Below are 55533 nucleotides of genomic sequence, written 5' to 3'. Positions count from 1 at the left end.
CCACCCCCATGATGCGCTCGGCGGGCAGGGCACCACTGATGGTCAGCAGGCGCTGATCCTCCTTGGTGTAGATGTCGTTGGTGATGGCAACCAGGTCCCATTTGCCGCGCATGGCCTTGCAGAGCATCTCCAGAATCGTGGTCTTGCCCGAGCCCACGGGCCCGCCTATGCCCACGCGCAGCGGCGGCAGCTTCTTGGTGCGGTTGGGGATATGGTGCAGTGCGGTCGACATGGTGAGTTCTTTCGGGGGTGAGAGGGTTGCGATCAGCGGGCCTTGCCGTAGGCACGCTCCACCTTGGCAATGCGCAGCTCGAAATGCTGGTACCAGGCGGTGTGACCTTTTTCCTGGGCGATCTGGTGCTCGGCGTTGTGCTTCCATTGACGGATGGCTTCCTCGCTTTCCCAGTAAGACACGGTGATGCCGAAGCCCTGGGCATCGCGGGTGCTTTCAGCGCCCAGATAGCCTGCTTGCTGGCAGGCCAGCTCCACCATGCGGTCGGCCATCTCGCCATAGCCCCGGTCCTCCTGGGTGCGCAGGGAGGTGAAGATGGCGGCGTAGTACGGTGGCTGGGGTGTGGCGGCAAACAGTGCAGACATGGCGGACGAAGGTTCAGCTACGGAAAAGTCGAGAATACTGGTGTTCATGCTGGGCCGAGAGAATGGCCAGCATGGGCGAAAAAGCCTGTCTTGCGTTGTCCGGCAATGCCAGCGCGTATTCGACGGCGGCAGGAATCTCGGAAGTCAGTCGCGCCAGGATGCGCTGGCCGGCGCTCTGGCCCAGGGGCACGGCCTTGATGGCGGCCTGAACCATGTTCTCGGCCCAGCCAAAGGCATAGGCCAGCAGCGCATCGCGCGGCGTGGCTCCGGTGCATTGGGCCGCCAGCGAGAAGGCGATGGGGTAGCTGGCATCCTGCGCGGCCAGCCAGTGGGCGGAGGCCAGCGCGGCTGCTTCGTCGGCGTAGCGGTTTTTCAGCCACTCGGTCAGCGAGCGGCCCATCTGCTCGGTCTGCAGGCGCAGCTCGCTGGTTTCGCGCGTGACTCTTACCCACTGGTTGAGGCTGGCGATGCGCGCCAGATCGGCGCCTTTCCAGGCCGGCATGGCCTGCGCAATCACGGCCATGTCCCCGCGCGACTGGGTCAGATGCAGCTGCTGCACCAGCCAGCCGGCGGCCTCTGCTTCCGTTGCGACCAGCGCCGCATTGATGGCTGCTTCAAGCCCTTCCGAGTAGGAAAAGCCGCCGATGGGCAGGGCCGGCGAGGCCAGCCACATCAGCTGCAGAAAGCTCTGCGCGCCAAGAGCCAGCAGTGGCTCAGTGGGCGTGGTCATGCGAGTGTCCATGGCCGTGATGATGGTGGCTGTGGCCGTCATTGGTCACATGGCCGCCATAGGCGCCTCCTTCGGGCTCGAACGGCAGATCGGCTTCGACCACCGTCATATGCATGCTGCGCAGCATATCGGCCAGCACATGGTCGGGTTCGATCTTCAGGTGGTCGGGCTGCAGCTCGATCGGCACATGGCGGTTGCCCAGATGGTAGGCCGCGCGCATCAGGTCAAACGGCGTGCCATGCTCGGCGCAGGCCGTGATATGCAGCACTTTTTGCGGCGCGGCCAGCACGCGGATCAGGCTGCCGTCTTCGGCCACCAGTACATCGCCGCCGCGCACAGCCTGGCCGCGTGGCAAGAAGACGGCCAGCTCGCGACCCTGGCTGTCGGTGGCGGCAAAGCGGCTCTTCTGACGTACGTCCCAGTCCAGTTCCACGGACGCGGCGCGTTTGAGGATGACGGCGGAAAGGCCCTGGCCCTGGAGCAGCAGTTTGTTGGCAGTCAGCATGGTGAACTCACAATGAAATAAAAGGCCCGGACCAGATTGGCGCGCATGTTGCATGCGCTGCGCATATCAGTGATTTTGATGGACAACTCTTTTGGAAACTTCGACAGAAATGGCCGCCCCGACCTCTTTGCATGATGCGCCTGCCGACTGGCAGGGCTGTGGCGCAGCCTATGTGGCGGTGTATGGCACTTTGCGTGCCGGTGGCATCAACGATATTGCAAGGCTCCAGCCGGGCGTCGCCTGTGTCGGCAGGACCCAGCTGACCGGCACTTTGCATGACCTCGGCTGGTACCCGGGCCTGAGGCTGCAAGGCTCGCAGACCGTGCTGGCCGAGGTCTACCCCATGGACGCAGCGCTGGAGCGGGCCATGGATCGCATCGAAGGCCTGTGGCCCGAAGACCTGGGCGAATACGTCAAGCGCATTCTGACCCTGCCCGTGATGCTGACCCAGGGCGGTCAGCAGTCCATCACTGTGCTGGTGTACGAGGCCTTGCCCGCCACCGTGAGCGCTGCGCCGGAGCTTGCCGTCAGTGACTGGCTGGCCTGGTTTGAGGGCAAGGGCATGCAGCATCCGGATTCGGAGTTTCAGCTCAACACCGCTCAGAACAGAAAATAGCGCTGTGCCATGGGCAGGCTGACCGCGGGCTCGCAGGTCAGCAGATCGCCATTGGCGCGCACGGCATAGGTCTGGGCATCCACCTCCATATGTGGCGCCAGATCGTTGTGGATCATGTGCTGCTTCTTCACATTGCGTATGCCCTTCACCGCCGACAAGGTCTTTTGCAGGCCGAAGCGCTGGCCGATGCCGGCGGCAAGTCCGGCCTGGGAGACAAAGGTCAGCGAGGTCCTGGCAAGCGCTCCGCCAAAGCTCGCGAACATGGGGCGGTAATGCACGGGCTGAGGCGTGGGAATGGAGGCGTTCGGATCGCCCATGGCCGCCATGGCGATGCTGCCGCCCTTGAGTATGCAAAACGGCTTGACACCAAAGAAGGCCGGCTTCCAGATCACGATATCGGCCCACTTGCCCACCTCGATGCTGCCCACCTCGTGGCTGATGCCATGGGCAATCGCGGGATTGATGGTGTATTTGGCGATGTAGCGCTTGATGCGAAAGTTGTCGTTGCGCGCGCCGTCACCACTCAGGGCGCCGCGCTGCAGCTTCATCTTGTGCGCCGTCTGCCAGGTGCGCAGTATGACCTCGCCCACGCGGCCCATGGCCTGGCTGTCGGAGCTGAACATGCTGATCGCGCCGATGTCGTGCAGGATGTCCTCGGCAGCAATCGTTTCCTTGCGGATGCGGCTTTCGGCAAAGGCCAGGTCTTCGGCAATGCCGGCGTCCAGGTGGTGGCAGACCATGAGCATGTCCACATGCTCGTCCAGCGTGTTGATGGTGTAGGGGCGCGTGGGGTTGGTGGAGCTGGGCAGGACATTGGCCTCGCCCACCACTTTCAGAATGTCGGGCGCATGGCCGCCCCCCGCGCCTTCGGTGTGGAAGGTGTGAATGGTGCGGCCCTTGAAGGCGGCCACGGTGTCCTCCACAAAGCCGGACTCGTTGAGTGTGTCGGTGTGGATGGCGACCTGGGTGTCGGTGTCTTCGGCCACATCGAGGCAGTTGCTGATCGCTGCCGGCGTGCTGCCCCAGTCCTCGTGCAGCTTGAGGCCGATGGCGCCGGCATTGATCTGCTCGTGCAGGCCGCCGGGCAGGCTGGCATTGCCCTTGCCCAGAAAGCCAAGATTCATGGGAAAGGCGTCGGCGGCCTGCAGCATGCGTTCCATATGCCAGGGGCCTGGCGTGCAGGTGGTGGCGAAGGTGCCGGTGGCCGGGCCGGTGCCGCCGCCGATCATGGTGGTCACGCCGCTGGTCAGTGCTTCTTCGATCTGCTGCGGGGCAATGAAATGGATATGGGTATCGATGCCGCCTGCGGTGACGATATTGCCTTCGCAGGAGATGATCTCCGTGCCCGGGCCGATGATGATGCTCACGCCCGGCTGGGTGTCGGGGTTGCCGGCCTTGCCTATGGCCACGATGCGGCCGTCCTTGAGGCCGATGTCGGCCTTGACGATGCCCCAGTGGTCCAGGATCAGTGCGTTGGTCAGCACGGTGTCGACCGAGCCGCCGCCAGAGGGCCCTGTTCCCGTCCCGTCGCGTGTGCGCTGGCTTTGCGCCATGCCGTCGCGGATGGTCTTGCCGCCGCCGAACTTCACTTCCTCACCATAGCCGCCAGCGGCCAGGGTGTAGTCTTTTTCGACTTCGACGATGAGCTCGGTGTCGGCCAGGCGCAATCGGTCACCCACGGTGGGACCAAAGGTTTCTGCGTAGGCTCGTCGGTCCATGGTGGCCATTGAGGAATCTCCGATTCAGGTGTTCAGCGCAGGGACTGCTGCTGGGCTGCCGGTGGCAGGGCGGCGGGGCTTGTGCTGAGCAGGTCGCGCAATGTGCCCAGTGCCAGGGCCAGCAGCAGGGCAGCGCAGCAGCGGTAGGTAAAACGGCTCCAGTGCGCGGCAGCGCGGCGGAAAAGCCGGTCCACCAAGGCAGCGCAGACAAAGCACCAGAGCAGGGACGAAGTCATGAATCCCGCGAAGAAGACCCCGTAATCGCTGGCACCGGGCTGGGCCACGCCCACCGCCCCGAGGGCGCTGCCCATGGCGGCCCAGTAGGCCAGGTTCTGCGGGTTGGTCAGCGACAGGGCCATGCCGCGGCGCAGGGCCTGCTTCTGCGTGGCGGCGGCGGTGTTTGAAGCATCGAGCCGGTGTTCGGTACGCGCGGCCTGCCAGCTGTCCCAGGACAGCCAGAGCAGGTAGGCAGCGCCCGCCAGGCCAATCGGCCAGCGCAAGGCGTCGATCTGCATGACCAGACCAATGCCGGCCAGGCCCAGCAAGGCCCAGCTCGCATCGCCCACCAGGGAGCCCAGCTGCACGGCCAGCGCCGGACGATAGCCGCCGCGCACACCTTGGCGCACGGTCTCTGCAAACACTGCTCCGGGCGCTGCGTTGAACACCAGGCCCAGCACAAAAGCAGAAGCAAACAGCATCAGCATGGCAGGTCAGTCCCTGGAATCTGCGGGCAGTGGGCCCTGGACCAGACCGCGAAAGCCATAGATCTGGCGGTCGCCGCCGATCTCGACCAGCTCCACCGTGCGTTGCTGGCCCGGCTCGAAGCGCACGGCCATGCCGCTGGCAATATTCAGGCGCATGCCGTGGGCGGCGGTGCGGTCGAAATCCAGGCCCGCATTGGTTTCGGCGAAGTGGTAGTGCGAGCCGACCTGAATCGGCCGGTCGCTGGCATTGTTCACCACCAGCGTGAGCGTGCTGCGGCCGGGGTTGAGTGCATGGCTGCCCTCGTCAAGAATCAGTTCGCCGGGAATCATCTTTCGTTTCCTTGCGCAAAGGCCTTGTGCTGCGCTGTGCCGAGGTGTGTCATATCAGACCAGTTTCGTCAGCATGAAAGCGCCGAGTGCGGCAGTGGCAGCACCGCCGAACCTGGCCAGCCACTGGTGGCGCTGCATGACGGCATGACCGAGCACCATGCCGGCGATATGCAGTGTGGCCGAGCCCAGAGCAATGCCCAGCAGTGCACCGAAGGCAGCCAGGCCGCTGTCTCCAGCCAGCTCAAAGCCGTGCGCAGCGCCGTGGAAGAAGGCAAACACCGCAGCCAGGGCGGCGGCTGCGCCCCAGGGCATTTTTTGCTGAACCAGCACCAGCAGGCCCAGCACCAGCACGGATGCGGCAATCATGGGCTCTACGCCCGGCACCCACAGGCCGGCAAAGCCGGCCACGGCACCCGCCACCAGCAGGGCCACAAAGGCCGCAGGTGCACGCCAGGCCGTGCGCAGGCTGGGCATGGTCAGTGCGCTCCAGGCGCCCACAGCCAGCATGGCGGCCAGATGGTCTGCGCCGGTAAACGGGTGGGCAAAAGCATGACCCAGACTGTCGAGAAAGTGGTGATGGCTGCCTGCATCGGAGCCCATATGTGCGAGAGCGGACAGGGGCAGTGCAGTCGCCGTGGCGGCTGTGGTGACAAGGAGCTTATTGAATTTCATAGCTATCTGCGCTTGATGGGTAAGGGTTTGATGGCTGAAAGGCTCGAAGTCTCTGGACGCTGCTTCAGGCGATGGGCTCATGCACGGTGACCAGCTTGGTGCCATCGGGGAAGGTGGCTTCGATCTGGATGTCGGGAATCATCTCGGGGATGCCCTCCATCACATCGGCGCGGGTCAGCACGCTGCGGCCTTCGCTCATGAGCTGGGCCACGGTCCTGCCATCGCGTGCACCCTCCATCACAAAGGCACTGATCAGCGCCACGGCCTCGGGGTAGTTGAGCTTGAGGCCGCGGGCCATGCGCCGCTCGGCCAGCAGGGCCGCAGTGAAGATCAACAGCTTGTCTTTTTCGCGTGGTGTCAGTTCCATCTTCTTCAATCCCTCAGTCGGCACGCGCATCCGGCAGGGCTGAATGAACGCGAGGAGTCAGTTTCATGCCCTTTTATGTAGCAAGTGCCATGCCAAAGGCCAGTCTTTATTGCCAGCATGCAGGCAAGTCGCCGCAGATGTTTTGCACCTTGTTGGTGCTGTCGGCACGCGGTTATGCACCACGGCGTATCGGCGAGGCAGCGATGGTGCTTTGTGGTGCATTGTCGAGCCGTAGCGGTGCATCGCATGGCACGAACTTTGCTGTTCTGGTGCATGTACAAAGGACCATTGAATAGGGGATGCGCTCAGGACCTGGGGGCCACGGCAAGACTCGGAGTGCTGGCCTTGGGCGGTACGCTGTGGATGGCTTCGGCCGTACAAGCGCAAACAGCCGAGGAAGGCGACAAGGTATTGCCCGAGGTGAGGGTGAATGCCCTGGTCAAAGGCCAGGCGCTGGATGAGTCACAACGCGCGTTTTCCGTCACCGAGTTCAGGCGCGACGAAATTCGCGAGCAACCCAGACAGGAGGTGGAATCGTTGTGGAGCCAGGTACCCGGCATGCATGTCAATCACTACCAGCTCAGCGGTGTGGCCAACGGGCTGGTGCTGCGCGGCTTTGCCGGCGGTGGCCACGGCGGTGATGTGGCGGCCACACTGGATGGCATCCCGCTCAACGAAGCCATGTCGCATGCGGATGGCTATTTCGATCTCAATGTGGTGGTGCCACTGGAGCTGGACAAGGTCAATGTCTATCGCGGTCCCGTGTCGGTGCTGCAGGGCAATTACAACCGCGCAGGGTTGCTGGAGCTGCGCACGCGGCGCAATGGCAGCTATGCGGAGTTCGATGTCAGCGCCGGCTCGCATGGCATGTTCGATGCACAGGCCGCTCTCGGGCGCGAGCTGGAAGGCGGCGATCAGCTCAACCTGGCGACTCAGCATGCACGCGGTGATGGAGCGCGGCCCGCCTCGCGCCATGAGCGCAGCACCATCAGCGGCACCTGGAAGCACCATGTGCATGAAAAGCTCGATATCTCGCTGTCCGGTCGCTGGCACGAGGCGCGTGGCGACTCGCCCGGCTATCTGACCGAAGCGCAGTGGCGGCAGGACCCACAGGGCAAGGACAGCCGCGTGGTGGGTGATGGTGCCAACAAGCACTTTGGCACGCTGCGCCTGGATGCGCAGTACGCACTGGATGCAGATACCCGGCTGCTGGGTTTTGTCTACGGCACGCAGCAGGATTTTGTGCGCTGGTTCACGCGCCCGCGCAGCGCCACCTGGATGCAGCGCGAGGAGCGCTACGACCGCAGCGTGCTGGGAGCGGGGCTGAATCTCAGCGGCAAGTCGCTTCTGGCGGCGCGCGAGCTGAACTGGATGCTGGGCCTGGAGCAGGTGCGCGAGTCCACGGACTATGGCTACTGGGATGGATTGCTGGATCGCCGGCGTACCGGCCCTGCATTGAATGATCGCAATACACGGCTCGACAACACGGCGATCTACGGCCAGGCTGGCTGGCAGCCAACGGCCTGGTTGCAGACCACGGCGGCCCTGCGCTGGGACCACTTTGACGGCCGCTGCAGTCTGCTGGGGGCGGAGACCGGTGGCGATGAATGCAGCAGCATGCAGGGGCGCAGCCATGCCAGCCCCAAGCTGGGCGCACTGGCGCAGCTCAATGCCCGCACGGCCGTGCGTGCCAGCTGGTCGCAAGGCTTTGCACTGCCCAGCGACTTTGCCAAATACGCGCTGCGCAACAGCGACCTGCATGCCAATATCTTTCGCCAGAGCGAGCTGGGCGTGGAGTGGAAGCCATCGGCCCATTGGCTGATCGATGCCTCGCTCTACCGCATCAGCTCCAGCCATGAAATACGCAACACGGCACCCGGCGAGTATGAAAACCTGGGAGCGACCGTACGCAAGGGCGCCGAGCTGCAGCTGCACTGGCTGCCCGGCCGCAACTGGCATTTGGAATGGGCTTATGGCCACAACCGCTCCGAAGTCACGCAGAACGCGAACGCCGCATTGCTGGGTCGGCGTGTAGTGGCCGTGCCCGAGTACACCAGCACCTTGCATGCACGCTGGATGCCGCGCAGCGATGTCACCGTGCATGGATTGCTGCGCCATGTGGGCCGCGCGCCCATCAACACCGGCAATACCGAATGGGCAGGCAGCTATCGCTGGCTGGACCTGGGCCTGCAATACCGCTTGCCCGCGAGCCTGGCGCGCAATGCCAGTCTGAGCCTGTGGCTTCGCAACGCCGCCAATACCCGCTATGCCAGTACCACCACCATGATTGCCGGCCAGCGTCTGGTCGCGCCCGGCGCGCCGCGCAGCGTGCAGCTGGGCTTGCAGTTTTCCTTATGATTTTTCGGAGCTTCCATGTCTGTTTGCAGGACACGTCACCACATCATCGCGCGCATTCTGTGCACCACGGCCGCTGCCTGGCTGCTCTGCGCGCATCCGGCTTCTGCCCATAACGTCTGGCTGGAGCCCGATGCGCAGGGGGGCTATGTCATGCAGTTCGGCGGTCATGACGGCAGGACCGAAGCCTTCGATCCGGCCAAGCTGCAGCGTGTGCACGCCTATGACTTGCGCGGCCGTGAAGTGCCCGCCGCCGTACAGAATGTGCAGGGTGGCATCCGCATCGAGCCGGATGCCGGGGCTGCGCTGATCGCAGTGGAACTCGATAACGGCTATTTCAGCAGTGCCAGGGCTGAGGGCGCAATGCTGCCTCTGCCCATGGATCAGAACCCCGGTGCGGTGCGCGGCGTGCATGCGCGCAAGTTCCACAAGACCGTAGTGCGCTGGGGCGCCGTCATGCAAAAGCCGCTTGGGCAGATGTTCGAGGTGGTGCCGCTTCAGGGGCAGTCTCCCCATGCCGGTCAGCCGCTCAGGCTGCAGGTGTTGCTGCATGGCAAGCCGCAGTCTGGCGTGAGGCTGTCCTGGGGGGAGAACGGCTCTCCCACGATGACGGACGCGCAGGGTCTGGCGATCATGACGCCTGCTGTCGGCAGCAATACGCTGCAGGCCATACTGCGTCAGCCTGTGCAGGGCGACTCCATGACAACCGAGAACAGCTACGAGTATCTGCTGCGCTTTGCCGTGCATTGATGAAGCTGCGTTCCGTCGGCTTTCGCACCGGAGCGCAGATTCTGTAAGGCATCCGCGAGGCGGCGATTTGGCGTGCAGATGAGCAAGCTGCATGTCTATGCAGTGCAGGACGGCAAGGCCAGCAAACAACTCGATCTGCTTTGCTGCAGACCAAGGCCGTTCTCGATCCGTGGACTGGCAAGCTGCGCAGCGCGGCCTTGCCGGCATGCCTGCAGCCGGTCTGAGGCGACAGGCTGTCGTGCACTTCAATAGTGCTGGCTGGTTTGCGCGGTCTGCATCTGGTGCATGCGGCACTGCAATGGTGCCTGCATGTGGCCGATGCTGATCGCACAAAGTTGCATTCGGCCTGTGCTCGGCAAAAAAGCGGCAGCAGCGCCGCCGTATGCAGTGAGCAAGCCATGGCGGGTGGTGCTGGCACGGTAATTGCACTTAAGTTTTTGCGGTCAATGTGACCGAACAAAACCTCCTGGGAGTGCTGAAATGAATCGTCGCGGAACCCTCACAACACTGGCTGCATCTATGGCTCTGGGCCTGGGCTTGACTTCTCAGGTGCTGGCTGCAGACACCATCAAGGTGGGCGTGCTGCACAGTCTCTCGGGAACCATGGCTATCTCCGAGACCGTGCTCAAGGACACGGTGCTGATGGCCATCGACGACATCAATGCCAAGGGCGGCGTGCTCGGCAAAAAGCTCGAGCCCGTGGTGGTGGACCCCGCCTCCAACTGGCCGCTGTTTGCCGAAAAGGCCAAGCAGCTGATCACCCAGGACAAGGTGGCCGTGGTCTTCGGCTGCTGGACCAGCGTGTCGCGCAAGTCCGTGCTGCCGGTGTTCGAGCAGAACAACGGCCTGCTGTTCTACCCCGTGCAGTACGAGGGCGAGGAACTCTCCAAGAACGTCTTCTACACCGGCGCCGCGCCCAACCAGCAGGCGATTCCCGCTGTCGAGTATCTGATGAGCAAGGAAGGCGGCGGTGCCAAGCGCTTTGTGCTGCTGGGCACGGACTATGTGTACCCACGCACCACCAACAAGATTCTGCGTGCCTTCCTCAAGTCCAAGGGCGTGAAGGATTCCGACATCATGGAAACCTACACTCCCTTCGGCCACAGCGACTACCAGACCATCGTGGCCGATGTGAAGAAGTTCTCCACGGGTGGCAAGACCGCCGTGATCTCCACCATCAACGGCGACTCCAACGTGCCCTTCTACAAGGAGCTGGGCAATGCCGGCCTCAAGGCCAAGGACGTGCCGGTGGTGGCCTTCAGCGTGGGTGAGGAAGAGCTGCGCGGCGTGGACACCAAGCCTCTGGTCGGTCACCTGGCGGCATGGAACTACTTCATGAGCGTGAAGAACCCGACCAACACTGCCTTCATCAAGCAGTGGGGCGATTACGCCAAGGCCAAGAACATCGCCGGCCACAAGGACAAGCCACTGACCAACGACCCGATGGAAGCCACCTGGGTCGGCATCCACATGTGGAAGCAGGCTGTGGAAAAAGCCAAGAGCACAGATACCGACAAGGTGATCGCCGCCATGGCCGGCCAGACCTTTACCGCACCCAGCGGCTTCACCCTGAAGATGGACGAGAAGAATCACCATCTGCACAAGCCCGTGATGGTCGGCGAGATCAAGGCAGACGGCCAGTTCAGCGTGGTCTGGAAGACCAAGGGCCCGATCAAGGCCCAGCCTTGGAGCCCGTATATCGAAGGCAACGACAAGAAGAAGGACGAGCCCAACGGCAAGAGCTCCTGATTCGCTCCCTCGGACTGGAGAGGTCTGGTGGGCTCTCCAGTCCTGAAGAGACAGCTGCTTGCGCTTTATTGACAAGGGCTGCAGCGCTAGAAACCTGAAATTCCTATGAACATACTGCGCAAGTCATTGAGGCTGGCATTGGCCGCCGGGCTGGGCTCGTTGCTGAGCTTTGCCAGTCACGCACTGACGACCGAGCAGGCCTATGCCATGGCTGCGGCAGACGACTCCGAGCAGCGCGTGCTGGCGATCAATCAGGCCGTGCTGGCGCCGGATGCACAGACCGACGGCGGTCGCCTGTCGGCCTATCTGGGCGCGCTTGCCAACGATGAAGTGCGCGTGTCTCAGGGCAAGGTCTATGTGATGAGCGGCGACGCGGTCACCGACCCGGTGACCGGCCAGGCCGCCCAACTCCCGGCGGATGCCGAGGAGGTCGTCAGCAACAATTACCTGCGCTCGGTCATCGATACGGCGCAGGCGGCGCTGGCGTTGGGTAGCAGCGATGTGCAGGCGCGCCGCAAGGCTGCCGAGCAACTGGCCTCCGAGCCCGATGCCGGGCGGCTTCCCGTGATCGAAAAAGCGCTGGCCGCTGAACAGGACGGGCAGGTCAGAGCCCTGCTGGAGCGCAGCCAGGCTGCCAGCCTGCTGGGCAGCGACGAGGTGCAGCAGCGTCTGAAGGCGGTGGAGCAGCTGTCGCGCCAGCAGACGCCGGAGACGCAGTTGCTGTTGAATCAGCGCCTGTCCGAAGAGTCCGATCCCGGCGTGCAGAAAGCCATCAAGGCCGCACTGGCCGGCATTGCCGAAGGCCTGGCCTGGGGCGACAGGCTGGGGGCTATCTTCAGCGGCATCAGCCTGGGCTCGGTGCTGTTGCTGGCGGCGCTGGGTCTGGCTATCACTTATGGCCTGATGGGCGTCATCAATATGGCGCACGGCGAGTTGATCATGATCGGTGCCTATGCAACCTATCTGGTGCAGGTCGCATTCCAGCGCTGGCTGCCCGAGGCCTGGTTTGGCTGGTATCTGGTGGTGGCCGTTCCCGTGGCCTTTCTGGCCTCGGCGCTGGTCGGTGCGGTGCTGGAGCGCGGAGTGATCCGCTTTCTCTACGGTCGCCCGCTGGAGACCCTGCTGGCTACCTTCGGCATCAGCCTGGTGCTGCAGCAAACCGTGCGCAGCCTTTTCGGAGCGCAGAACGTGGGTGTGGAAAACCCCGTCTGGATGAGCGGCGGCATTGCGCTGCTGCCCAATCTCACGCTGCCCTGGAATCGCATCGCCATCATCGTCTTTGCGTTCGCCGTGCTGGCGGGCGTGGCCTTCATGATCGCCAGAACGCGGCTGGGCCTGTTCGTGCGCGGCGTGACGCAAAACCGCGCCATGGCTTCCTGTGTGGGCGTCAACACGGCACGCACCGACACCTATGCGTTTGCGCTTGGCTCCGGTATCGCCGGTCTTGCCGGCTGCGCCCTGAGCCAGATCGGCAATGTGGGCCCGGATCTGGGGCAGAACTACATCGTGGACAGTTTCCTGGTGGTGGTGCTGGGCGGTGTGGGGCAGCTGGCGGGCACCGTCTATGCGGCTCTGGGCCTGGGCGTGCTCAGCAAGCTGCTGGAAGGCTGGACCGGGGCAGTGCTGGCCAAGATCGCCGTGCTGCTGTTCATCGTGGTCTTCATTCAAAAGCGTCCGCAAGGCATCTTTGCCTTGAAGGGCCGCAGTGCGGAAACATGAACCCCCTGAGTCGCTCCTTCCCCCTCAAGGGGCACGGCAGTCGCGCTGCGGGGCGGCGCGGCCGGCGTAGGCCCTTGCTCGCTGTTCCTTGCGAAAGCTGGCTTTCTCAAACATTGCGTTCTGGACCGGAGCTATGAGCGTGTCAAATTCTTCATCCCCTGCATCCGCACCACCGCTGGTGCTTCCTGCTCCTGAGTCCTTGCTCAGCGGCAAGGGCTGGACGGCATTTCTGCTGGCCCTGACCATGGTCTGCGCCGTGGCTCCCGCACTCAATCTGTGGGTGCCCGAGGACAGTGCGCTGCACCTGTCCGACTACATGCTGGGCCTGCTGGGCAAGTTCATGTGCTATGCCATCTGCGCACTGGCGATTGACCTGATCTGGGGCTACACCGGCATCCTGAGTCTGGGCCACGGCCTGTTCTTCGCTCTGGGCGGCTATGTGATGGGCATGTACCTGATGCGCGAAGCCGCAGGCCCCGATGCATTGCCTGCCTTCATGGGTTTTCTGGATTGGAAGGAACTGCCCCGGCACTGGGCGCTGTCGGGCAGCTTTGCCGCCACCGTGCTGCTGGTGTTTCTGGTGCCGGGCCTGATCGGCGGGCTGTTCGGCTATTTCGCCTTTCGCTCGCGCATCAAGGGCGTGTATTTCTCCATCATCACCCAGGCCCTGACCTATGCCGCCATGCTGCTGTTCTTTCGCAACGAGACCGGCTTTGGCGGCAACAACGGCTTTACGGGCTTCAAGACCCTGCTGGGGTTTTCCGTCAACTCGCAAGCCATGCATGTGCTGCTGTTCGCGCTGTCGGGTCTGACGCTGCTGGGCTGCTTTCTGTTCTCGCGCTGGCTGATGCGCAGCAAGTACGGCCGCGTGCTGCAGGCGGTGCGCGATGCCGAATCGCGCACCATGTTCTGCGGCTACAACCCGCTGCCCTACAAGCTGTCGATATGGGTCATCTCGGCCATGATGTGCGGCCTGGCGGGAGCGCTCTATGTGCCCCAGGTGGGCATCATCAACCCCAGCGAGATGAGCGTGGGCAACTCCATCGAAATGGCGGTGTGGACGGCCGTGGGCGGACGTGCCTCGCTGGTCGGCCCCATCATCGGCGCGTTTGCCGTCAATGGCGGCAAGAGCTGGCTCACCGTGGCCGCACCCGAATACTGGTTGTACGTGCTGGGTGCGCTGTTCATTGTCGTGACGCTGTTCATGCCGGGAGGTCTGATTCGCCTGCCGCAGCAGCTTCGCCAGTGGCGTGAGAAGCGCAAGGCCCAGGTCAAGGCGCCGTTGAACCAGACTGCAGCCGCAGCTGCCAAAACCGCTGCCGAGCCGGCTTCTGCCGATGCCATCGAAGGAGTGCGCGCATGACCCCCGATCTGATGCAGGAAGGCGAGCAGCGCCTGGCTTCCTACCAGCAGCGCGAAGCCGCGCTGCGCACCGAATCCGGCGGTCGCAATGCCAGTCTGGCGCGCCCCGTGGTGGCCGGCGAAGTGGATGTGACCCACGGCCGCATCCTCTATCTCGAAGACGTGCATGTGAGCTTCGATGGCTTCAAGGCCATCAACGGTCTGAACCTCGATATCGCGCCCGGCGAGCTGCGCTGCATCATCGGTCCCAATGGCGCGGGCAAGACCACGATGATGGACATCATCACCGGCAAGACCCGGCCCGACAGCGGCACGGTGTTCTTCGGCTCCACCATCGATCTGCTGCGCTACAAGGAACCCGAGATCGCCGCCATGGGCATCGGCCGCAAGTTCCAGAAGCCCACGGTGTTCGAGCAGCTCAGCGTGTTCGAGAACCTGGAGCTGGCGCTCAAGACCCACAAGGGCATTGCCTCCTCCATGCTGTTCAAGCTCAGCGGCGCGCAAAAGGACCGCATTGCCGAGGTGCTGCACACCATTCATCTGGCAGGCAGCGTAACGCGCCAAGCCGGGCTGCTCAGTCACGGACAGAAGCAGTGGCTGGAGATCGGCATGCTGCTGGTGCAGGAGCCCAAGCTGCTACTGCTAGACGAGCCTGTGGCCGGCATGACCGACGAGGAAACGGTGCGCACGGCCGAGCTGTTTCTGACGCTCAAGGGCAAGCATTCGCTGATGGTGGTGGAGCACGACATGAGCTTTATCGACACCATCAGCGAGAAGGTCACGGTGCTTTGCGATGGCTCGGTACTGGCCGAGGGAACGCTGGCCGAGGTGCAGGCTGACGAGCGCGTGATCGAGGTGTACCTTGGGAGGTAACCCCCTGAGGCACTTTGCCTGGGCGGCCCCGCGCCTTCCCCTTTTCTCTACGCGCTTCGCGCTAAGGGAGGGGGACGACTGCTTCGGTGCGCGGCGGCGCTTCCTCGCTGTCTCTTTGATTGGGCAGCGCCGGTTTCAAACGTCATGCGCTCCGCAGATAGTCAAATTAGATAGCATGCTTGCGCATGCTGTGTAAGCGTTAGAGGTCGAAAATGCTTAAAGTTCAGAACCTGCATCAGTACTACGGCGGCTCGCACATTCTGCGGGACGTGAATTTCACGGCCGAGATCGGCAAGGTCACGGTGCTGCTGGGCCGCAACGGCGTGGGCAAGACCACCTTGCTCAAAAGCCTGATGGGGCTGGTTCCCATCAGAAGCGGCGGTATTGAATGGCAGGGCCGCGATATCGCGCGCAGGACGCCCTATGAGCGCGCGCGCAGCGGCATCGGCTATGTGCCCCAGGGGCGCGAAATCTTCTCGCGCCTGTCGGTGGAAGACAATCTGCGCATGGGGCTGTCCTATTGTTCGGCAGGCACCCGGATTCCGGGCGAGTTGTACGAGCTGTTCCCCGTGCTCAAGCAGATGCTGCACCGCCGTGGCGGCGATCTCTCGGGCGGGCAGCAGCAGCAGTTGGCCATTGCGCGCGCGCTGGCGCCGCAGCCCAAGATCCTGATCCTGGATGAGCCCACCGAGGGCATACAGCCCAGCATCATCAAGGACATCGGCCGCGTGATCCGCATGCTGGCCAATCGCGGCGACATGGCCATCCTGCTGTGTGAGCAGTACTACGACTTTGCCGAGGAGCTGGCCGACCACTATGTGGTGATGGAGCGCGGCGAGGTGATCGCATCGGGTCCGGGCAGCGAGATGCAGGAGAAGAATGTGCGCTCACTGGTGGCGATTTGAATATCGGGCGAAGAAAAAAAGGTGCCGCAAGCGGCACCTCAAAGCCTCAGGCCATGCCCGGAGGACAACTCATTTCGTCAATACGCTGCGCCGTGCGCGGCCAGCACCGGATTGCCCTGTATGGCAGTGCTGGCGCGGCCGTCCGCGCCCCGGGGCACTTCGCCTACCAGCGTGGTGCGGTAGAGCTGGCGATCGAACTCCAGCGCAAAGATATCCTGTGGTGCCACATGGGCCGTGGAGCGGTTGTCCCAGAAGGCCAGCGAACCGGGTTCCCACTTGAAGCGCACGGTGAACTCGCTGCTGACGGCGTGCTCCCAGAGCAGTTCCAGCAGCACGCGCGATTCGCGGGTGGAGAGTTCCACGATGGACTTGAGAAAGCCGGGGCTGATGTAGAGCACCTTCTCGCCGGTCTCGGGATGAATCGTGACCAGCGGGTGTTCGCTGATCAGGGTGTTGTCGCGCACCAGATCCAGATATTCCTGCGATGCCGTGGCTCCCTGCGGGGCGCTGAAGCGGTGCTCGCCACGCAGGCTCTGCAAAAAGGCCTGCAGCGGTTTGGAGAGCGCTTCGTAGGCAGCGGCCAGATTGGTCCATTGCGTGTCGCCGCCATAGGGCGGAATCGTCACGCCGCGCAGAATCGATGCGGCAGGCGGGTTGTGGGCGGCCGTCACATCGGCATGCCAGCCGGTCCAGGGGCGATGTTCAGCCTGACCGCTGTGGCGGTTGGCCTTGCGGTGCTTGGCAATCGAATACAGCTCGGGAAAGCCTTCGACATGACCGAAGACGGGGTGGCCGGGCGTCAGCTCGCCAAACTGGCGCGAAAAGGCGATCTGCTGCTCATGGCTGAGGTGCTGGTCGCGAAAGAAGATCACCTTCCAGCGCAGCAATGCCGAGCGGATGGTGTGCACTTCGGCGGCGCTCAAGGCCTGCTTCAGATTGACGCCGCTGATCAGCGCGCCGATATGCGCCGACTGCGGCGTGATGCGGATATGCGGAGTGATGTTGCTTGCGGAGCTCAGGCGTTCGTCCAGATGCTGCAGCGGAGCGTGGGGCAGGGGCATGTTCATGGGATTTTTCCTGATGAGAGCGGGGCTTCAACGGGCTTGGGCAATACGGGAGGCGCTGGCCGGCAGCAGGCCCAGCTCGGTGAGAAGCGCATGGCTGCGTTCGACCTGGGCATGCAGTGCGCGAGCCGTGTCCTGCGGGCCGAGGAAGATGGGCTCCCACTGGTTGAGCGCCACAAACTCCTTCCATTCCCGGGTTTCGGAAACCTTGCGCAGTGCATTCACCCAATACGCCTGTTGCGCGGTGCTGGCACCGGGCGCCGTCATCACGCCCTGAAACGAATCGCTGACATAGTCGATCCCCTGCTCCTTCCAGGTGGGCGACTGGGCGAACACGCCTTCAAGCCGCTTGTCGGCCGCAATCGCCAGCACGCGTACACGGCCCGACTGCAGATAAGGCAGCAGGTTCGGCGTGGTGGCCGAAACCACATCGAGATGCCCGCCTGCCAGCGCCACCATGGATTCGGCGGAGGACTTGTAGGGCACGATGCGCAGCTTCTGGATATTCACACCGCCTTGCTGCAAGGGCTGGGCCACGCCCAGATGGATGTGATTGCCCAGTGTGGTGGCAATGCCGATGGAGTATTTCTCGGGGTCCTTGCGCAGCTGGGCGATCAGATCCTGGGCATTGCGCAGCGGCGAATCCGCACGCACGACCACGGTGGTGAACTCGCGCAGCAAGGTCACCAGCGGCGTGCCTTTCTGCAGGTGCGCGGGCAGGGCGTTCTGTGCCAGGCTGTTGCCGTAGCTGGTGCTCAGCGTCATCAGCGTGTGGGCGTCGCCAGGGTGGCGGTGCAGGCTCTCCAGCGCGGCGATCGCATGTGCGCCGGACTTGTTGCTGACCACGAACTGCGGTGCATGGCCATCGCGTGCCAGCAGCTCGGTGAGCTTGCGGGCCGCCAGATCCAGCGCCGCGCCGGCTCCGCTGGGGACAATGAATTCCGTGGACTTGCTGGGCTTCCAGGCCTGTGCTGCTGCGCCGCCGGCTTGCGCGGCAGCAGGGCCAGTTGCCAGCGTGCAGCACAGCACCGCCATCGATGTAAGCCACGGGGCCAGAGTGCGATGCAGGCGTGAATGCGTTACGGTAGCGACCGACATGAAAGCTCCTGAAATCAATCGCCATATGCTTGACAAGCTGGCGTGCGAGAGACTGTAGAAGCGCTGCTGCGATACAACAACGAATGAATTTTCATGAGTTAGTAAGCAAAAGAGCTGAGCTATCCCGGCCTGAACGGCAGGCCTGCTTGAAGAGGCGAGAAAGACAATGACCTGGCATGCGCAACTGGCGCTGAACTATTCCCTGCAGGCCGGCAAGACCTCGGTGCATTTCACGCACGATGGTCCGCTGCGCATCCTCAAAAGTCTTTATCCCGAAGGTCCTGCCATCTGCCACAACGTGCTGGTGCATCCGCCTGGCGGGCTGGTGGGTGGGGATGTACTGGACATTGATGTCCATGTCGCAGAAGGTGCGCATGCGCTGGTCACCACGCCCGGTGCCACGCGCTTTTACAAAAGCAACGGGAAGCAGGCCATGCAGCGCACCCGGCTGCGTCTGGACCCCGGTGCGAGGCTGGAGTGGCTGCCGCTGGAGGCGATTGCCTACAACGCCTGCGATGCCGTCAACCAGCTGGAGTTCGACCTCGCCGAAGACGCGCAACTGCTGACCTGGGATGTGACGGCACTGGGCCTGCCGCTGGCCGCCCAGCCCTATGCCTGCGGCAGGTTCGCACAGCACATCGAATGGCCGGGCCGTTTTCTGGAGCGCGGCGTGATCGATGCACAGGACGAGCTGCTGCTCAACTGCGATCTGGGGCTGGCCGGGCATCGCTGCCTGGGCAGTCTGATCTTTGCCAGCGGCTCAGCCATGGCGCGCCATCAGCGCGAAGCCTTGCTGGAAGGCACGCAGGAGCTGCTTGCCAAGGCTGCTCCGGCGGTGTTGAGCGGTGTCACCGCTCCCAATGAAAACATGCTGGTTCTGCGCTGTGCATCACCTGTGGTGGAGCCTGTGATGATGCTGTGGAAAACCGTGTGGAGTTTTTGGAGAAAAGAACTCTGGGGCCTGCAGGGCGGCACGCCGAGAATCTGGTCCATGTGATCGCTGTTGCACGGGCCCAGGCCCCGTTTCAACGCACCAGCTGTTTTCTGCATCGGGCCAGCTCGGCCTGGGTCCAGTTCAGGCGTTCGCGCAGTTGGGGGCAGGCGGCACCGGCGTTTTGCGGCTCGCGTTCCGTGCAGTGCTCCTCGACCATGGATATCAGGGTGCGCGTGTGGCGGTTCTGCTCCAGGCTGCAGGCGCGCGTACCTGCTTCGGCTCGCGTTCCGCCTTGCGAGCGTGTGCCGGGCGGCACGGCCGTCCAGCCCCGGTTGTGCCAGGGCGAGAAGGAGGCTGACGGCGTGATCTCTATGCCTCTCACGCGTCCTTCCAGGCCGGGAAATGTGGACAGCATGGCGGCTGCAACCAGGGCCGGGTCGCTCATGCGTCCCAGGGCGGTATCGCAGTCCATGACATCGGGATTCAGGCCCGGCGGCAGCAGCCTCAGCACGCCGTAGATGCGGGTGGCATCGGTTTCCAGTTCCTTGACGCTGCGTCCACTGCTGCCCGGCACCAGTCCCATGCCGACCAGTTGGTACTGCGTGTCGCGCAGGGCGGTATCGGGGCCGGTGTGGATCTCGACCTCGCCTGAGGCCCGGCCTGCGAACATGAGCAGCCTGAAGGCATCCGTGGAGAACAGCGCCCGCACCTCCAGATGGCAACGGGCAGGCGGGGCCGGACGCAGCACACTTGACCAGTCCTTGGCAGCGTCGCGGTGGACCAGCATGGCCGTGCGCGGCAGCATCTCCACGGCTATCCGTGCCTTGTCCAGGTTTACGGTGGCCGCCACGCTGGCGTCGATGGAGTCGACCGTGGAAAATTGCGCCAGTGCCTTGAAGCCGGGCTGCATCACGGACAGTCTGTCATTGCCGACCACGCCGCCTGTGGCGATCTCCAGGCGCCCGTCCGCAAAGCGGTAGTAGCTGGGCACTTCGTCGGTCTCGGTATAGCTGCCGTGGCGGGTGGAGACGCGGTAGCGGATCTCGCGCCCGCCCATCTCCATGAAGGGGCGCAGCGTCTCCAGCAGGGCCTGGCGTGTGGCGGCATCGTCCTGGCGCAGTGTGATCTCTACGCGTGTCGAGCCATAGCCCAGCAGCTTGTCGAACGCATGGCGCATGACGGCCTGATTCGGAAAAGTGATGACTGCCCCCACCATGCCCGCCAGGGCCGCGACGCCGCCCAGCACCAGCGGCCAGGTCGAACGCTCGTCAGCGCGAGTGCCAGTCATGGCGCTCCAGATGGCTTGCGCGCCATGGCTCAGCCAGGTGGTGGCCATGAAGGCGATGAGCGCTGCAGTCGGCGCCCACACAAGAATCAGCAGTATTTGCAACAGGCCCATATGGGCAGTGATTCTAGGCAGAAGCCATGCATGGCCTGGCTGCAGCAGCTCGCCTGGGGCTACCCGCCCGGGGCTACCCGCCCGGGGCTGCTCGCCCGGGGCTGCTCGCCGGGGACGCTACAGCGCCAGAACGATTCTGGACTCCTGCGTCCTGGCGCGCGAGCAGCAGCTCATCATCTTGGTGCAGGCCGTGCGCTCGGCACGGGTCAGCACCATGTCGCGATGATCGATATCGCCTTCCAGCACCGGCACCTCGCAGGAGCCGCACAGACCTTCGCGGCAGTCGCTCTCGATATCGATATTGGCGCTGCGCAGTGCATCGAGCAGGGTCTCGTCATTGCGCACCTGCAGCGTGATGCCGGATTCGCGCAACTCGACTTCAAAGCCGTGCTCCTTGTCCGGGTCGAGGGCCCCCAGGGTGCTGGAGAAATGCTCCACGCGCAGGCTGTCCTCGGGCCAGTGACGACTGGCCTCGGCCAGCCCGTCGAGCATGCGCTGCGGACCGCAGGCATAGATCTGTGCGCCGGGCCTGACCTCGGCCAGCAGTGCCGCGTAATCGGCACGCCGGCCTTCCGCGCCCACATAGATCTGCAGACGCTCGCCATGCATTGCCTGCAATGCATGCAACAGCGCCATGCGCTCGCGCTGACTGCAGCTGTAGTGAATTTCATAGGGGATGCCCAAGGCCTGGGCGCGCGCCGCCATGGCCGCAACCGGCGTGATACCTATGCCGCCTGCGACGAGAATCAGCTGCTGCGCGCCTTCGTCGAGCCTGAAGTGGTTGCGCGGGCCGCGCATCTGCACCTTCATGCCGGCCTGCAGCGCCTCATGTATCCAGGCAGAACCGCCACGGCTGTGCTCCTCGCGCAGCACGGCGATCTCGTAGGTGTCCGCTTGCTGCGGATCACCGCATAGCGAGTACTGGCGCGAGATGCCGGTGTCGCCGCAGTGCAGGTCGATATGCGAGCCCGGGGTCCAGCGTGGCAGCTCGCGTCCGTCGGGCGCCTTGAGGCGCACGCGCAACACGTCCTGCGCAATCAGCTCAGTGTTGTCCACCAGCATGCTGCGGCTGACGCCGCCCTGCGAGGATTCGCCGATGCGCACCGGCTGTTGTTCGGCCAGCACGGCGGGGTTGGCGCGCTCGGGGTTGCGGCTCACATCCCATTGAACCCACAGATGTTCGGGGCCGCGGAACGAGGTGTTGGGCACATAGGTGAAGCGTTGCTCGGCCAGCTGCATATGAGGCAGGCGGCGCGTGAACTCTTCAAGGAAAATCTGCATTTCCATGCGGGCCAGATTTTTGCCCATGCACTGGTGGGAGCCGTAGCCGAAGGTCAGGTGATCGCTGGCATTGTCGCGGTGGATGTCGAACAGGTCGGCATCGACAAAATGCTGCTCGTCGTGGTTGGCCGAAGAGGTGACGATGAGCAGCTTGCTGCCGGCCGGAATGGCCTGGCCGCCGATCACCACATCCTTGGTGGCCAGGCGCCGCCAGGCGGCTACCGAGCCGTTGTGGCGCAGGCATTCCTCCACGGCATTGGGGATCAGCGAGGGATCGGCGCAGATCTCCTGCCAGACCTTGGGGTGCTGCAGCAGCAGCTTGACGGCATTGGCCGTGGCGTTGGCCGTGGTCTCGTGGGCGGCGACCAGGCCGGCCATCATCATGGAGTGCAGATAGGAGTCGGTGACGACATCGGGCAGTTCCTTCTGCTTGCGAATGCCGTATTGCATCCAGCCTTCGGCATCGGGGTCGGCGCGCATCTTGTCGAGAATCCGGCCCGCGTGCTGCCAGAAATTGCCCACGGCATGGGCCACGGCCACCTGCTCCTCGGCCCGGGGGCGTCCCCAGGTGTTGACGGTGTGGGCAATGCTGTACTGGCGCAGTGTGTCCATATCGTCTGCGGGCACGCCCAGGAAATGCATGGCCACCGTCAGCGGCACTTCCCACAACATCTGGTCGACGAGATCGGCGCGGCCGTCGTCGATGAAACGGTCCACATATTCGCGGGCCAGCCGGCGCACCATGGGCTCGTGGTGCTTGAGCTCTTCGGGCGTGAAGGGCTGCATCAGCGCGCGGCGGCGCGGCATGTGGGCGGGCTCGTCCTCGTTGACCAGGGTGCGGTTCAGCGCAAAGCCATAGCTGGCGAGCACGGCATTGGCTTCATCGCCTGTCGGCGTGATCTTCTCCAGCGCGATCGAGGGGCTGAAGGTCAGGTTGTCGCGGAAGATGGCCTTTATGTCGTCGAAGCGCGTGACCACCCAGTAGCCCAGCTGCGGGCTGTAGAACACCGGCTCCTGTTCGCGTGCCCAGCGCACATACTCGGGCGGGTCCTGCTGGTAGCCGTCGGCAAAGGGATCGAAGCCGGCGGCCCCGTGGCTGATGGGGCAGCCCGTAGGGCCGCTCTGGCCGGTGGGCTTGCCGAACTGGCTGTGATCGATGGGGCAACGGCTGGGGGTGGAAACGGTCATGGCTCGCTCGCAAACGCAAAGAGGCAGGAGATGGCTTGCGCCATCGGACGAGAGTGCAGAGGCGGCCTGCCGCCAGCCTCTGCGGCATGGATCAGCGGGGCAATCAGTCCAGCGTGATGTTCAGATCCTTGATCAGCTTCTGCCAGCGTGTGCTTTCGCTGTGGATCAGCGCCTGGAACTGCTCGGGCGTGTTGCCCACGGGCTCCACGCCAAAGTCGATGAGCTTTTGCTTGACGGCAGGCTCGTTGATGGCGGTGACCACCTGCTTGTTCAGCGCCGTGACGACAGTGGCCGGCGTCTTGGCCGGGGCCACCATGCCGACCAGGGCCGCAGCCTGCACGCCGGGCAGGCCCAGCTCGGCAAAGGTGGGCACATCGGGCAACTGGGGCAGGCGCGTTGCATTGGCCACGGCCAGGGGGCGCACCTTGCCGCCCTTGATGAAGCCGGCGCCGGCGGCCAAGTCCACCATCATCACGGGAATCTGACCGCCCGCCACATCGGCCAGCGCCGGAGCCGCACCGCGATAGGGCGCATGGGCGAGCTTGAGGCCGGCCTCGGACTTCAGCAGTTCCATGGCCAGGTGATGGGGGCTGCCCGCACCGGCGGAGCCGTAGTTCACGCCCTCGGCACTGGCCTTGGCGGCGGCAATGAACTCCTTGGCGGTCTTGGCCTTCTCGGCGGGGCCGGCCACCAGAATCATGGGAAAGCGGCCCATGAGCGTGACGGGAGTGAGGTCCTTGCCGGGGTTGTAGCTCAGGCTCTTGTAGAGCACGGGGTTGAAGATCAGCGTGCCGTTGTCGGCCGACAGCACGGTATAGCCGTCGGCCGGTGCGCGCGCGGTCTCCGATGCGCCTATGGCTGTGTTGCCGCCCGGGCGGTTGTCCACGACGATGGGCTGATGGGCGTGGGCGCCCCAGGCCTGGCCTATGGTGCGGGCCAGGAAGTCCGAGCCACCGCCGGCGGCGTAGGGAACGATCCAGCGCACGCTCTTGCTCGGGTACTTGTCCTGGGCCACGGCGGTGCCAGGGGCTGCGGCCAGCCAGAGCATGCTGGTGGCCAGAACCGAGGCGGTGAATAGGCGTTTTTTCATTGAGGGTGTCTCCTGGGCTGTGGTGTTGTTTGCCTGCGGGTTAACCAAGCTTCACTCCGCCTGCGATTCCGCTTTAATACGGAAATTGTTTTGCGTAATTTTTATACGCATAGCGTAAATATGCTTCAAGGGATTACCCGAGAGCCAGCACGAGACATGCGTGAAAATGCCTTCAACGGCTTACGAGACAGGCGCAACCAGCTATGAAAATCGAGAAGAAGACTTTGGCGATGGCGAAGCGGCAAGCAGCCAGCCCCGCAGCAAGAGTGGCGTCGCAGAATGCCCGGCAAGAGCCAGATCAACGTCGCCAGCGTGTGCAGGCAGCGGAGACCTGTCTCGCCGTGCTCAAGGCACTGGCCGGGCTGGGCGGGCGTGCCAGTCTCACGGCCATCGGCGCTGCCGTCGATGAAAGTCCGGCCAAGGTGCATCGCTATCTGGCCAGCCTCATGGCCGAGGGCCTGGTGGAGCAGGATCGTGGCGGCACCCAGTACGCGCTGGGACGCGAGGCCATCCATATCGGCCTGGCTGCGATGCGCCAGAACGATCCTGTGCGCATGTCCGAGCCTGCTTTGCAGCATCTGCGCGAGTCCTTGCAGGTCACGAGTTTTGTCGCGGTCATGGGCAATATGGGCCCCACCATCGTGCGCTTTGAAGAGCCCAGCCTGCCCATTACCGTCAATGTGCGTGTGGGTTCGGTCATGTCCATGCTGTGGTCGGCCACGGGGCGGGCATTCTTTGCCTTCATGGAGCCGCAGCCCGAGGTCGAGGCGCTGCTGGCGCGCGAGCTGGAGGCAGCCTGCCCCGAGCATCGCCGTCTGCTGCATGCGAGCAAGCCTCTGGAGCAGCTGCGCAGCGAGATTCGCGCAGTCGGCTGTGCGGCGATCCGGGACCTGAATCTGCCTGGCATCAGCGCCGTTGCGGCGCCCTTGCTCGACTACAACGGTCATGTGGTGGCCGTGCTCTGCGCGCTCGGGGCCAGCGGCGGCTTCGACCCCGATCCGCAGGGCCGCATTGCCCAGGCGGTACGCGAAGAGGCGCGCAGTATCAGCGCTTCGCTGGGCTACCGGGCCTAGGTCTCAGGCCCCGGTTAGCACAGCCGGTGCTCCGAGGCGCAGGGATAGCTGACGGGCCTGGGCCTGCAGTTTCTGGGCCGGCAGACCAGCGGGGTCCAGCGTCAGCGTGACCGAAGGGCCGATGGCGGCAATCGCCAGCACCAGTTGGCCGAAGCCGTCGAACACCGGCACCGCCAGCGCGCTTACGCCCGACAGCAACTGGTTTTCGACCACGCTCAGGTGGTTGCGGCGAATGGTGTCCAGCTCCTTGGCAAACGCCGGTTCGTCCAGGCTGTGGCCTTCGGCCTGCAGCAGCGGTGCGATACGGGCCGGGTCGCCAAAGGCCGCAAAAATCTTGCCCGTGGCGGTATGGCGCAAGGAGGCCGGCGTGCCGTGGCGCATGGCCACATAGACATGGGTCGGGCCTTCCTCGACGCGGATGATGGTCGGCCCCTGGCCGCTCCACATGGAAACCGACACGGTGTAGCCCACCTCTTGCGCCAGGGCGGGCAGCTCGGCAATCGCCATGCGCACGGGATCTGCCTGCTGCAGACTGATGAGTCCCATCTGAATGGCCAGCGGCCCCAGGCCGTAGTGGCCGCTGGCGCGATCCTGCTCCATCAGGCCCAGCTTGCAAAAACTCACCAGATAGGGGTGGGCCTTGGCTGCCGTCATCTCCGCCTCGCGTGCCAGATCCTTGAGCGCCATGCGCCGGCCCGTGCGCGCCAGCACCTTGAGCAACTGGCCGCCGACTTCCACGCTCTGTATGCCGCGCGGTGCGCGCGCGGGTTCGTCGTCACTGGATTCAAGCATCAAACGGGCGTCGGTCGAAGAAGAGTTGGCATGAGGCATGACGGCATTGTGACGGTGGAAAAGCGGCTGGAAAGTCTCAAGGGTTTTTCACTATGACAAATCGATTGTGCAATGTTGAATTTATATCTAGCATTCAGAAATTCGATAAAGCTGAATGCATTTGTTTAAAACGAAGAGATTGCAACGATGAGCACCAAGACCTTTGCCTCCGCCGCCGACCTTGAAGTCAAGAAGGTGAGCTTCGACAAGCTCTCCGAACATGCTTATGCCTACACGGCCGAAGGCGACCCCAACACCGGCATCATCATTGGCGACGACGCCGTGATGGTCATCGACACCCAGGCCACGCCCGTCATGGCCGAGGACGTGATCCGCCGCATTCGCGAGGTCACGGACAAGCCCATCAAATACGTCACGCTGTCGCATTACCACGCGGTGCGCGTGCTGGGTGCCTCGGCCTATGGCGCCGAGCACATCATTGCCAGCCAGGACACCTACGACCTCATCGTCGAGCGTGGCGAGCAGGACAAGGCCAGCGAGATCGGCCGCTTTCCGCGCCTGTTCCAGAACGTCGAGAGCGTGCCCGATGGCATGACCTGGCCGACCATGACCTTCACCGGCAAGATGACGCTGTGGCTGGGCAAGCTCGAGGTTCAGATCCTGCAGCTGGGCCGCGGCCACACCAAGGGCGATACCGTGGTCTGGCTGCCACAGGAGAAGGTGCTGTTCAGCGGCGACCTGGTCGAGTTCGATGCCACGCCCTATGCCGGCGACGCCTATTTCCAGGACTGGCCGCAGACGCTGGATGCGATTGCCGCCCTCAAGCCCGAAAAGCTGGTGCCCGGCCGCGGTGCGGCGCTGCAGAACGCGGCCGAAGTGCAGGCCGGCCTGGCGGGCACGCGCAATTTCATCAGCGACCTGTGGGCCGAGGTCAAGGCCGGCGCCGATGCGCGTCAGGACTTGCGCAAGGTCTACGAGGCAGCCTTTGCCAAGCTGCAGCCCAAATACGGCCATTGGGTGATCTTCAACCACTGCATGCCGTTTGACGTGACACGTGCCTATGACGAGGCATCGGGCCACGCCGACCCGCGCATCTGGACTGCCGAGCGCGACCGCGAGATGTGGCTGGCGCTGGAAGGCTGATCGCCTCCTGGGCCGCCCAGCCGGCAGTCTCTTGCGCAGGCGCGGCGGTCTACTGCAAAGCTATCTAAAACAGGAGCTGCTTGCGCTTGATTTGTAATGAATCCAAATAGAAAAAACATTGAATTCAATGCCTGGTGAGCAGTAGCAGCTATTAAAAAAAACAGAGTTTGAATCCGGTCGCAAAGAGCCGGAGGGGCGGCTTTTGCCCCAAGAAACAGATCCACGCTTTTCAAGGTTTGCGCACCGATGAACGCCATGTCCACCACCGCCATTTCTCTTGACGCCCTGCGCGGCAGCGCCGCCGACATCCAGTCCATCCAGATTCCTTATCGGCGTCATGCGGACCAGGATGCCGATGCGCCGGCTCGCCACCCCGTGGTGGTGGTCGGCGCCGGGCCCGTGGGCCTGTCTCTGGCCATCGATCTGGCCCAGCGCGGCCAGCCGGTGGTGGTGCTCGACAACGACTGCAAGCTGTCCACGGGCTCGCGCGCCATCTGCTTTTCCAAGCGCACGCTGGAGATCTGGGACCGCCTGGGCGTGGGTCAGCCCATGGTGGACAAGGGCGTCTCCTGGAATCTGGGCAAGGTGTTTGCCAGGGATCAGTCGCTCTACCAGTTCGATCTGCTGCCCGAAGCCGGTCACGAGCGCCCGGCCTTCATCAATCTGCAGCAGTACTACGCCGAAGCCTATCTGGTCGAGCGCGCCCTGCAGTTGCCGCTGATCGACCTGCGCTGGCACAACAAGGTCACGGCGCTGGCGCCGCGCGCCGATGGTGCGCTGCTGACAGTGGAAACGCCCGAGGGCGAGTACCGGATCGATGCCCAGTGGGTGCTGGCCTGCGACGGCTCGCGCTCGCCCTTGCGCGGCCTGCTGGGCCAGGAAAGCCATGGCCGCATCTTCCGCGACCGTTTTCTGATTGCCGATGTGAAGATGCATGCGGATTTCCCGACCGAGCGCTGGTTCTGGTTCGATCCGCCGTTCCATCCGGGCCAGAGCGTGCTGCTGCACCGCCAGCCTGACGATGTCTGGCGCATCGACTTCCAGCTGGGCTGGGAGGCCGATCCCGAGGAGGAGAAAAAGCCCGAGAACATCCTGCCGCGCATCCGCGCATTGCTGGGCAAGGACGCGCACTTCGAGCTCGAATGGGCCAGCGTCTACACCTTTGCCTGCCTGCGCATGGACCGCTTCGTCCACGGCCGCGTGGTCTTCGCGGGCGACAGCGCGCATGGCGTCTCGCCCTTCGGCGCACGCGGCGCCAACAGCGGCGTGCAGGATGCCGAGAACCTGGCCTGGAAGCTCGACCGCGTGCTGCGCGGTCAGGCCGATTCTGCGCTGATCGCGAGCTACGGCGCCGAGCGCGAATACGCGGCCGACGAGAACATCCGCAACTCCACGCGCGCCACCGACTTCATCACGCCCAAGAGCGAGATCAGCCGCCTGTTTCGCGATGCGGCGCTGGAGCTGGCGCGCGAGCATGAGTTTGCGCGTCGCATCGTCAACAGCGGGCGTCTGTCGGTGCCGGCCACGCTGCATCACTCGCCGCTCAACACGCCGGACAGCGAGGTCTTCGCAGGCTTGCAACTGCCCGGCGCCGTGCTCAGCGATGCGCCCATGCGCCGTCCCGGCGACAGCCAGACCACCTGGCTGCTGCGCGCCCTGGGCCCGGACTTCACGCTGCTGCATTTCGGCCCCACGCCGGCCTGGGCGCGCGAGCTGACCGGTGTGCTCAATCTCTCGATAGCCGCCGAGGGTGATGCCGGGGCCGCGCAAGCCGATCTGCTGGATGCCCAGGGTCTGGCCGCGCAGCGCCTGGATGCGCGCCCCGGCACCAGTTACCTGCTGCGCCCCGATCAGCATGTCTGCGCGCGCTGGCGCCGTCCCGACGAGGCTGCCGTGCGTGCCGCGCTGCAGCGCGCCGGCGGTTGAAATGAAGGCTCCCCCTGAGGCGTCCTCTCTTGCTACGCGGGAGGGGGCATGCGGGCAACCGACGACAGCTTCGCTGCGGGGCGGTGCGGTCGGCCTAGGCCCTTGCTTGCTGTCCCTGGTGGAGTTCAACACCCTCTGAGGATTCCCCCCTTTTTTAGGAGACTGCCATGCTGCTGTCCACTCACCCGAATCTGCAGGCCTGCGACGATTTCTATGAAGCCCTGATCGCCACGCATCAGGGCCTGGAAACCGCGCAAAGCCACGCCCTCAATGCCCGCCTGGTGCTGCTGCTGGCCAATCACATCGGCCATCAAGAGACCTTGCTGCATGCGCTCGAACTGGCCCGCGCCAGCGCAGGATTCGCTCCTGCCGGTGCGGACCCGGCCGAGCGCGGTGCCGTGACACCGGTTGCCCCGGTACACGTTGCCGCTTGAGATGCAGCAAGCCGCCGGCCTGGCGGCAGCTGCGCCATCCCCTAAAGGCCCCGTCACCAAAATCTATTCAAGGGGCCATGAATCAAGGAGACAAGGATGATGCAACGCAAAAAATTTCTGGCCGCACTGGTCTGCTCGACGCTGGCATGGGCTGCAGGGCCGGCCGCCATGGCGCAGGAAAAGCCCCTGGAATGGGTCATAGGCTACGCCGCAGGCGGGGGCTCCGACGTGGTGGCCCGCGTGATTGCCGAAGCCATGGGCCGCAATCTGGAGCGCCCCATCGTCATCAACAACAAGCCCGGTGCGGGAACCAATATCGCGGCCGAGTACAGCGCGCGCTCGCATGACTACGGCAACCTGATGTTCACGGCCGACTTCGCCACGCTGGCTGCCAATCCGTTTCTGTTCCGCAAGCTCAACTACAACGCCGAAAAGGACTTCAAGCCCGTGGGCATGCTGGTGCGCTTCCCCATGTTGCTGGTGGTCAACAACGATGTGCCGGTCAGCAATTTGACCGAGTTTGTCGCCTGGGCCAAGCAGCAGAAGACCGGCGTGAGCTGGGGCTCGGCCGGCCTGGGCAGCCCTCATCATCTGGTTGGCGAGCTGTTCCGCGAAGAAGCCGGTCTGGGCAATATGACCCATGTTCCTTATCGCGGTGCTGCGCCCGCAGTGCAGGATGTGATCGGCGGCCAGATACCTGCCATGTGGGCCGATAGCGCCACCATTATTCCCTTCCTCGGCGAGAAAAAGCTCAAGGCCATAGGCGTGGCCAGCCCGGCCCGCATCGATGTGCTGCCCAAGGTCGCCACCTTGCAGGAGCAGGGCCTCAAGGGCTTCGAAGGCTATGCCTGGCAGGGCATCGTCGTGCCCAAGGGCAGCTCGGCCGAGGTGGTCAAGAAGTTCAGCCAGTCGCTGCAGTTTGCGTTGGCCGACACGCGCACCAAGGCCCGTCTGGCAGCCATGGGGGTCGAGCCCATGCCCGGCAGCTCCGAGCAGATGGAGAAATTCGTCAGCAACGAGCGCAGCAAATGGGGGCGTGTGATCACGGCCAACAACATCAAGCTCGATTGAGAGCCGGACTCAGTGGGTCGCAGCCTGGGTGACGGACAGGCACGGGCGCTGCGGGATATGCGTTTTTGCAGATGCAGCGCCGTGCCAGCCGTGGCAGACTGCGGGCCATGTCCGAGCCCACTCTTCTCGTTGCCGACGATCACCCGCTGTTTCGCGCAGCGTTGATCCAGGTGCTGCACGACCGCTTTCCGCAATTTCGCATTGTGGAGGCGGCCAGCGCCCAGACCTTGGGCGCAGCGATGCAGGAGAATCCTGAAATCGAGCTGGTGCTGCTGGACCTGGCCATGCCCGGCGCGCGCGGCTTCTCGTCCCTGCTGCATCTGCGCGGCGAATATGCGCAGGTGCCGGTGATCATCATCTCGTCCAATGACGACCCTCGCATCATCCGCCGCGCCCAGCAGTTCGGGGCGGCAGGCTTTATCTCCAAGTCTGCGGCGGCAGACGATATGAGTGCCGCCATTGACGATGTGCTGAGCGGGGATATCAGCTTTCCCTCCATGGTGGCCGAGCGCTCGGAGGCCGATGCGGCCCTGGCCGCTCGTCTGGCCCAGCTCACGCCTCAGCAGTTTCGCGTGCTGCTGTGCATTGCCGACGGATTGCTCAACAAGCAGATCGCGCACGAACTGGGCCTGGCCGAGAACACCGTCAAGGTCCATGTGACGGCGATTCTCAAGAAGCTCGAATGCTATTCACGCACCCAGGCGGCAGTGCTGGTCAAGAGCCTGGAAAACGATCACGAGGTTTGATTGCCCTGGTGCCTCAAGAGCTCTCTGTTTCGATAGCTTGCTGCGCTTTGTTGGTCATGGATTGAGGCCTTTCTGACCTCATTTCTGCGCAGCTTGCCGCTGCAAGTCGTCATCGCAGTTCGATGGCTACAAGTGAGCGAAAAACTCCGGCGTCGCGTCCCAGCGATCGTGCATGCCATCGACATACGTGACGGGAATTCGCGAAAGCTCCTCTTCCGACAGATCTTCCAGGCAGCCGATATTGATGCCGTACATCTGGCCTATCGGCGTGTCGTGGCCCACGCCAAAGACGCGGATGCCGCAGCGCCTGCAGAAGAAATGCTGGTTCTTTTGCGAGCCAAACACATAGAGGGTGAGTTCCTTCTCGCCCGTAATAAGGCGGAAATTTTCGGGGCTGGCGATGGCGGGCCAGAACCGGCTTCGCCTGCAGATGGAGCAGTTGCAGCGATAGCTGGGCTGGCTCAGGTCCAGGCCGACTTCAACCTGAACCCGGCTGCAATGGCAGCTGGCACGATAGGATTTCAGCATCTGGCGACCCCCTGTGTTGAGACGGGCTGCCATCGGGATGTCAGCCTTGATCGAAGCTTAGATAGTTCAGATGCTCCTGGCTACGCCAGACCGCACACCATGCATTGATATCGCTGCCGTGGGAGAAAAAGATCTCCCAGCGATGATCGACCTGGTCCTGAAAAACCTGTCTCGCCGCATTGATGAAGCGATGACAATGGACTTGGAGCGGGCCTTGGGCATCTTGCGCATCGATCAGCCAGAGGAAATCCTCTTGCCAGTCGGCGTCGCACGATACTTCATGCACGGATTTCAGACGCAGCCTGCTGACCACATCGGGCCAATGAGCAAGATCGATCCGGCAGCGCACAGCCAGGCGGTCGTCAATGCCACTGCCTCCGGCATAAAAGCCCAGCGCATAGTGCAAGTCTTCCTCTGCGGGTGCAAAGCCGATCAGATTGGCAATGAGTGACATGGGCTTTTCCACACACATGTCTTTGCTGCTGTGTCGATGAGCCAGGCTGTCGTAGTCGCGCATGTCTTTGGCAACCGTCTAGGGAAGAGCAGGCATGAAGAGGTGTGTCTCCTTAGGTAGCAAGGGTTCGTCCTCCGAGGGAGGACAGAACGGCAGGAGCGATCAGCCTGTGCATGGGTTTGACGGGCAGCATGTAGAGGTGCCCCAGTGCGTTCTTGACATGCACGACGGTTGTGACCGTGATGACGGTGTCCAGGGAGCTGATGTCGCTCTTGCGGTGAATGCTGAGCACGACTTTCAGATGCTTGTCGTCGTCGCCGATCAGGGCTTCATCAAAGGTGTTCTCGAATACCGTGAAGATGCCGACCCTATCGCCGGGGCCGTAGCTGGCGGCTGGTTTTCCGGGCTTCAGGGCTGACAAGGTGCCCAGGTTCTTGAGCCCCACCAGACCGCCGACCAGATTGCGCGCACGCATGCAGATTTCAATCCAGCGCGGGGTTTTGCGCGCGGCAAGAATGAAGTGCTCCAGTGCAGACAGACCTGTGGCGTCCGAGACGATGCTCCAGGAGTCGTGAAAGCTGGCCCCGGCCAATCGCTGTGCGATGCGGCTGCCGGGCGGAACGGCGGATTCAACGGGATGATGGTGCATGCTGTCTCTGTCAGGGTTGAACGGCCCGCGTGCCTGAAAGCCGCAGAGGCTGATGCAGCATATCGAAGAATCCGCCACCCGGCTTGTACAGTCATGGCGTGCAGACCGATTTGGCTCCTGAATTCATAGCTATAGCGCAATTCACTGAAAGCGCTGCAGTTGGAAGTGACTTTGGCTTTCAGGCGCTGCCGCCTTCTCGTCCGCGCAGAAACGTCTGGCTCATCAGCGCCCGCAGCGCCGGCGGTCTGACCGGCTTGGCCAGAAAGCCCCAACCGCGTTCGGCAGCCTGGCGGCGCAGGGTGCTATCGCCTTCAGCGGTCAGCAGGATGACCGGAGGCTGCTGCCCCCAGCGCTCGCAGAGCTGGGCATAGATATCGGGGCCGTAGAGCTGGCCCAGATGCACATCGAGCAGCACCAGTTGCGGGGCATTGCCGGGCGCGGCATAAGCCAGGGCTTCGGGGGCGTTGGCGGCCAGCGGCACATCGCAGCCCCAGCGCTCGAGCAGGGCGCAGGTGGCGTCGCGGGTGGCGGGGTCGTCCTCCACATACCAGACGGTGCCGCCCTGCAGCGGACTGTCCACGCGGGCGCTGGGAGAAGGCTGCTGCGATACCGGCGTCAATGCAGCGGCCTGGCCCAGTGGAACCTTGACCCAGAAGACGCTGCCCTTGCCCAGGGTCGAGCGCAGGCCGATCTCATGGTCCAGCAATCTGCCCAGGCGTTCCACGATGGCCAGGCCCAGGCCGGTGCCGCGGTCGTCGGCATGGCCTTCGTCGAGGCGGCGGAACTCTTCGAAGATCTCTTTTTGCAGGCTCTGGGGAATGCCCGGTCCCTGGTCATGCACCTCGATGCGCACCTGGTCGCCCTGGCGGCGACAGCCCACGACGATACGGCCCTTGCGCGTATAGCGGATGGCGTTGGAGACAAAGTTCTGCAGTATGCGACGCAGCAAGGCCTCGTCGCTGCGCACGATCAGCCGGCTGGGCATGCAGTGAAGGCTCAGGCCCTCGTTCTCGGCCTGCAGCGCAAAATTGTTGTGCACTACTTCCAGCAAGGAGTTGAGCGCGAAGTCACGCACGCGGACTTCGAGCTGGCCCGATTCCATGCGCGAGATGTCGAGCAGGCTGGTGAGGATGGCGTCCTGAGAGGCCAGTGCCTTGTCCACCCGCTGGGCCAGTTGACGGCCGGCCTCATCGTGCAGATAGGTGGGCAGCAGGCTGGTGAAAATGCGCGCCGCATTCAGCGGCTGCAGCAGGTCATGCACGGCCGAGGCGACAAAGCGGGTCTTGTAGCGGTTGGCGCGCTCGGCCTCCTGTTTGGCCTGGGCCAGGTCTCGGGTGCGATCGGCAATGCGCTTTTCCAGCGTATCGGCGAGATTGCGCAGCTCGCGCGCCGTGTTCTTGTAGCTGGTGATGTCGGCATAGCTGGTGACAAAGCCGCCATCGGGCAGGGGGTTGCCGCGAATCTCCAGCACCGTGCCGTCGCCCTTGGCGCTCTCGTGCAAATGGGGGCTGCCGCTGCGCAGATGCTGGAGCCGGCGTTGGATCGCAGACTCCACATCGCCCTTGCCCAGCAGGCCGCGCCTGGCGTTGTGGCGTATCAGAGCCTCGATGGGCTGGCCCACATGCATGAGCTCGGGCGGGTAGCGGAACAGCTCCACATAGCGCGAGTTCCAGGCCACCAGCCGCAGCTGTGGGTCCACCACCACCACGCCTTGCGGCAGATGCTGCAGGCTGCGCGAGAGTCCGGTGTCGGCCTGCTTGGCGGCCTGGACAATGCCGTCCTGGGCCGTGCGCAGCTCTTGCGCATGCTGGTGCAGAACGGCCTCCAGCTCCTTGCGACTGCGCTGGCGCAGGGCCGCCAGGCGCTGGCGCTGGCGGATGTAGAGCACCAGCAGCGATGCGGCCAGCCACAGGCCGCCGGCGGCCACTGCCGCCCAGTGGCTGGCCGTCTGGCTGTGGACGATGTCGTGCAGCAGGTGCAGCTGCCATTGGCTTTCGGGGAGTTCCATGCGCAGCCAGAGCATGGGGTCGACCAGCGGAGGCTGGCTGAAATGGGCCAGCATTCCGATGCCCGCAGGCTGCCGGCTGGTGCGATAGCCGAGCGGAATCAGGGCCTGGCCCGCGTATTGATGGGTGTCCCGCACCTCCTGCTGGTCGCTGCTGGACAGCGGCTCCAGCAGGCGGTAGCGCCATTCGTCGCGGTTGGAGAGAAAGACCACGCCATGCTCGTCCGAGGCAAAGACGATGTCGGGCGACTGGCTCCACTCGCCTTCGAGCTCCTGAAACAGGATCTTGATGGCGATAAGCCCAAGCACCGAGCCGTCATCATCATGAATGGCCTGGGAGAGAAAGTAGCCGGGCAGTCCCGTGGTCATGCCGATGCCGTAGAAGCGGCCACTGCCCTGGCTCAGCGCCTGGGTCACATAGGGGCGAAAGCTGTAGTCCTCGCCCACATTGCTGTGCGAGTCGCGCCAGTTGCTGGCGGCCAGGGCCTTGCCGCTTTTGTCGATGAGGGTCAGCGTGGAAGCTCGGCTGGCGCCGTTGGCCTGCTCCAGCTTGTGGTTGAGCCTGTCCACCTCAGTGGCACTGAGCGGGTGGCTGAGCGCGTTCTTGAGTTCGGCATCGAGCGCCAGCACCTCGGGCAGGGTGCGGTAGCGGTCCACGCGCTGCACCATGGCCTGGGCATAGAGCGTGAGCTGGCGTTGCACGCTTTCGCTTTCATCGTGCAAAGAGGTTTGCAGCGCGACGCGACTGGCGGCCCACATGCTCAGCAGCATGCCGCTGAGCACGATGACAAGGGTCAGAAACAGTCGGTTTCGGGCAAGGTTTCGCGCAAGACGCATGACGAGAGTGGGTGATCAAGGAGTCCAGTGTGGCTCTGGAGCAGGTTCAGTGCGGATTCTGAAGCCTAGGGATTTCCCTAGGTTGGTGCATGCTCTCCCAGGGAGCGCGTACGGACCTAATACCAATGGGCTATCGGCACAAAAAGGGCGCGGGAGTACAAACGGCAGCAATTCGGCGCACCACGGTGGTGCGCCCGCAATTTTGGAGATGCAGCGTGCACACTCTGCCCACAGAATCTGCTCCGCGCGAGCACTTGCCGTTCTACCGTCAGCTCTACTTCCAGGTGGTGTTCGCCATCATCGTGGGCGTGCTGCTGGGGCATTTCGAGCCCGCCTACGGCGAGGCCATGAAGCCCTTTGGCGATGCCTTCATCAAGCTCATCAAGATGATCATCGCGCCGGTGATCTTCCTGACCATCGTCACCGGCATCGCCAGCATGACGCACCTGAGCGCCGTGGGGCGTGTGTTCGGCAAGGCCATGGCGTATTTCCTGACCTTCTCCACGCTGGCGCTGGTCGTGGGCCTGATCGTGGCCAATGTCATGCAGCCCGGTGCCGGCATGCATATCAACCCTGCCGATCTGGACCAGACGGCCGTCAAGGGCTATGTGGCCAAGTCGCACGAGATGACGCTGACCGGCTTCGTGATGGACATCATCCCCAAGACGCTGATCAGTCCGTTCGTGGGCGACAACATCCTGCAGGTGCTGCTGGTGGCCGTGCTGTTCGGCGTGTCCCTGGCCATGGTCGGCGAGGCCGGCAAGCCCGTGCTGAACTTCTTTGAAGCCCTGACCAAGCCCGTGTTCAAGCTGGTCAACATCGTGATGAAGTTCGCTCCCATCGGTGCCTTTGGCGCCATGGCCTTCACCATCGGCAAGTTCGGTCTGGGCTCGCTGGTCAACCTGGCCGAGCTGGTGCTGACCTTCTACATCACCTCGGCCCTGTTCGTGCTGGTGATCCTGGGTGCAGTGGCGCGCTTTTGTGGCTTCTCCGTGATCAAGCTGATCAAGTACCTCAAGGACGAGCTGCTGCTGGTGCTGGGCACATCGTCTTCCGAATCGGCTCTGCCTTCGCTGATGCACAAGATGGAAAAGGCCGGCTGCAGCAAGTCCGTCGTCGGTCTGGTCGTGCCTACCGGCTACTCCTTCAACCTGGACGGCACCAATATCTACATGACGCTGGCTGCGCTGTTCATTGCCCAGGCGACCGACACGCATCTGACCCTGGGCCACCAGATCGCGCTGCTGCTGGTTGCCATGCTGTCGTCCAAGGGCGCGGCGGGTGTGACGGGGGCTGGCTTCATCACCCTGGCAGCGACCCTGGCTGTGGTGCCCGAGGTGCCCGTGGCCGGCATGGCACTGATTCTGGGTGTGGACCGCTTCATGTCCGAATGCCGTTCGCTGACCAACTTCATCGGTAACGCCGTCGCCACCGTGGTGGTCTCCAAGTGGGAAAACGCGCTGGACTACGAAAAGCTGGATGCTGCTCTGGCAGGCAAGGAAGAAAACGAGGCGGTGTCCGCTCACGCCTGAGTGAGCACAGGCCTCAATCCAAAAGCCCCGACCTGATGGTCGGGGCTTTTTTCATGGGTTTCAGGCTTCAAGCCCAATCGGGGAGAGTGCTGGTAGCTATTGATTTGATTGCGTTCAGGCGGAGAGCGGGGGCGCTGTCAGCAAGTCATGGGCAGCCAGCACGCGCAGGGTGTCGCGCCCCAGGCTCTTGCTGCGGGGCAGAAAGCGCACCCAGCTCAGTTTGTTGACGGTGCGCTCCAATACCTGCCGGGCCTCGGCGGGAAGCTGCTGCACAAACTGCTGCCAGGCCTCCCGGGCCTGCTCCAGCGCACCAGCCTGCTGCAGAAACAGCGCTGTGGACTGGGCATAGTTGAGCGCATCGCGCGCCATGCAGACAGCTTGCGGTAAATGGGCTGCAGGGTCGTCTTCAAAGTCAATGAAGCCTATGACTCCGTCGGCGCAGACCACCATATTGCGCGCCACGGCCTGACTCAGCACCTCGCCGCGGGCATGAGCCTGCTGGATGGCCTCCAGGCCTTTTCGCCAGAGCTCCAGCGTGGGCTGCGCGCCCCGGGCAATCGCTTCTTCGATGGCATTGCTCAGCGATGGAGCTTCTTCGCCCGGGCGGCCCAGATGGCGCATCACAAAGGCCTGGTCGTCCGTGGCCAGCACTTGCGGCGCGCGCAGCCCCTTGGCCTTGAAACTGCGCAGGCGGCGCACCTCGGTTTGCAGGGACTCGGTCCCTCCGGGGTTGGGCACGGGCTGCAGCACGGCGGCCCTGAACAGCTTGGCCAGCGTGCTCAGCAGCCAGTAGTTGAGGGCCGGGTTGCCTTTGTTGGCGCGTTTGACCCAAAGGGTTTCATGCGCCAGTTCATAGCGCATGATGCTGTGAGGCTGGTCCAGATGCTCGCGCAGAAATGCCTGGTAATCGATGGCGTTCTGCGCAGAGGGCATCTGCTCTTGGGCGGAAATATCCTGAGATGGCACGGCGTGGGATCTGTCGGGCGCGAGGCTCTGGCTTCTCAGGTCCAGATACCGTTGCGTTGGGGAAAGGCTTGCGATTGTGCCGTGTTGTCGGCGCCGCCCGCAGCTGATGGGCGCAACACAGGCTCATGCAGGGGCTGAAAGCTCTGTGCCGTGGCCAGCGGCCAGTAGTTCTGGAAGACCTTGTGCTGGCGCTCCAGGTTCTGGAGCAGGCAGCCTGGCTCCACGCGCAGTATCAGGTTGGACAGCAGACTGACCTGGGTGTCGTCCAGCCGGCGCACGATATGGTGGGCTGTGATCTCGTTGGGATGCCTGAGGCCGGCGGCTTGAACCAGCTCCTGCAGCGCATGCAGGGTGTTGCGGTGGAAGTTGGCGACGCGCGTGGCCTTGTCGGGCACGACCAGCGCCTGCTGGCGCACGGTGTCTTGCGTCGTGACCCCCGTGGGGCAGGTGCCGGTGTGGCAGCTCTGGGCCTGAATGCAGCCCAGCGCCATCATGAAGCCACGCCCCGAATTGCACCAGTCGGCACCCAGGGCCATCATGCGGGCAATGTCAAATGCCGTGATGACCTTGCCTGCCGCACCGATCTTGATGCGTTGGCGCAGGTTCACGCCCAGCAGGGTGTTGTGCACCAGCAGCAGGCCTTCCTGCAGCGGCACGCCCACATGGTCGACGAATTCCACAGGCGCTGCGCCCGTGCCGCCTTCGGCACCGTCGACGACAATGAAGTCGGGCGTGATATCGGTTTCCAGCATGGCCTTGACCATGGCAAACCATTCCCAGGGGTGACCGACGCAGAACTTGAAGCCCGTGGGCTTGCCGCCTGAAAGACGGCGCAGCCTGGCAATGAACTGCATCAGCTCCACAGGGGTGGAGAAAGCGCTGTGACTGGAGGGCGAAATACAGTCCACGCCAATCGGTATGCCGCGCGCTGCTGCAATTTCAGGAGTGACCTTGGCGCCGGGAAGCATGCCGCCATGGCCGGGCTTGGCGCCCTGGCTGAGCTTGATCTCGATCATCTTGACCTGCGGATCGGTGGCATTGGCGATAAATTTCTCTTCGCTGAACGTGCCGTCCGCATTGCGGCAGCCGAAATAGCCCGAAGCCACCTCCCAGATCAGATCGCCGCCATGCATGCGGTGGTACTGGCTGATTGAGCCTTCGCCCGTGTCGTGGATGAAGCCGCCCATCTTCGCGCCCTGGTTCAGCGCCTGGATGGCGTTGCCCGACAGCGCGCCAAAGCTCATGGCCGAGATATTGAAGACGCTGGCGTGATAGGGGCGGGTGCAGGGATCCACTCCTTCAGCTGGTTGCTCCTGCGTGCCGCCAATCCAGAGGCGGAAGTCATGCGAGCTGAGCTTGGTGGGTTGCAGGGAGTGGTTGACCCACTCATAGCCCTGCTGACTCACGTCGAGCTGGGTGCCGAACGGCCGGTTGTCGACCTGACCCTTGGCACGCTGATAGACCAGCGATCGCTGGGCGCGCGAGAACGGCTGGGCCTCGGTATCGCCTTCGATGAAGTACTGACGGATCTCGGGGCGTATGAATTCGAAGATGAAGCGCATATGTCCCATGACGGGATAGTTGCGCAGTATGGCGTGCTGCTTTTGCAGCAGATCCCAGATGCCTAGAAGCACCAGCAGCAAAGACGCAATCAACCACCCAAGCCCCTTGCCTGCCGTGGTCAGCGTGTAGAGCGAAATGCCCAGCACGAGCGCGGAAATGAAGAGGGCGCCATAGCGCAGGGGCAGACTATTGAAGAAGCGATGCACTGCAGATACTCCCATGGCAGGGTGTGTTGATGGCGGCCCGCTAAAATTCAGCCTGTACGGGGGCATCCATCCTGGATGCTTTGTCCCCTTGATCCATCGCCCGGCCCTGCACTTCGATAGTGATGAAATGGTTCGGGCCATCATAAAAGCCTTTCCCTATGCAAGAACAAGCACCTAACTCCGCCGCAGAAGACGCGGCTCTCGCCGACATGCCCGAGGGCGCGCTGAGCAATGATCAGCTCGAAGAGCTGGACGCGCTGCTCGACGAGCTGCGCACCCGCGGCGACGAAATTCCCCAGTGGGAATTCTGTGACGGTTTCCTGACCGCTCTGGTCTGCACGCGCCGTCCCATCGCCGCTGCCGAATACATGCCCATGTTGCTGGGCGATGGCGAAGCCCTGCAAGTGGCCGAAGGCCAGCCTCTGCCCAAGCTGGAAGCCTTCAAGGACGAGGCCCAGCAGGCACGTTTCATGGAGCTGTTCGAGCTGCGCCTGGCCGAAGTGCGCGAGCAGCTGGACGCCGACATCAAGTCCCTGGCCGACGACGCGGCCTTCCAGCCCGAGGCGCTGGACACGCGTGGTGCCATCGCCATCCTGCCCGAAGCCGAACAGGCCGAGCTGGCTGGCGAAGAAGTGCCGTCGTTCTCTCAGGTCTGGGCGCTGGGTTTCATGTTCGTGGTGGAGAACTGGGCCGACGAATGGGCCGCGCCACGCGACAAGGAAGCAGCCCAGTTGCTGGACGCGGCCATGGAGTTCATCGTCAACCTGACCGAGGACGACACGGACGAGCCGGCTCTGAATCTGTACGACGAAGCCGGTCCTGCCTCGACCAGCCAGGAACGTGTGGATGCCTTTGGCGAAGCCATCTGGGCCGTGTATGACCTGTACCGTCTGTGGAAGAGCATGGGCCCACGCCAGGAAACCATCGTCAAGGGCGAGCAGCCCGGCCGTAACGACCCTTGCCCCTGCGGTAGCGGCAAGAAGTTCAAGAAGTGCCACGGAGCCTGACCAGAGCCATCGCCTGAGGCGCTTTGCGCTTTCCCCCAAGGGGCGCAGGGCGGTCTTTGCTTGCTGCCACCGAGTTAGGGTTGCAAAGGCCTTCTATAAAAGCGTCTCGGTTGTTGGGGGCCAAAAAGTCGCGCGATATTTGCGCAGGCATTTGCGTGCAGTGTGAGTTAGTGGGATAGATGACGCATTTAGGTGAACGCATACGCGCCCGGCGACAGGCGCTGGGTTTGAGTCAGGGACGCCTGGCGCAGATGGCGGATGTCACCGCATCCGCCATCTCGCAGATCGAGTCGGGAGCCATTCGCACTCTCAAGAATGACACGCTGGCAAGACTGGCCGTCGCGCTGCAGACCACGGCGCTGGAATTGATGGCAGGCCTGCATTCCGAGACCGCATCGCTACCCAGCGATGAGCAGCGCTTGCTCGACTCCTATAGAAAACTGCAGCCACCGCTGCAGGACATTGCTCTCAAATTGATTAAAGCTCTGCAGTGATTTCCGAATCACTTTATTGAGCAATCTCTTTTGTTTCAGAAAGGCCTGCTATCTGCAGGCCTTTTTGTTTTTTCATTTAAAAACAAGGGTTAACCCGATTATTGAATGTAGGACGAAATCTATTAATCTGTAGGAAATAAATGAAGATTGCGTAGATTGAACCGGAAGACATATGTGAGGGAAGAGTCAAGAAAATTGCAGATGCGTCTCGGTGTTTTTTGAAGTCTTTGTTTTTATTGAGGTTTTTCTGTGGGAGTACTCGCTTGCACATTGATTTAAATTGCCGAGAACTATGCTGCATAGTTGTTGATAGCTATTTCAAATATTTCAAGATGTTTCTGGCTTCGTAAGATTGGTTCCGCGGTGGTCGAAAACAGCCACAGCGATCTACCAACCTGATTGTTGAAGGAGCTAGTCATGAAAGACCAAATCATCAAATTCTGGCGTGATGAAGAAGGTGCAACGGCGATTGAGTATGCGCTGATTGCAGGCCTTATGGCAGTGGGTCTTGTCGCTGCCCTGGGATTTTTGACTGGGGGGCTGGCAACGTTCTTTACAGATCTGTCAGATTTCATCATAACCAAAGTTCCAACGTAATTGATATTTTTACTGATCTTGATTCTGGCATCTGCATGGGATATTCGCTATCGCAGAATTCCTAATTGGCTGATTCTGATTGGAGGTATTCTTGGCGTATTTTCCCATGCGGATATTTTATCTATCTCCCCATTGAGCGTTACATGGGTAGATAGTTTGATTGGATTCCTCTTGGTCATCGCTGTTTTGCTGCCGTTTTGGATAGCCAAGGTGATGGGAGCCGGAGACATAAAATTCTTTATTGTGCTGTCTTTGTGGCTGGGCTGGAAGATATTGATTCCTATATGGGTTGTCAGTGTTTTTATTTCTATAATTCATTTGGTAGCTAGAAGAATATTTTTGTTGAGAAGAGATGAATTGGTATTCGTTAGAAAGAGATTTATGCCCTATGTTGCTCATATCTCAATGGCAACGGTGACGGTTTTAATATTAGGCAAGTAAATACAGAGGGAAGGAGGGAATCGTGCAATTCAAAAAACAGCAAGGTGCGGCAGCAGTTGAATTTGCCATTCTCTTTCCTATCTTCTTTCTGATCTTCTACGCCATCATCACTTATGGCCTGATCTTTGCCGCACAGCAGACTCTGACTTTGGCTGCCGCCGAAGGAGCAAGAGCTGCAGTGCGATATCCCTCGGTTCCCACGGGCGGCACGATGACCAAGTCGGCCCAGTTACAGGCTCGCTTGACTGCAGCCTGTGCCACTGCGGCATTGGCGACGGATTGGCTTTCCAAAATTGGTGCTGGCTTTGGCTCTACAGGATGTAGCACAGGTGTAAGCGATGCTGCGGGGCTGTACGCCACTTCTGGTCTATGTGGTACGGGGTCTGCATCGTTCACTGCCTCCAACGATGCCAGCTTGGTGAACTGCGTGACCATGCAGGTTAATTACAACTACGCCACCGCACCGCTGATTCCAAGATTACTGGGGCCTTTGTTGAGTCTGCCTACTCCCAATCTTTTGCGGGGAAAAGCGGTCGCTCAAATTAGCTTGATTGACTGAGAACGATAAAGCCCTGCTCTTTGAAGCCAAGTAATAAGAGGGAATGTTATGGTGAATGTCGCAAAGATCGCGGTCGGGGTTTTGCTGGCAGTGGCATTGGCTCTGGGCGTTTATGGATGGATGCTCGCCAGGGCTCCTCAGCCTCAGGCTCCAGCTTCCGCCAGCGACAGCAAACCCAATGCCGGCATGAGCGTGGTGGTGGCTGCACAGGCCGTTCCGGCGGGTCAGGCACTCAAGGCCGAGGATCTGCAGCTCACGCAGTTGCCCGTCAAGCCCGATGGTGCTTTTGGCGAGATTCAGGCTGCTATTGGCTCCGTTCCCGCGGTGGACATTCCCAAGGGCGCGCCTGTACTCCAAGGGCAGATGGTGACGGGCCTTGCCCTCAAGGTTGCAGAAGGTGAGCGTGCGGTCGCGGTCAAGGTCGATGAAAGCATTGGCGCCGGCAATCGCATACGCCCCGGGGACTTTGTCGATGTCTTCTTTGTACTGCGCCGCGATGGCAATGAAATCGACCAGAGCCAGGCGCGCTTGCTGCTCTCGCGCAAGCGTGTGCTGGCCTATGGCGCGGCGTCAGTGGATGCACTGACTACGGCTGAGAAAGCAGGAGGCAAGCAGGCCAATGGCCCCGACAACGCCCGCACTGCAGTGCTTGCAGTACCTGTGGCAGAGGTGAGTCAGCTGGCCTTGGGAGGCTCTAACGGTAGCTTGGTACTCGCACTGCGCAATCCGACGGATATGACAGAGCCGGATATGGAAAAGTTTGCGCCGCTGCCCGGCGTGCTGACTGTGGCCATGCCCAAAGGCGCTGTTGCAGCGCCGCTGGAAGGTGCTGACGCAGCGCAGGCCGGTGTGGCCATGAGCAGCCTGGCAGGTTCTGCAGGTACTTCGGCAGCGCGCATGAGCGCGGCCAAGCCCATGACGGCCGGGGTTGCCAAGCCTGCTGTGCCGCGCACCCGTACCGCTTCCGCAGACTCTTCCCTGCCCGTTGAATTCGTGCGTGGCGCCAACTCTCAAACCGTGCGGTACTGATCTATGAACAACAAGACTGTTTCAATCGCATCCCGCACCTTTTCGCTGAAGCCGCTGTATCTGCTCTGCGGCCTGCCCTTGAGTGTTGTCACTGTCCCGGCCCTTGCGCAGCAAGTGCCCAATGTGGGCGAAAGCAGAGCGCAGCAAGCGACAGCAGCCAGGGAAATCAAGCTGGTGATGGGCGCTCAGCATGAGTTGAACCTGCCCGGCGGAGTGGAGCGCATTGCAATCGGTGACGACACGATTGCGGCGGTGCATATCAAGCGTGCGGGCAAGGGAGCTGCCGCCAAGATCCTGCTGAGCCCGCTCAAGCCTGGCAGTACATCGTTCATGGTCTGGCCGCGCGGTGAAGCGCAGGCGCAGACCTATATGCTCAATGTGCAGCAGCGGGTGGAATTGCGCACGGCCAAGGCTTCCAGCCTGATAGAGCAGCAGTTTGCCGGCGAGCTGGCGAACGCGCAGTCCGCCGACAAGGCCAAGACCGTCGATCTCTCCAGCGTCCAGCTCAAGAGCAATGTGGTGCAGGTCGATGTCAAGGTGGTCGAGTTCAACAAGACCCAGATGAAGAAGGTAGGCCTCAACCTGTTCAGCACGGCGCCCAACAGCTCGGGTTTCAGCTTTGGTATTTTTGGACGTGGGTCCTATGGAACTGGCGGCGGAAGTTCCACGACGGGCGCGGCAGCAAACCCTTTGACCCAGGCCTTCAACTTGCTGATGCAGTTCGATAAGGCCGGAATTGGCGTCAACATCGGCATGCTTGAAGGCAACAATCTGGCGCGAGTGCTGGCGGCTCCAACGCTGGTGGCTCTGTCGGGTCAGAGTGCCAATTTCTTGTCGGGCGGGGAAGTGCCGGTTCCCGTACCTGCGGGTACGGGTATGGTGGCCATTCAGTACAAGCCTTACGGCATTGGCTTGACGGTCTCACCCACGGTGCTGTCCAACGATCGCATCGTGCTCAAGGTGGCGCCGGAGGCCAGCGAGCTGGATTACGCCAACACCATTGTTCTGAACAGCGCGACTGTTCCGTCCATCACCACTCGCCGTGCCGATACGACGGTGGAGCTGGGGGATGGCGAGAGTTTTGTGATTGGCGGACTGGTCAGCCGCAACACCACATCAGGTACCGACAAGGTTCCTTTGCTGGGCGATATTCCGATTCTGGGCGTGCTGTTCAAGCGTCAGGAGTTTCAGCAAAAGGAGAGCGAGCTGGCGATTGTGGTGACGCCGCGCCTTGTCAAACCGCTGGCGCGCGATGTGAATGTGGAGCCGCTGCTGCCTGGGCGCACCGAGCAGCGTGATCCTGCGGTGTGGGGTCCATGGGTGGCGGGTGGTCTGTCGTCCAGCGTGGCGCCGGGCTTCTCGCGCTGAGTGTCCGGGTAGAGGCATGAATATGCGCATGGACTCATCCCAGCTCAATACCGCACAGCCAGGGGCGGTGAGCGGCAATGCACGAGTGGTGCTGGTCACCCAGTCGCCATCGCACGCTTTCTGGCTGGCGAGTGCTCTGGGTAGCGATGCGGAAGTGATACCGGTGGCAGGCGATCTGGCTGCGCTTCACACTGCGATTTCGGCGCCAGGGCTTGGCGTGGTGGTGGTGGATTTCTCGGCTCCCATGACGGAGGCGGCCATCGCCCTGGTCAGCGATCTGCGCGTCATATTCCCTGGGGTGGTGATCATGGGGGCTGGATCCGCCGTGGAGCCAATGTCCATGCGCGCAGCCCTGCGCTGTGGTGTGGCTGAATTCATTGACTGGGATGCGTCCGAAAGTGAGGCCAGCGTCGCCATCAGGCATCAGATGCATGTACGCAGTCAGCTGCCTGCGGCTGTAGCTCTGGAGCAGGAAACAAAAGGTTTCTCCCTGCCTTTGCTGGGGGCACGTGTAGGGATGGGAGTGACTACGCTGGCAACGCATCTGGCCGTGATGTTCCAGGAAATGCATACCTATGACGTGAGAGGCGCCAAGCACAAGAAACAGCTTGCCAGGCCTTTTGGCGCAAGTCAGTTGCCGCTGGATGAGTCCGCACATGCGGTATTGCTGGATCTGGGCTTGCCTGCACGCGATGGCTTGCTGTATCTGGGCATCGCTGGTGACTTCAGTTTTGTGGATGCGGTTCAGAATACGCGCCGCCTGGACGCGACATTGATCGAATCGGCCTTTGCCAAGCACTCCACGGGCACTGTGACTCTGGCCTGGCCTTCCGATCTGGGCATGCTGCGCGAAGTCAGCCCTGCAGCTGCAGCGGGCGTAGTCAACACGCTCAAGAGCTTGCTTGGGGTGCAGGTGATTGATCTGGGCGGCATGGTGCAGGCTGATTTTCTGGCGCCTTTGCTACGCGAGAGCGGACAGGGCTGGGTGGTTTGTGACCAGTCGCTGGGAGGCATTGTGTCTACGGCACAGATGCTCAAGGAGCTTGATGCCAAGGGTGTGAATCGCAGTACGCTCAAACTGGTGCTCAACCGCTTCAATGTGCAGGCCGGCCTGCCAGCCAAAGAGGTCGCGCAGCGCCTTGGTCTGGAATTGCTGCACGTGGTTCCGGATCGATCCACGGTTTTGCTGAATGCCGCCAGCTGTGGACAGTTGTTGTCGCAGTCGCTGCGCGGTGATCCCTATGTGACCTGTGTCAGAAGCATGGCCAGAGCATTGCTCAGCGGAGCGGTTGCTGCCGACAAGGCCGCGGCGCCAGCGTCGGGCGTTCTGGGGCAATGGGCCAAGCGATTGAGGAGAGGCGAATGAGCATGGACATTGTTTTCGCCGAAAAAAGCAGTCATTTTTCGGACTCCAAGCAACTGCTGCTGATCAAGAACGTCGCACACGAGCATTTGCTGACGCGTGTGGAAGAGCTGGGCGCGGTGTTTGCCAAATGGTCAACCAGTCGTGTGCGCCAGTTCGTGCACCAGGAGCTGGAGCAGTTTGTGCGTCAGCAGCGGTTTCCCGTCAATGACGAGGAGGTGCAATGGATTGCGCAGGCACTGAACAAGGAGTTGTCGGGGCTGGGGCCGCTTGACGACTTGATGGCCGACCCGGAGGTCGAGGACATTCTGATCAACGGCTATCAGCGCGTATTCGTTTCGCGCAAGGGAATTTTGCAGCAGGAGGCCTTGCATTTTACCGACAACGCTCATGTGCTGCGCATCGTGCGCCGCATCATCTCACCGCTGGGTCGCCGCCTCGATGAATCCACGCCCATGGTCGATGCGCGCTTGCCGGATGGAGGGCGTATCAATGTGGTGATAGAGCCCTTGTCGCTGGACGGGCCGGCGGTGTCGATACGCAAGTTTCGCAATGATCCGCTGCGGGTTCAGGATCTGGTCGATTTCGGCACCATGGACGAAGGCATGGCCCGCTTACTCGAGCTGGCGGTGCGTGAGCGCTGCAATATTCTTATCAGCGGCGGCACCAGTTGCGGCAAGACCTCCATGCTCAATGCGATTGCGGGCTTTATCCCCGGCAATGAGCGGGTGGTGACGATTGAAGATACGGCCGAGCTGACGCTGCCTCACCCTCATGTGGTGCGCATGGAAAGCCGTCCCGGTGGTTTTGAAGGCGCGGGAGTGGTTTCCATTCGGGATCTGCTGCGCAACAGCTTGCGCATGCGCCCGGATCGCATTGTGGTGGGCGAGGTGCGCGGCGCGGAAGTGCTGGAGATGTTGCAGGCCATGAACACCGGTCACGACGGCTCCATGGCCACCATCCACGCAAGCTCTCCGCGTGAGTGTCTGCACCGCATGGAGATGCTTGCCGGCTTTGCGGGCTTTCAGGGCAGCGAGGTCAGCCTGCGCCGCCAGATTGCCAATGCGCTCGACTTCATCGTGCAGATCAGCCGCCTGCCCAATGGCAAGCGGCGCATCACATCAATTACCGAAGTCACGGGCATCATCGATAGCGTGATTGCCACGCAGGAGCTCTATCGTCACGAGCTGCTGCCGCAACCCGACGGCGAGGATCTGGAGCGTTGGACCACGCTGGGCATGGTACCGCATACGCCCAAGCTGGCACGCTATCGCGCGGTGCTGCAGCACGCCGGAGGCAACGGCGCCAACCATGCGGGACTGCGCCATGGCTAGCAATGCGTTTTTGCTCCTGAGTCTGGCGCTGCTGATTGCGGCTGCCGCGATTGCGCTGTGGATGCTTGCCAGCCGGCAGCAGAGGACGCACCGTATGACCAGGCATCTGGAGCAGAGTCTGGAAAAAAGCGCGGCCGCTGCGGCCGGGTTTGTCGCCAAGAATGCGGCATCGGCTTTTGATGGTTCAGTGGCGGATGCCTTACTGGGCAACGAGAAAAGAACAGGCTGGCCGGTTCCCGCCATTTTGTTGGGGACGGTCGGTGCCGGACTTTTCTATGGCGGGCTGGTCTTGATTGTTGTGGCGTTTCTGATCGTTGGCTTTGCTGTTGGCTGGCTGGCCGGTAGTGCGGCGCTGGTGGTGCAGGGGATTGGCTTCTTCTTTTTGCTTTATGCGCGGGCTCAGAAGTACCGCGCCAGGCTCACGCAGCAATTGCCCGGCTTTCTTGATAACACGGTGCGCCTGGTGACCATTGGCAACTCCGTTCAGGCGGCCTTCCAGATGGCTGCAGCCAGCACCAAAGACCCGTTGCAGTCGGTCATGGAAAAGGCCGCCAGTCTGGCTCGTGCGGGTATGGATCTGGAGAATGCGGTCGCCCATGTAGCGAGGCAGACAAGACTGGACGAGCTGCACTTGCTGGCAGCTATTCTGCGCATCAGCGTGCGTTATGGCGGCCGGGTCGATCTGCTGCTGGAGCGTGTGGCCAATTTCATGCGCGACCGCGAACAGGCCGAGCAGGATCTCTCTGCCATGACGGCCGAAACGCGATTGTCTGCCTGGGTACTGAGCCTGCTGCCGGTGGCTGTGTGCTGTCTGATCATTTCCTTCAACGCGAGCTACTTTCTGCGCATGTGGAACGACGCTAATGGGCGCAACTTTATCTGGGCGGCGGCGGTCCTACAAATCCTTGGTGTGGTGCTGCTCTACCGCATGGCCAAGCTGGATGAGGGAGCAGATTGATGGAGACATCCCGTCTTTTGCTGATGCTGAGCGTGGCATTTCTGGCCTTGGCGGCGCTGATCAGTGCGGCGTTGATTGCCTATGCGCATCAGCGCCGTGAACGCAGCAGTCAGGTTGTGCGGGATGCGCTGAGCCGCAGCGGTTCAACGGCGGCGAATGCGACGACGGCGCCTGCCAGGCCCGCAGATCTGCTGCGCTCGCTCAATGGCGATGGCGACCTGCCTGCGCACTGGCTCAATACCTCGCTTGGCAAGGCATTGGTTGCCGAGGAAGACCGCATTTTGCTGAGCAAATGCGGTTGGGGATCAACTCGCGCGCAGCTGCAATACCTGATAGCGCGTTGCGTAGTCTCTGTATTGCTTGTACTGCTTGCTGCCTTTGTTTTCTCGGGCAGCAAGCTATTTCTGCTTTACCTGTTTGCTGCGTTCACCATAGGTTTTCTGCTTCCCAAATGGGTGCTGCGCAGCGTGGCTCGCCGTCGCAGGGCCAGCGTCGCCCGCGAGCTGCCTTTGTTTGTCGATTTGCTGGGCTTGCTGCAAGGCACAGGCATGAGTCTGGACCAGACCCTGCAGGTGATTGGCACCGATTTCGGCAATGTCATGCCCGTGCTTTCGCGAGAGATACAGCTGGCCAGCCAGCAGTACAGCCGGGGCAGCACGCGTGAGCGTTCCTTTGCTCGCATGAGCGAGGTCTATCAGAACGACAACCTGGCCAATCTGACATCGCTGATGATTCAGATCGACAGATACGGCGGTGCCGTGCAGGAGCCGCTGCGCATTTTTGGCGAACGTCTGCGCGAGCAGCGCAAGGCCAAGATGAAGGAGCTGATAGGAAAGATCTCGGTCAAGATGACTGGCGTCATGGTGGTGACGCTGCTTCCGGCCCTGATCATCATTACAGCCGGACCGGGGTTCCTTGCCGTGATTCGGGCGCTGGGAGGGATGACGAAATGAAAAAAGAAAGCCGATATCTGATGCTGCCATTGGCCGCTGCAACCATGGCCCTGCTGTCGGGCTGCTCCAGCATGGGTAATCTGCTGGGGCAGAGCCAGCCCGTGTTGTCGCCCGCAGCCAAGGCCGCAGCAGACAGACCGCTGGAGAAGGAGGCGGTGGTCGACACGCAGGACACTTACCTCGCTCTGGTCAAGCAGATGCAGTCCAAGTCGCTCTGGTATGCCTCCATTGCGCACCTGGATGCACTGGACAAGCAGTGGGGCGCTTCCAGCGATTCGCGGCTGCTGCGCGCCGATGCATTGCGTCAGGTGGGGCAGCTCAGTGCAGCCATCCCCATTTACCAGGGCCTGCTGGGCAGCGCCAAGGACGGAGCCGCACGCTACGGCCTGGGCCGTGTGGCCGCAGAGCAGGGCGACTTTCGCAGTGCCGCTCTGCAGATGGAGCAGGCGCGCATGAGCAATCCCGTGGACTCGCGCCTGTTGACCGATCTGGGCTATGCCTATCTGCGTGCGCGTGATCTGAATGCAGCGCGCATCCCTTTGATGCAGGCGGCGCAGCTCAACCCCGAGGACGCTCAGGCCAGTGTCAATCTGAGTCTGTTCATGATGGTCAGCGGCCAGGGCGCACAGGCCGAGGAATTCATGCGCCAGCGCAAGCTGGATGCACAGACCCAGCAACTGGTCAAGGAGCAGGCAGGGGAGTGGTTGAGGACTGCAAGCCTGGCCGCGGCAAAGCCTGCCGCGGCTGCGACCGGAAAGGTCGTCAACCTCTCTCGTCCGGAAGTGAAGACCGCCCCCGAGGCCGTGGCCAGCTCCGGGAAATCCGCCGAAGTGCCGGAGTCTGCTGCAGTGCAGGAGGTACCCGCAGCAAAAAAGCCCGCACCGGAGCCTGAAGCCGCAAAGGCTCCGGTAGTGGTAGTCAAGGCAGCGGAGTCTGTGCAGCCTCCTGCTCAAACGTCCCAGTCCCCGTTGCCGCTGCCCGCAGCTGCGCCCATGATGGCGCGGAATGTGGAGCGGGGGCTCAGTGGTGGTCAGTGGATGGTCTCTGGCGGCAGCTTCGATGCAGGGCGACCACGTCACCCTGGTCAGGGGGCGAGCCAATTGATGCCAGCAGCTACGCAAACTTATGCCTACGCGCTGCCTGTGCCTGTGCAGACAATTGACGCTCCTGTCGATGTAGCGGCTGCCGCTCCATTGGAAAGGATTCAAGAGTCAAATCGACCTGAAGTTTCCATACTTAAAGCGCAACAAGCTCCTGCATTGATAGCAAAAGTGGCGCCGCCCCTGGAGGTGGCCGTGGCGACGGCTTCTCAGTCCGCGAAGCAGGAGACGCCCAAGCCTGCGCAGCCTCTACTTACCGAGGCGATGCCCGTAAAACTGCAGCAGACGCAGGCGGTACCGGCTCCGCGCGCCGAGCCTGCACCGCAGCCCGTGATCTCGCGCCAGCCCGTGCGCCCGACAAGATCAGTGCCGGACGCTGCGGTGGTAATGGCGGCGGCACATCCTGCCGCTGTTCGCCAGGCCGGTGAATCCGGTAGCAAACAGGCTGTGCAAGCCCTGCTGCCCCAGCGCGCAGCGGCGGGCGGCTTGTTTTTCGAGACGCCCGATGAAGATGCTGGTAGCAAGCCTGTAGCTTCTGCCAAGAAGAGTGCACCCGAGCGTGCCTGGCCCTGAACCCTCAAGGAGTCCCCATGAATACGCAGACAGCATTCACCCAACGGGCCCGCGCATTCACCCTGGCGTTGATGGCACTGGGCACGGCCTCGGTCGCCATGGCGCAGGCCGGCAGCAGTACCGGCTCCAGCACAGGCGTGACCAATATGAGTGCGCCCCGAAGTGCGGCGGTGACGCCCACTGCAACAGCTCAGGCAGCAGTGACGCAGACACCGGCTCCCGGCAACGCTTCCCTGACACCACCCGCAAGCAATCGTGTGGGCGATGCCACCAGCTATCTGCTGGCGCTGCAGGCCAGTGGGCAGTACGCATCGCGCAATGCCTATCCCGTGACAAGCGATGTGGCCCAGCGTAGCTATCAGCGCTATCTGGAGAGCTTTACCCACAAGATCCCGGAAAGCGCGGAAACACAGGTGGGCAGCAAGACAGGTGGTAGCCGCTAAGCGGTCAGAGAGGTTCTCTGCATGCAGTCTTTTGCCAAAGGCCTGAGCCGTGTTCGCATCCGTCGCCAATCGGGCTCTGTGGCGACGCTGGGGGCGTTGTGGCTGATGATTGCCGTGATCTGCCTGGCAACCATCGATATCGGCAATGTGTTCTGGCAGAAGCGTGAGTTGCAGAAGATGGCGGATCTGGCGGCGCTGGCGGGGGCCCAGGGCGAAACTCCGGCAGCCTGCCAGGCGAATGCGGCTCGTATCGCGACCTTGAACGGGATGACGGGGGCGCCGCAGGTTGAATGCGGAAACTGGACCCCAAGTCCCGGGGTGGCCGATACCAGGACCTATTTTGTGAATGGGGCCAGCCCGTTGAATGCTTCCCGTGTGACCGTTGCGCGAACGGTGCCGTATTTGTTCCTGTTTTCAGTGACTGCCGCGAATGGCCGTCAAGTCGAAGCCGTTGCAACCGCGGCGCGAAGCAGGCCGTTGGCACAGCTGAGAATCAGAAGCACCTTGCTTGTCATCGACGATAAACAATCGGCCATTTTGAATCCGATCATTGGCGGTTTGCTGGGGGGGAATTTGAATATTCAGGCAGTGGGCTGGAACGGTCTGTCTAATGCTCATGTCTCTCTGCTCGATTTCTTCAAGGAATTAGGCGGAAAAAAAGGACTCATAGATATCAATGCGACCGTTATTGATTACGAGAAGATATTGGATGCGCCTATTTCTGCTCTGGATGTGGTCAACGTCATGCTGACGCTTTTCCAAAGGCCGATTTCCAATGGAGACTCTGCCTCCGCAGTCAATGCAGCTATTACCGCACTAAATGCCGTGATTGCCGCCAATATATCCAATGTGCAGATCACGCTTAGACAAATATTGAATGTCAGTTCAGGCTTGCCGGAAGCTGCATTGCAGACGCAACTGAACGCCTTGAACATCATCCAGCTGCTGGCTCAGGTTTCAGGGCAGAAGAACGGAGTGGCCGTCAAGGGAAATGCACTGGATATTCCAGGAGTGGCAGGCGTAAAGCTCAACCTGAAGGTGATCGAGCCGCCTCAGGCATCGGTGATTGCCGCCTTGCCCACCACCAGCGCATCCTCTTATGCCAACGCCGCAGTGGCAGTGAAGACCGCTCAGATTCAAGCGCTGATATCAGTAGATCTCAAGGTGCTGGACGGCCTGTCTGGGCTCGTCAATGCACTGGGAGGCTTGATTGGCTTGCTGACCAGTGTCTCGCCTCAACTGACAACGTTGCCCACCCGGTTCGATGTGCAGGTCGAAGGGGTTGGGGCGCAGGCCTGGGTTGAGAATGGTCAATGCTTGCCCACCAAGAGGATGAGGGTCCATGCTGAAACCTCGCTGGCCAAGATCCGGTTCGGGCGGTTCGGCAACTCTGCTGACGAGGCATTCACGAATGCCTTCAGCAATAATCCATCAAGCTATCTGCAGCCCTTCAAGATTATCGATATAGGTCGCCAGAATTTACTTTCTAGAGAGGCTGGATATTATGGAGGAATAGGCTTAAAGCTTGACTCATCGGAGGCCTTGAAAGATTCCAAGGTATTCGATTTGAGTGCGCCTGACAGCCTGCTGTCCTTGAACAGCAACAATGAAGCGTTTCAGAAATTTAGTATGAATGGCTTGATATCAAGTTTACAGGGACTTTTGATAAAAAATAAGATTGAGATCATTCAGCCACCGTCCGGCAATGATGTTCTGGCCGCTGTTCTGGATCTTGTGACCAAGCTGGTCGCGGAAGTCCTGAAAACAGTATCCACCGTGGTGGCGCAAATCCTGGCACCTCTGCTGGACCCCGTATTGAATCAGCTCCTGGGACTTCTCGGGATCGATCTGGCACAGGCCGAGTTGGAGGGGCGCATGGACTGCGGAACGGTTGCGTTGGTCTACTAGTGGCAATCAATGCAGGTTTTCAAGAACCGTCTTCAAGATGTGCGACGTCGTTTCCAGACGAATCCGGGCCCGTGATCCCTGCAGATTCAGTGGCATGCTGTAGATCGATTGGCCCAGACCCCACCCCACCCACACCGTCCCCACTGGCTTTTCAGCAGAGCCTCCGCTAGGGCCCGCAATCCCCGTCACGGCAATGCTGACCTGGGCGCGTGAGTGACGGATGGCGCCTTCAGCCATGGCGCGCACGACTTCCTCGCTAACGGCGCCGTGCTTTGCGATCAGCTCGGCGGGCACGCCCAGCATTTCGGTCTTGGCCTCGTTGGAGTAGGTCACGAAGCCACGCTCGAACCATTGGCTGGAGCCTGCGAGATCGGTGCAGGCTGCGGCAATCATGCCGCCGGTGCAGCTTTCGGCGGTGGCCAGCATCCAGCCTTTTTCGGTCAGCCTGGCGGCCAGCTGCCGAACCAGTTCTTCGATATTGGCTTCTTGTGTGCTCATCGTCTCCTCCAGGACTCACGCGGTCAGAAGAAATGTCGCCAGAGGGCCACGATCAGCAGGGTGCAGAAGGCAGCAACCAGGTCATCCCACATGATTCCCCAGCCGCCGCGCAGGCCGAAGCCTTTGAACAGGCGGTCGGCCCATTTGACTGGCTGGGGCTTGACGGCATCAAAAAATCGGAACAGCGCAAAGCAGGTGAGCTGGCCCCAGAAGCCCATGGGCATGCACAGCCACAGAACAATCCACATGGCGACCACTTCGTCCCAGACGATATGGCCGGGGTCGGCCACGCGCATATGCTTTGCGGTGACGGTGCAGGCCCACCAGCCTACGGGAATGCTGGCGGCAATCAGCCAGCCGATCTGTGCCGGGCTCAGCCACAGTGCCAGCACCAGATAGGCCAGCCAGGCCCACAGGCTGCCCACCGTGCCGGGGGCGACGCGAGGCAGGCCGGAGCCAAAGCCCAGAGCAATCAGATGGGCCGGGTGTTGCAGCATGAACTTCACGCTGGGGTGGGCGATTCCCGCCGCATTCATGCCGGGGCGTGCTTTGTTATTGATAGCTGCTTGCGCAATATCGGCAGGTGCTGCAGCGCTGTTTGATGAGTCATCCGTCATGGCGTGATGATAAGCGCAGGCTTATTGCAGTCCGGTGATGGGCTGGTTTTCGGGAAAGCGGACCTGGTGCGTGGCCTGGAACTGCGCCGTGCTGCGGGCGGCCAGATTCTGCTCCCAGGCAACCATGCCGTTTTGCGCATTCCAGCTGGTGGTGGCTGGCTGCGGGCTGTATTGCGACTGCACCTTGATCTGCTCATTGCGCGAAACAGGGGCCGAGTCCAGCACCTGCAGCGCGATGGGCTGGTTGTGACGGTTTTCGACGGCGTAGCTGCGCACGATGCTGCGCTCAGTCTTGCTGCTGACCCAGCCGCCGCTGCCGGTATGGCTTTGCGCAGGCAGGCGGCGTACCACCACGTTGTC

54 protein-coding genes and 1 pseudogene (2 of these 55 cut by a window edge) are annotated in these 55533 nt (G+C 62.3%); 31 read left to right on the top strand and 24 right to left on the bottom strand.

The window, feature by feature from the left end:
- The 4 genes and pseudogenes from ureG to ureE all read right to left on the bottom strand — a co-directional run.
- Nucleotides 1–232: the start of an urease accessory protein UreG gene (ureG, locus tag CSE6_RS11820; RefSeq protein WP_059440611.1), read on the bottom strand. Its footprint begins 428 nt before the window's first position; 232 of the gene's 660 nt are visible here — the first part of the coding sequence; its start codon is at nt 230–232; its stop codon lies off the left edge, out of view.
- 32 nt (nt 233–264) lie between these two features.
- Nucleotides 265–597, bottom strand: coding sequence for an antibiotic biosynthesis monooxygenase (locus CSE6_RS11815; protein WP_059440610.1), 333 nt, complete (start codon nt 595–597; stop codon nt 265–267).
- A gap of 13 nt (nt 598–610) precedes the next feature.
- A complete protein-coding gene (locus CSE6_RS11810; RefSeq protein WP_059440625.1) occupies nt 611–1327 on the bottom strand; it encodes an urease accessory protein UreF in 717 nt (238 codons plus the stop codon).
- Nucleotides 1314–1832, bottom strand: a pseudogene (gene ureE, locus CSE6_RS11805) (urease accessory protein UreE); the annotation flags it as partial. The gene CSE6_RS11810 and the pseudogene ureE, both read right to left, overlap by 14 nt.
- A 109-nt stretch (nt 1833–1941) precedes the next feature.
- Between ureE and CSE6_RS11800 the strand changes: the two are divergent.
- Nucleotides 1942–2448, top strand: a complete 507-nt coding sequence (locus tag CSE6_RS11800; protein ID WP_034377385.1) for a gamma-glutamylcyclotransferase — start codon at nt 1942–1944, stop codon at nt 2446–2448.
- Here the strand turns inward: CSE6_RS11800 and ureC are convergent.
- The 5 genes from ureC to CSE6_RS11775 form a co-directional block, all read right to left on the bottom strand.
- Nucleotides 2433–4175: an urease subunit alpha gene (gene ureC / locus CSE6_RS11795; RefSeq protein WP_059440609.1), complete on the bottom strand. Its 1743-nt coding sequence runs from the start codon at nt 4173–4175 to the stop codon at nt 2433–2435. The two genes, CSE6_RS11800 and ureC, sit on opposite strands and share 16 nt — an antisense overlap.
- A gap of 23 nt (nt 4176–4198) precedes the next feature.
- Nucleotides 4199–4870, bottom strand: coding sequence for a LysE family transporter (locus CSE6_RS11790; RefSeq protein WP_034404636.1), 672 nt, complete (start codon nt 4868–4870; stop codon nt 4199–4201).
- A 6-nt stretch (nt 4871–4876) separates the two neighbouring features.
- Nucleotides 4877–5200, bottom strand: a complete 324-nt coding sequence (locus CSE6_RS11785) for an urease subunit beta (protein WP_034355186.1) — start codon at nt 5198–5200, stop codon at nt 4877–4879.
- 54 nt (nt 5201–5254) lie between these two features.
- On the bottom strand, nt 5255–5872 hold the full coding sequence (locus CSE6_RS11780) for a HupE/UreJ family protein (RefSeq protein ID WP_059440608.1): 618 nt from the start codon (nt 5870–5872) through the stop codon (nt 5255–5257).
- 64 nt (nt 5873–5936) lie between these two features.
- Entirely contained in the window at nt 5937–6239 is a 303-nt protein-coding gene (locus CSE6_RS11775; protein ID WP_003068240.1) for an urease subunit gamma, read from the bottom strand.
- Nucleotides 6240–6304: 65 nt separating this feature from the next.
- On the opposite strand from CSE6_RS11775, the gene CSE6_RS26080 reads away from it, so the two are divergent.
- The 8 genes from CSE6_RS26080 to urtE all read left to right on the top strand — a co-directional run bounded on the left by CSE6_RS26080 (nt 6305) and on the right by urtE (nt 15952).
- On the top strand, nt 6305–6535 hold the full coding sequence (locus CSE6_RS26080; protein ID WP_165572077.1) for a hypothetical protein: 231 nt from the start codon (nt 6305–6307) through the stop codon (nt 6533–6535).
- Entirely contained in the window at nt 6486–8597 is a 2112-nt protein-coding gene (locus tag CSE6_RS11770) for a TonB-dependent receptor (protein ID WP_238585688.1), read from the top strand. The genes CSE6_RS26080 and CSE6_RS11770 overlap by 50 nt, the downstream gene beginning before the upstream one ends.
- 15 nt (nt 8598–8612) lie before the next feature.
- Entirely contained in the window at nt 8613–9344 is a 732-nt protein-coding gene (locus CSE6_RS11765; RefSeq protein ID WP_059440607.1) for a DUF4198 domain-containing protein, read from the top strand.
- Between the two features lie 480 nt (nt 9345–9824).
- Nucleotides 9825–11093, top strand: a complete 1269-nt coding sequence (gene urtA, locus CSE6_RS11760) for an urea ABC transporter substrate-binding protein (RefSeq protein ID WP_059440606.1) — start codon at nt 9825–9827, stop codon at nt 11091–11093.
- A 105-nt stretch (nt 11094–11198) separates the two neighbouring features.
- Nucleotides 11199–12812: an urea ABC transporter permease subunit UrtB gene (gene urtB, locus CSE6_RS11755; RefSeq protein WP_059440605.1), complete on the top strand. Its 1614-nt coding sequence runs from the start codon at nt 11199–11201 to the stop codon at nt 12810–12812.
- Nucleotides 12813–12945: 133 nt separating this feature from the next.
- A complete protein-coding gene (gene urtC, locus CSE6_RS11750) occupies nt 12946–14175 on the top strand; it encodes an urea ABC transporter permease subunit UrtC (protein ID WP_059440604.1) in 1230 nt (409 codons plus the stop codon).
- The gene (gene urtD / locus CSE6_RS11745) at nt 14172–15047 is read left to right on the top strand and encodes an urea ABC transporter ATP-binding protein UrtD (protein WP_003060651.1); all 876 of its coding nucleotides are present in this window, start codon (nt 14172–14174) and stop codon (nt 15045–15047) included. The genes urtC and urtD overlap by 4 nt, the downstream gene beginning before the upstream one ends.
- A 212-nt stretch (nt 15048–15259) precedes the next feature.
- Entirely contained in the window at nt 15260–15952 is a 693-nt protein-coding gene (gene urtE / locus CSE6_RS11740) for an urea ABC transporter ATP-binding subunit UrtE (protein ID WP_034373974.1), read from the top strand.
- 77 nt (nt 15953–16029) lie between these two features.
- Here urtE and CSE6_RS11735 read toward each other — a convergent pair whose 3' ends face one another.
- Nucleotides 16030–17019, bottom strand: coding sequence for a TauD/TfdA family dioxygenase (locus tag CSE6_RS11735; RefSeq protein WP_059440603.1), 990 nt, complete (start codon nt 17017–17019; stop codon nt 16030–16032).
- Between the two features lie 27 nt (nt 17020–17046).
- A complete protein-coding gene (locus tag CSE6_RS11730; RefSeq protein WP_238585687.1) occupies nt 17047–18114 on the bottom strand; it encodes a tripartite tricarboxylate transporter substrate binding protein in 1068 nt (355 codons plus the stop codon).
- 166 nt (nt 18115–18280) lie between these two features.
- On the opposite strand from CSE6_RS11730, the gene CSE6_RS11725 reads away from it, so the two are divergent.
- Nucleotides 18281–19111: an urease accessory protein UreD gene (locus CSE6_RS11725; RefSeq protein WP_059440601.1), complete on the top strand. Its 831-nt coding sequence runs from the start codon at nt 18281–18283 to the stop codon at nt 19109–19111.
- A gap of 28 nt (nt 19112–19139) precedes the next feature.
- Here the strand turns inward: CSE6_RS11725 and CSE6_RS11720 are convergent, their stop codons facing one another.
- From CSE6_RS11720 to CSE6_RS11710, 3 genes are all read right to left on the bottom strand, one after another.
- On the bottom strand, nt 19140–20447 hold the full coding sequence (locus tag CSE6_RS11720) for a hypothetical protein (protein ID WP_059440600.1): 1308 nt from the start codon (nt 20445–20447) through the stop codon (nt 19140–19142).
- 117 nt (nt 20448–20564) lie between these two features.
- Nucleotides 20565–22916, bottom strand: a complete 2352-nt coding sequence (locus tag CSE6_RS11715; RefSeq protein WP_059440599.1) for a cytochrome P450/oxidoreductase — start codon at nt 22914–22916, stop codon at nt 20565–20567.
- Nucleotides 22917–23019: 103 nt separating this feature from the next.
- Nucleotides 23020–24006, bottom strand: a complete 987-nt coding sequence (locus tag CSE6_RS11710; RefSeq protein ID WP_034395931.1) for a tripartite tricarboxylate transporter substrate binding protein — start codon at nt 24004–24006, stop codon at nt 23020–23022.
- Between the two features lie 230 nt (nt 24007–24236).
- On the opposite strand from CSE6_RS11710, the gene CSE6_RS11705 reads away from it, so the two are divergent.
- Nucleotides 24237–25079 carry an IclR family transcriptional regulator gene (locus tag CSE6_RS11705; RefSeq protein WP_238585686.1) on the top strand — a complete coding sequence of 281 codons (843 nt, stop codon included), beginning with the start codon at nt 24237–24239 and terminating at the stop codon, nt 25077–25079.
- Between the two features lie 3 nt (nt 25080–25082).
- Here the strand turns inward: CSE6_RS11705 and CSE6_RS11700 are convergent, their stop codons facing one another.
- A complete protein-coding gene (locus CSE6_RS11700) occupies nt 25083–25910 on the bottom strand; it encodes an IclR family transcriptional regulator (RefSeq protein WP_059440597.1) in 828 nt (275 codons plus the stop codon).
- 147 nt (nt 25911–26057) lie between these two features.
- Here CSE6_RS11700 and CSE6_RS11695 point away from each other — a divergent pair, with 147 nt between their 5' ends.
- From CSE6_RS11695 to CSE6_RS11675, 5 genes are all read left to right on the top strand, one after another.
- On the top strand, nt 26058–27014 hold the full coding sequence (locus CSE6_RS11695; protein WP_003068272.1) for an MBL fold metallo-hydrolase: 957 nt from the start codon (nt 26058–26060) through the stop codon (nt 27012–27014).
- A 255-nt stretch (nt 27015–27269) separates the two neighbouring features.
- Complete coding sequence (locus CSE6_RS11690) at nt 27270–28940, top strand: FAD-dependent oxidoreductase (RefSeq protein ID WP_034377428.1); 1671 nt, start codon at nt 27270–27272, stop codon at nt 28938–28940.
- Nucleotides 28941–29107: 167 nt separating this feature from the next.
- Complete coding sequence (locus CSE6_RS11685) at nt 29108–29374, top strand: DUF2783 domain-containing protein (protein WP_059440596.1); 267 nt, start codon at nt 29108–29110, stop codon at nt 29372–29374.
- A 96-nt stretch (nt 29375–29470) separates the two neighbouring features.
- The gene (locus CSE6_RS11680; protein ID WP_174447036.1) at nt 29471–30445 is read left to right on the top strand and encodes a tripartite tricarboxylate transporter substrate binding protein; all 975 of its coding nucleotides are present in this window, start codon (nt 29471–29473) and stop codon (nt 30443–30445) included.
- A gap of 107 nt (nt 30446–30552) precedes the next feature.
- A complete protein-coding gene (locus CSE6_RS11675; RefSeq protein ID WP_003068280.1) occupies nt 30553–31191 on the top strand; it encodes a response regulator transcription factor in 639 nt (212 codons plus the stop codon).
- 126 nt (nt 31192–31317) lie between these two features.
- Here CSE6_RS11675 and CSE6_RS11670 read toward each other — a convergent pair whose 3' ends face one another.
- From CSE6_RS11670 to CSE6_RS11655, 4 genes are all read right to left on the bottom strand, one after another.
- Nucleotides 31318–31719, bottom strand: a complete 402-nt coding sequence (locus CSE6_RS11670; protein ID WP_034377426.1) for a GFA family protein — start codon at nt 31717–31719, stop codon at nt 31318–31320.
- Nucleotides 31720–31759: 40 nt separating this feature from the next.
- Nucleotides 31760–32236 carry a hypothetical protein gene (locus CSE6_RS11665; protein WP_059440595.1) on the bottom strand — a complete coding sequence of 159 codons (477 nt, stop codon included), beginning with the start codon at nt 32234–32236 and terminating at the stop codon, nt 31760–31762.
- A gap of 49 nt (nt 32237–32285) precedes the next feature.
- Nucleotides 32286–32822: a DUF2867 domain-containing protein gene (locus CSE6_RS11660; protein ID WP_059440594.1), complete on the bottom strand. Its 537-nt coding sequence runs from the start codon at nt 32820–32822 to the stop codon at nt 32286–32288.
- A gap of 178 nt (nt 32823–33000) precedes the next feature.
- Nucleotides 33001–35664, bottom strand: coding sequence for a PAS-domain containing protein (locus CSE6_RS11655; protein WP_059440593.1), 2664 nt, complete (start codon nt 35662–35664; stop codon nt 33001–33003).
- A gap of 215 nt (nt 35665–35879) precedes the next feature.
- Here CSE6_RS11655 and CSE6_RS11650 point away from each other — a divergent pair, with 215 nt between their 5' ends.
- Nucleotides 35880–37196, top strand: a complete 1317-nt coding sequence (locus CSE6_RS11650; protein ID WP_003068289.1) for a dicarboxylate/amino acid:cation symporter — start codon at nt 35880–35882, stop codon at nt 37194–37196.
- Between the two features lie 114 nt (nt 37197–37310).
- Here CSE6_RS11650 and CSE6_RS11645 read toward each other — a convergent pair whose 3' ends face one another.
- Nucleotides 37311–38129, bottom strand: coding sequence for an RIO1 family regulatory kinase/ATPase (locus CSE6_RS11645; RefSeq protein ID WP_059440592.1), 819 nt, complete (start codon nt 38127–38129; stop codon nt 37311–37313).
- 68 nt (nt 38130–38197) lie between these two features.
- On the bottom strand, nt 38198–39946 hold the full coding sequence (locus CSE6_RS11640; protein WP_059440591.1) for an FMN-binding glutamate synthase family protein: 1749 nt from the start codon (nt 39944–39946) through the stop codon (nt 38198–38200).
- Nucleotides 39947–40140: 194 nt separating this feature from the next.
- Here CSE6_RS11640 and CSE6_RS11635 point away from each other — a divergent pair, with 194 nt between their 5' ends.
- The 14 genes from CSE6_RS11635 (at nt 40141) to CSE6_RS11570 (ending at nt 54058) form a co-directional block, all read left to right on the top strand.
- Nucleotides 40141–40938, top strand: a complete 798-nt coding sequence (locus CSE6_RS11635; RefSeq protein ID WP_003068296.1) for a YecA family protein — start codon at nt 40141–40143, stop codon at nt 40936–40938.
- A gap of 179 nt (nt 40939–41117) precedes the next feature.
- Nucleotides 41118–41432 carry a helix-turn-helix domain-containing protein gene (locus CSE6_RS11630; RefSeq protein WP_034355129.1) on the top strand — a complete coding sequence of 105 codons (315 nt, stop codon included), beginning with the start codon at nt 41118–41120 and terminating at the stop codon, nt 41430–41432.
- A gap of 417 nt (nt 41433–41849) precedes the next feature.
- The gene (locus CSE6_RS11625) at nt 41850–42029 is read left to right on the top strand and encodes a Flp family type IVb pilin (RefSeq protein WP_059440590.1); all 180 of its coding nucleotides are present in this window, start codon (nt 41850–41852) and stop codon (nt 42027–42029) included.
- Nucleotides 42030–42470 carry a prepilin peptidase gene (locus CSE6_RS11620; protein ID WP_059440589.1) on the top strand — a complete coding sequence of 147 codons (441 nt, stop codon included), beginning with the start codon at nt 42030–42032 and terminating at the stop codon, nt 42468–42470.
- Nucleotides 42471–42492: 22 nt separating this feature from the next.
- Entirely contained in the window at nt 42493–43029 is a 537-nt protein-coding gene (locus CSE6_RS11615) for a TadE/TadG family type IV pilus assembly protein (RefSeq protein ID WP_059440588.1), read from the top strand.
- A 48-nt stretch (nt 43030–43077) separates the two neighbouring features.
- A complete protein-coding gene (gene cpaB, locus CSE6_RS11610) occupies nt 43078–44058 on the top strand; it encodes a Flp pilus assembly protein CpaB (protein WP_059440587.1) in 981 nt (326 codons plus the stop codon).
- A 3-nt stretch (nt 44059–44061) separates the two neighbouring features.
- The gene (locus tag CSE6_RS11605) at nt 44062–45426 is read left to right on the top strand and encodes a type II and III secretion system protein family protein (protein ID WP_059440586.1); all 1365 of its coding nucleotides are present in this window, start codon (nt 44062–44064) and stop codon (nt 45424–45426) included.
- Between the two features lie 28 nt (nt 45427–45454).
- Nucleotides 45455–46792 carry a histidine kinase gene (locus CSE6_RS11600; protein WP_238585685.1) on the top strand — a complete coding sequence of 446 codons (1338 nt, stop codon included), beginning with the start codon at nt 45455–45457 and terminating at the stop codon, nt 46790–46792.
- Nucleotides 46789–48123 carry a CpaF family protein gene (locus tag CSE6_RS11595; protein ID WP_043003903.1) on the top strand — a complete coding sequence of 445 codons (1335 nt, stop codon included), beginning with the start codon at nt 46789–46791 and terminating at the stop codon, nt 48121–48123. Before CSE6_RS11600 ends, CSE6_RS11595 begins: the two co-directional genes overlap by 4 nt.
- Nucleotides 48116–49081, top strand: coding sequence for a type II secretion system F family protein (locus CSE6_RS11590; protein WP_059440622.1), 966 nt, complete (start codon nt 48116–48118; stop codon nt 49079–49081). Before CSE6_RS11595 ends, CSE6_RS11590 begins: the two co-directional genes overlap by 8 nt.
- Nucleotides 49081–50034 carry a type II secretion system F family protein gene (locus CSE6_RS11585; protein ID WP_059440585.1) on the top strand — a complete coding sequence of 318 codons (954 nt, stop codon included), beginning with the start codon at nt 49081–49083 and terminating at the stop codon, nt 50032–50034. The genes CSE6_RS11590 and CSE6_RS11585 overlap by 1 nt, the downstream gene beginning before the upstream one ends.
- Nucleotides 50031–51707: a lipopolysaccharide assembly protein LapB gene (locus CSE6_RS11580; RefSeq protein ID WP_059440584.1), complete on the top strand. Its 1677-nt coding sequence runs from the start codon at nt 50031–50033 to the stop codon at nt 51705–51707. Before CSE6_RS11585 ends, CSE6_RS11580 begins: the two co-directional genes overlap by 4 nt.
- 17 nt (nt 51708–51724) lie before the next feature.
- Nucleotides 51725–52150, top strand: a complete 426-nt coding sequence (locus tag CSE6_RS11575) for a DUF3613 domain-containing protein (protein ID WP_059440583.1) — start codon at nt 51725–51727, stop codon at nt 52148–52150.
- A 21-nt stretch (nt 52151–52171) separates the two neighbouring features.
- A complete protein-coding gene (locus CSE6_RS11570; protein ID WP_083994722.1) occupies nt 52172–54058 on the top strand; it encodes a TadG family pilus assembly protein in 1887 nt (628 codons plus the stop codon).
- Between the two features lie 6 nt (nt 54059–54064).
- On the opposite strand, the gene CSE6_RS11565 is transcribed toward CSE6_RS11570, so the two are convergent.
- The 3 genes in view from CSE6_RS11565 to CSE6_RS11555 are tightly spaced (at most 23 nt apart) and all read right to left on the bottom strand, a layout consistent with a single transcriptional unit that may run on beyond the window.
- A complete protein-coding gene (locus CSE6_RS11565) occupies nt 54065–54556 on the bottom strand; it encodes a CinA family protein (RefSeq protein ID WP_059440581.1) in 492 nt (163 codons plus the stop codon).
- Between the two features lie 23 nt (nt 54557–54579).
- Nucleotides 54580–55173, bottom strand: coding sequence for a phosphatidylglycerophosphatase A (locus CSE6_RS11560; protein WP_083994721.1), 594 nt, complete (start codon nt 55171–55173; stop codon nt 54580–54582).
- 21 nt (nt 55174–55194) lie between these two features.
- On the bottom strand, nt 55195–55533 hold the 3' end of the coding sequence (locus tag CSE6_RS11555) for a DUF4139 domain-containing protein (RefSeq protein ID WP_059440580.1). The gene runs 1278 nt beyond the window's last position; only the last 339 of its 1617 coding nucleotides appear in the window; its start codon lies beyond the right edge, outside the window; the stop codon is at nt 55195–55197.

This window comes from Comamonas sp. E6 (assembly GCF_001010305.1).
Classification (GTDB): Bacteria; Pseudomonadota; Gammaproteobacteria; order Burkholderiales; family Burkholderiaceae_C; genus Comamonas; species Comamonas thiooxydans.
Note: the sequence above shows the minus strand (reverse complement) of the source record. Positions and strands in the feature narration are given on the sequence as shown.

Bases quoted from the DNA above. Each gene is read 5' to 3' on its own strand.
- CSE6_RS11635 (WP_003068296.1), top strand. From the start codon at position 40,141: ATGCCCGAGGGCGCGCTGAGCAATGATCAGCTCGAAGAGCTGGACGCG.
- CSE6_RS11580 (WP_059440584.1), top strand. From the start codon at position 50,031: ATGAAAAAAGAAAGCCGATATCTGATGCTGCCATTGGCCGCTGCAACC.
- CSE6_RS11655 (WP_059440593.1), bottom strand. From the start codon at position 35,664: ATGCGTCTTGCGCGAAACCTTGCCCGAAACCGACTGTTTCTGACCCTT.
- CSE6_RS11715 (WP_059440599.1), bottom strand. From the start codon at position 22,916: ATGACCGTTTCCACCCCCAGCCGTTGCCCCATCGATCACAGCCAGTTC.
- CSE6_RS11595 (WP_043003903.1), top strand. From the start codon at position 46,789: ATGAGCATGGACATTGTTTTCGCCGAAAAAAGCAGTCATTTTTCGGAC.
- CSE6_RS11785 (WP_034355186.1), bottom strand. From the start codon at position 5,200: ATGATTCCCGGCGAACTGATTCTTGACGAGGGCAGCCATGCACTCAAC.
- CSE6_RS11600 (WP_238585685.1), top strand. From the start codon at position 45,455: ATGGACTCATCCCAGCTCAATACCGCACAGCCAGGGGCGGTGAGCGGC.
- CSE6_RS11765 (WP_059440607.1), top strand. From the start codon at position 8,613: ATGTCTGTTTGCAGGACACGTCACCACATCATCGCGCGCATTCTGTGC.
- ureC (WP_059440609.1), bottom strand. From the start codon at position 4,175: ATGGCCACCATGGACCGACGAGCCTACGCAGAAACCTTTGGTCCCACC.
- CSE6_RS11725 (WP_059440601.1), top strand. From the start codon at position 18,281: ATGACCTGGCATGCGCAACTGGCGCTGAACTATTCCCTGCAGGCCGGC.
- CSE6_RS11660 (WP_059440594.1), bottom strand. From the start codon at position 32,822: ATGCACCATCATCCCGTTGAATCCGCCGTTCCGCCCGGCAGCCGCATC.
- CSE6_RS11815 (WP_059440610.1), bottom strand. From the start codon at position 597: ATGTCTGCACTGTTTGCCGCCACACCCCAGCCACCGTACTACGCCGCC.
- urtD (WP_003060651.1), top strand. From the start codon at position 14,172: ATGACCCCCGATCTGATGCAGGAAGGCGAGCAGCGCCTGGCTTCCTAC.
- CSE6_RS11630 (WP_034355129.1), top strand. From the start codon at position 41,118: ATGACGCATTTAGGTGAACGCATACGCGCCCGGCGACAGGCGCTGGGT.
- CSE6_RS11800 (WP_034377385.1), top strand. From the start codon at position 1,942: ATGGCCGCCCCGACCTCTTTGCATGATGCGCCTGCCGACTGGCAGGGC.
- CSE6_RS11680 (WP_174447036.1), top strand. From the start codon at position 29,471: ATGATGCAACGCAAAAAATTTCTGGCCGCACTGGTCTGCTCGACGCTG.
- CSE6_RS11705 (WP_238585686.1), top strand. From the start codon at position 24,237: ATGGCGAAGCGGCAAGCAGCCAGCCCCGCAGCAAGAGTGGCGTCGCAG.
- CSE6_RS11730 (WP_238585687.1), bottom strand. From the start codon at position 18,114: ATGTCGGTCGCTACCGTAACGCATTCACGCCTGCATCGCACTCTGGCC.
- cpaB (WP_059440587.1), top strand. From the start codon at position 43,078: ATGGTGAATGTCGCAAAGATCGCGGTCGGGGTTTTGCTGGCAGTGGCA.
- CSE6_RS11590 (WP_059440622.1), top strand. From the start codon at position 48,116: ATGGCTAGCAATGCGTTTTTGCTCCTGAGTCTGGCGCTGCTGATTGCG.
- CSE6_RS11780 (WP_059440608.1), bottom strand. From the start codon at position 5,872: ATGAAATTCAATAAGCTCCTTGTCACCACAGCCGCCACGGCGACTGCA.
- CSE6_RS11625 (WP_059440590.1), top strand. From the start codon at position 41,850: ATGAAAGACCAAATCATCAAATTCTGGCGTGATGAAGAAGGTGCAACG.
- CSE6_RS11695 (WP_003068272.1), top strand. From the start codon at position 26,058: ATGAGCACCAAGACCTTTGCCTCCGCCGCCGACCTTGAAGTCAAGAAG.
- CSE6_RS11605 (WP_059440586.1), top strand. From the start codon at position 44,062: ATGAACAACAAGACTGTTTCAATCGCATCCCGCACCTTTTCGCTGAAG.
- CSE6_RS26080 (WP_165572077.1), top strand. From the start codon at position 6,305: ATGCCCTTTTATGTAGCAAGTGCCATGCCAAAGGCCAGTCTTTATTGC.
- CSE6_RS11565 (WP_059440581.1), bottom strand. From the start codon at position 54,556: ATGAGCACACAAGAAGCCAATATCGAAGAACTGGTTCGGCAGCTGGCC.
- CSE6_RS11670 (WP_034377426.1), bottom strand. From the start codon at position 31,719: ATGCTGAAATCCTATCGTGCCAGCTGCCATTGCAGCCGGGTTCAGGTT.
- CSE6_RS11685 (WP_059440596.1), top strand. From the start codon at position 29,108: ATGCTGCTGTCCACTCACCCGAATCTGCAGGCCTGCGACGATTTCTAT.
- CSE6_RS11700 (WP_059440597.1), bottom strand. From the start codon at position 25,910: ATGCCTCATGCCAACTCTTCTTCGACCGACGCCCGTTTGATGCTTGAA.
- CSE6_RS11810 (WP_059440625.1), bottom strand. From the start codon at position 1,327: ATGACCACGCCCACTGAGCCACTGCTGGCTCTTGGCGCGCAGAGCTTT.
- CSE6_RS11640 (WP_059440591.1), bottom strand. From the start codon at position 39,946: ATGGGAGTATCTGCAGTGCATCGCTTCTTCAATAGTCTGCCCCTGCGC.
- CSE6_RS11560 (WP_083994721.1), bottom strand. From the start codon at position 55,173: ATGACGGATGACTCATCAAACAGCGCTGCAGCACCTGCCGATATTGCG.
- CSE6_RS11775 (WP_003068240.1), bottom strand. From the start codon at position 6,239: ATGGAACTGACACCACGCGAAAAAGACAAGCTGTTGATCTTCACTGCG.
- urtA (WP_059440606.1), top strand. From the start codon at position 9,825: ATGAATCGTCGCGGAACCCTCACAACACTGGCTGCATCTATGGCTCTG.
- CSE6_RS11585 (WP_059440585.1), top strand. From the start codon at position 49,081: ATGGAGACATCCCGTCTTTTGCTGATGCTGAGCGTGGCATTTCTGGCC.
- CSE6_RS11710 (WP_034395931.1), bottom strand. From the start codon at position 24,006: ATGAAAAAACGCCTATTCACCGCCTCGGTTCTGGCCACCAGCATGCTC.
- CSE6_RS11570 (WP_083994722.1), top strand. From the start codon at position 52,172: ATGCAGTCTTTTGCCAAAGGCCTGAGCCGTGTTCGCATCCGTCGCCAA.
- CSE6_RS11690 (WP_034377428.1), top strand. From the start codon at position 27,270: ATGTCCACCACCGCCATTTCTCTTGACGCCCTGCGCGGCAGCGCCGCC.
- urtB (WP_059440605.1), top strand. From the start codon at position 11,199: ATGAACATACTGCGCAAGTCATTGAGGCTGGCATTGGCCGCCGGGCTG.
- urtC (WP_059440604.1), top strand. From the start codon at position 12,946: ATGAGCGTGTCAAATTCTTCATCCCCTGCATCCGCACCACCGCTGGTG.
- CSE6_RS11790 (WP_034404636.1), bottom strand. From the start codon at position 4,870: ATGCTGATGCTGTTTGCTTCTGCTTTTGTGCTGGGCCTGGTGTTCAAC.
- CSE6_RS11770 (WP_238585688.1), top strand. From the start codon at position 6,486: ATGGCACGAACTTTGCTGTTCTGGTGCATGTACAAAGGACCATTGAAT.
- CSE6_RS11645 (WP_059440592.1), bottom strand. From the start codon at position 38,129: ATGCCCTCTGCGCAGAACGCCATCGATTACCAGGCATTTCTGCGCGAG.
- CSE6_RS11665 (WP_059440595.1), bottom strand. From the start codon at position 32,236: ATGCGCGACTACGACAGCCTGGCTCATCGACACAGCAGCAAAGACATG.
- CSE6_RS11675 (WP_003068280.1), top strand. From the start codon at position 30,553: ATGTCCGAGCCCACTCTTCTCGTTGCCGACGATCACCCGCTGTTTCGC.
- CSE6_RS11735 (WP_059440603.1), bottom strand. From the start codon at position 17,019: ATGAACATGCCCCTGCCCCACGCTCCGCTGCAGCATCTGGACGAACGC.
- CSE6_RS11720 (WP_059440600.1), bottom strand. From the start codon at position 20,447: ATGGGCCTGTTGCAAATACTGCTGATTCTTGTGTGGGCGCCGACTGCA.
- urtE (WP_034373974.1), top strand. From the start codon at position 15,260: ATGCTTAAAGTTCAGAACCTGCATCAGTACTACGGCGGCTCGCACATT.
- CSE6_RS11575 (WP_059440583.1), top strand. From the start codon at position 51,725: ATGAATACGCAGACAGCATTCACCCAACGGGCCCGCGCATTCACCCTG.